General features: G+C 63.9%; 53 protein-coding genes (2 of these 53 only partly in view). 23 read left to right on the forward strand and 30 right to left on the reverse strand.

Annotated elements, in window-relative coordinates; all coding sequences use genetic code 11:
• Positions 1-925, forward strand: the 3' portion of a protein-coding gene (locus tag ASC86_RS22910; RefSeq protein ID WP_056326791.1) for an alanine racemase. It extends 275 nt beyond the left edge of the window; only the last 925 of its 1,200 coding nucleotides appear in the window; its start codon lies beyond the left edge, outside the window; its stop codon occupies positions 923-925.
• A 12-nt stretch (positions 926-937) separates the two neighbouring features.
• Entirely contained in the window at positions 938-1,699 is a 762-nt protein-coding gene (locus ASC86_RS22915; RefSeq protein WP_056326793.1) for an ATP-binding cassette domain-containing protein, read from the forward strand.
• A gap of 132 nt (positions 1,700-1,831) precedes the next feature.
• Here ASC86_RS22915 and ASC86_RS22920 read toward each other — a convergent pair whose 3' ends face one another.
• From ASC86_RS22920 to ASC86_RS22980, 13 genes are all read right to left on the reverse strand, one after another.
• Positions 1,832-2,209 carry a DUF983 domain-containing protein gene (locus ASC86_RS22920; protein WP_056326952.1) on the reverse strand — a complete coding sequence of 126 codons (378 nt, stop codon included), beginning with the start codon at positions 2,207-2,209 and terminating at the stop codon, positions 1,832-1,834.
• Between the two features lie 254 nt (positions 2,210-2,463).
• A complete protein-coding gene (locus ASC86_RS22925) occupies positions 2,464-3,858 on the reverse strand; it encodes a PLP-dependent aminotransferase family protein (RefSeq protein ID WP_056326795.1) in 1,395 nt (464 codons plus the stop codon).
• 77 nt (positions 3,859-3,935) lie between these two features.
• Entirely contained in the window at positions 3,936-4,847 is a 912-nt protein-coding gene (locus ASC86_RS22930; RefSeq protein WP_056326797.1) for an ABC transporter permease, read from the reverse strand.
• Entirely contained in the window at positions 4,844-5,932 is a 1,089-nt protein-coding gene (locus ASC86_RS22935) for an ABC transporter permease (RefSeq protein WP_056326798.1), read from the reverse strand. The genes ASC86_RS22930 and ASC86_RS22935 overlap by 4 nt, the downstream gene beginning before the upstream one ends.
• Entirely contained in the window at positions 5,929-7,446 is a 1,518-nt protein-coding gene (locus ASC86_RS22940; protein ID WP_056326800.1) for an ABC transporter ATP-binding protein, read from the reverse strand. Before ASC86_RS22940 ends, ASC86_RS22935 begins: the two co-directional genes overlap by 4 nt.
• A 6-nt stretch (positions 7,447-7,452) precedes the next feature.
• Positions 7,453-8,550, reverse strand: a complete 1,098-nt coding sequence (locus tag ASC86_RS22945) for a BMP family ABC transporter substrate-binding protein (RefSeq protein WP_056326803.1) — start codon at positions 8,548-8,550, stop codon at positions 7,453-7,455.
• A 22-nt stretch (positions 8,551-8,572) separates the two neighbouring features.
• Positions 8,573-9,943, reverse strand: a complete 1,371-nt coding sequence (locus ASC86_RS22950; protein WP_056326805.1) for an amidohydrolase — start codon at positions 9,941-9,943, stop codon at positions 8,573-8,575.
• Positions 9,940-10,599, reverse strand: coding sequence for a glutathione S-transferase family protein (locus ASC86_RS22955; RefSeq protein WP_056326807.1), 660 nt, complete (start codon positions 10,597-10,599; stop codon positions 9,940-9,942). The genes ASC86_RS22950 and ASC86_RS22955 overlap by 4 nt, the downstream gene beginning before the upstream one ends.
• Complete coding sequence (locus tag ASC86_RS22960; protein ID WP_056326809.1) at positions 10,599-11,444, reverse strand: aromatic ring-hydroxylating dioxygenase subunit alpha; 846 nt, start codon at positions 11,442-11,444, stop codon at positions 10,599-10,601. Before ASC86_RS22960 ends, ASC86_RS22955 begins: the two co-directional genes overlap by 1 nt.
• Positions 11,441-12,088, reverse strand: a complete 648-nt coding sequence (locus tag ASC86_RS22965) for a Rieske (2Fe-2S) protein (protein ID WP_056326811.1) — start codon at positions 12,086-12,088, stop codon at positions 11,441-11,443. Before ASC86_RS22965 ends, ASC86_RS22960 begins: the two co-directional genes overlap by 4 nt.
• A 188-nt stretch (positions 12,089-12,276) precedes the next feature.
• A complete protein-coding gene (locus ASC86_RS22970; RefSeq protein ID WP_056326954.1) occupies positions 12,277-12,504 on the reverse strand; it encodes a hypothetical protein in 228 nt (75 codons plus the stop codon).
• 71 nt (positions 12,505-12,575) lie between these two features.
• A complete protein-coding gene (locus ASC86_RS22975; RefSeq protein ID WP_244477679.1) occupies positions 12,576-13,001 on the reverse strand; it encodes a DUF488 domain-containing protein in 426 nt (141 codons plus the stop codon).
• A 60-nt stretch (positions 13,002-13,061) separates the two neighbouring features.
• Complete coding sequence (locus ASC86_RS22980) at positions 13,062-13,727, reverse strand: GntR family transcriptional regulator (protein ID WP_056326814.1); 666 nt, start codon at positions 13,725-13,727, stop codon at positions 13,062-13,064.
• A 167-nt stretch (positions 13,728-13,894) separates the two neighbouring features.
• On the opposite strand from ASC86_RS22980, the gene ASC86_RS22985 reads away from it, so the two are divergent.
• From ASC86_RS22985 to ASC86_RS23025, 9 genes are all read left to right on the forward strand, one after another.
• Positions 13,895-14,662 (forward strand): 5-oxoprolinase subunit PxpA, encoded by a 768-nt coding sequence (locus ASC86_RS22985; protein WP_056326816.1) that lies wholly within the window; start codon positions 13,895-13,897, stop codon positions 14,660-14,662.
• On the forward strand, positions 14,655-16,442 hold the full coding sequence (locus tag ASC86_RS22990) for an urea amidolyase family protein (protein ID WP_056326818.1): 1,788 nt from the start codon (positions 14,655-14,657) through the stop codon (positions 16,440-16,442). The genes ASC86_RS22985 and ASC86_RS22990 overlap by 8 nt, the downstream gene beginning before the upstream one ends.
• On the forward strand, positions 16,439-18,148 hold the full coding sequence (locus ASC86_RS22995; protein ID WP_056326820.1) for a biotin carboxylase N-terminal domain-containing protein: 1,710 nt from the start codon (positions 16,439-16,441) through the stop codon (positions 18,146-18,148). The genes ASC86_RS22990 and ASC86_RS22995 overlap by 4 nt, the downstream gene beginning before the upstream one ends.
• Before the next feature lie 63 nt (positions 18,149-18,211).
• Positions 18,212-19,072, forward strand: a complete 861-nt coding sequence (locus tag ASC86_RS23000; protein ID WP_056326822.1) for a DUF1989 domain-containing protein — start codon at positions 18,212-18,214, stop codon at positions 19,070-19,072.
• A gap of 536 nt (positions 19,073-19,608) precedes the next feature.
• A complete protein-coding gene (gene repA / locus ASC86_RS23005; protein ID WP_056326956.1) occupies positions 19,609-20,856 on the forward strand; it encodes a plasmid partitioning protein RepA in 1,248 nt (415 codons plus the stop codon).
• Positions 20,857-20,858: 2 nt separating this feature from the next.
• A complete protein-coding gene (gene repB, locus ASC86_RS23010; protein WP_056326958.1) occupies positions 20,859-21,920 on the forward strand; it encodes a plasmid partitioning protein RepB in 1,062 nt (353 codons plus the stop codon).
• 589 nt (positions 21,921-22,509) lie between these two features.
• Positions 22,510-23,772 carry a plasmid replication protein RepC gene (gene repC / locus ASC86_RS23015; protein ID WP_056326824.1) on the forward strand — a complete coding sequence of 421 codons (1,263 nt, stop codon included), beginning with the start codon at positions 22,510-22,512 and terminating at the stop codon, positions 23,770-23,772.
• A 64-nt stretch (positions 23,773-23,836) separates the two neighbouring features.
• Positions 23,837-24,070, forward strand: a complete 234-nt coding sequence (locus tag ASC86_RS23020; RefSeq protein WP_056326825.1) for an AbrB/MazE/SpoVT family DNA-binding domain-containing protein — start codon at positions 23,837-23,839, stop codon at positions 24,068-24,070.
• Entirely contained in the window at positions 24,067-24,471 is a 405-nt protein-coding gene (locus tag ASC86_RS23025) for a type II toxin-antitoxin system VapC family toxin (RefSeq protein WP_056326827.1), read from the forward strand. The genes ASC86_RS23020 and ASC86_RS23025 overlap by 4 nt, the downstream gene beginning before the upstream one ends.
• An 11-nt stretch (positions 24,472-24,482) precedes the next feature.
• On the opposite strand, the gene ASC86_RS23030 is transcribed toward ASC86_RS23025, so the two are convergent.
• From ASC86_RS23030 to ASC86_RS23085, 12 genes are all read right to left on the reverse strand, one after another.
• Positions 24,483-24,695 carry a hypothetical protein gene (locus ASC86_RS23030; protein WP_056326829.1) on the reverse strand — a complete coding sequence of 71 codons (213 nt, stop codon included), beginning with the start codon at positions 24,693-24,695 and terminating at the stop codon, positions 24,483-24,485.
• 80 nt (positions 24,696-24,775) lie between these two features.
• On the reverse strand, positions 24,776-27,652 hold the full coding sequence (locus tag ASC86_RS26970) for a calcium-binding protein (protein ID WP_056326832.1): 2,877 nt from the start codon (positions 27,650-27,652) through the stop codon (positions 24,776-24,778).
• 245 nt (positions 27,653-27,897) lie between these two features.
• A complete protein-coding gene (locus tag ASC86_RS23040) occupies positions 27,898-29,004 on the reverse strand; it encodes a site-specific integrase (RefSeq protein ID WP_056326835.1) in 1,107 nt (368 codons plus the stop codon).
• 144 nt (positions 29,005-29,148) lie between these two features.
• Positions 29,149-30,063: a LysR family transcriptional regulator gene (locus ASC86_RS23045; RefSeq protein ID WP_056326837.1), complete on the reverse strand. Its 915-nt coding sequence runs from the start codon at positions 30,061-30,063 to the stop codon at positions 29,149-29,151.
• 64 nt (positions 30,064-30,127) lie between these two features.
• The gene (locus tag ASC86_RS23050) at positions 30,128-31,672 is read right to left on the reverse strand and encodes an ABC transporter ATP-binding protein (protein WP_056326839.1); all 1,545 of its coding nucleotides are present in this window, start codon (positions 31,670-31,672) and stop codon (positions 30,128-30,130) included.
• 5 nt (positions 31,673-31,677) lie between these two features.
• On the reverse strand, positions 31,678-32,610 hold the full coding sequence (locus ASC86_RS23055; protein ID WP_056326841.1) for an ABC transporter permease: 933 nt from the start codon (positions 32,608-32,610) through the stop codon (positions 31,678-31,680).
• Between the two features lie 17 nt (positions 32,611-32,627).
• Positions 32,628-33,722 (reverse strand): ABC transporter permease, encoded by a 1,095-nt coding sequence (locus ASC86_RS23060; protein ID WP_056326844.1) that lies wholly within the window; start codon positions 33,720-33,722, stop codon positions 32,628-32,630.
• A 70-nt stretch (positions 33,723-33,792) separates the two neighbouring features.
• A complete protein-coding gene (locus ASC86_RS23065; RefSeq protein ID WP_348270777.1) occupies positions 33,793-34,701 on the reverse strand; it encodes a BMP family protein in 909 nt (302 codons plus the stop codon).
• Between the two features lie 189 nt (positions 34,702-34,890).
• Positions 34,891-35,883 carry a BMP family protein gene (locus tag ASC86_RS23070; protein ID WP_056326847.1) on the reverse strand — a complete coding sequence of 331 codons (993 nt, stop codon included), beginning with the start codon at positions 35,881-35,883 and terminating at the stop codon, positions 34,891-34,893.
• A gap of 50 nt (positions 35,884-35,933) precedes the next feature.
• Positions 35,934-37,229, reverse strand: a complete 1,296-nt coding sequence (locus ASC86_RS23075; protein WP_056326849.1) for an amidohydrolase family protein — start codon at positions 37,227-37,229, stop codon at positions 35,934-35,936.
• Positions 37,230-37,448: 219 nt separating this feature from the next.
• Complete coding sequence (locus tag ASC86_RS23080) at positions 37,449-38,249, reverse strand: aldolase (RefSeq protein WP_056326852.1); 801 nt, start codon at positions 38,247-38,249, stop codon at positions 37,449-37,451.
• 170 nt (positions 38,250-38,419) lie between these two features.
• The gene (locus ASC86_RS23085; protein WP_056326854.1) at positions 38,420-39,316 is read right to left on the reverse strand and encodes a LysR substrate-binding domain-containing protein; all 897 of its coding nucleotides are present in this window, start codon (positions 39,314-39,316) and stop codon (positions 38,420-38,422) included.
• 162 nt (positions 39,317-39,478) lie between these two features.
• Here ASC86_RS23085 and ASC86_RS23090 point away from each other — a divergent pair, with 162 nt between their 5' ends.
• The 10 genes from ASC86_RS23090 to ASC86_RS23135 all read left to right on the forward strand — a co-directional run bounded on the left by ASC86_RS23090 (position 39,479) and on the right by ASC86_RS23135 (position 51,002).
• Positions 39,479-40,870, forward strand: a complete 1,392-nt coding sequence (locus ASC86_RS23090; protein ID WP_056326856.1) for a nucleobase:cation symporter-2 family protein — start codon at positions 39,479-39,481, stop codon at positions 40,868-40,870.
• A gap of 73 nt (positions 40,871-40,943) precedes the next feature.
• Positions 40,944-41,807: a xanthine dehydrogenase family protein subunit M gene (locus ASC86_RS23095; protein ID WP_056326858.1), complete on the forward strand. Its 864-nt coding sequence runs from the start codon at positions 40,944-40,946 to the stop codon at positions 41,805-41,807.
• Positions 41,804-42,286 (forward strand): (2Fe-2S)-binding protein, encoded by a 483-nt coding sequence (locus ASC86_RS23100; RefSeq protein ID WP_056326860.1) that lies wholly within the window; start codon positions 41,804-41,806, stop codon positions 42,284-42,286. Before ASC86_RS23095 ends, ASC86_RS23100 begins: the two co-directional genes overlap by 4 nt.
• Positions 42,283-44,589, forward strand: coding sequence for a xanthine dehydrogenase family protein molybdopterin-binding subunit (locus tag ASC86_RS23105; RefSeq protein WP_056326862.1), 2,307 nt, complete (start codon positions 42,283-42,285; stop codon positions 44,587-44,589). Before ASC86_RS23100 ends, ASC86_RS23105 begins: the two co-directional genes overlap by 4 nt.
• Positions 44,586-45,710, forward strand: coding sequence for a GTP-binding protein (locus ASC86_RS23110; RefSeq protein ID WP_056326864.1), 1,125 nt, complete (start codon positions 44,586-44,588; stop codon positions 45,708-45,710). Before ASC86_RS23105 ends, ASC86_RS23110 begins: the two co-directional genes overlap by 4 nt.
• A gap of 399 nt (positions 45,711-46,109) precedes the next feature.
• Positions 46,110-47,033 (forward strand): amidohydrolase family protein, encoded by a 924-nt coding sequence (locus ASC86_RS23115; protein WP_056326866.1) that lies wholly within the window; start codon positions 46,110-46,112, stop codon positions 47,031-47,033.
• 17 nt (positions 47,034-47,050) lie between these two features.
• Positions 47,051-47,998 (forward strand): amidohydrolase family protein, encoded by a 948-nt coding sequence (locus ASC86_RS23120; RefSeq protein ID WP_056326867.1) that lies wholly within the window; start codon positions 47,051-47,053, stop codon positions 47,996-47,998.
• 87 nt (positions 47,999-48,085) lie between these two features.
• A complete protein-coding gene (locus tag ASC86_RS23125) occupies positions 48,086-49,459 on the forward strand; it encodes a UbiD family decarboxylase (protein WP_056326869.1) in 1,374 nt (457 codons plus the stop codon).
• A 3-nt stretch (positions 49,460-49,462) separates the two neighbouring features.
• A complete protein-coding gene (locus tag ASC86_RS23130) occupies positions 49,463-50,044 on the forward strand; it encodes a UbiX family flavin prenyltransferase (protein ID WP_056326872.1) in 582 nt (193 codons plus the stop codon).
• 1 nt (position 50,045) lies between these two features.
• Positions 50,046-51,002, forward strand: a complete 957-nt coding sequence (locus ASC86_RS23135; protein WP_056326874.1) for an XdhC family protein — start codon at positions 50,046-50,048, stop codon at positions 51,000-51,002.
• 77 nt (positions 51,003-51,079) lie between these two features.
• On the opposite strand, the gene ocd is transcribed toward ASC86_RS23135, so the two are convergent.
• Together ocd and rocF are read right to left on the reverse strand one after the other, a co-directional pair.
• Complete coding sequence (ocd, locus tag ASC86_RS23140; protein WP_056326876.1) at positions 51,080-52,141, reverse strand: ornithine cyclodeaminase; 1,062 nt, start codon at positions 52,139-52,141, stop codon at positions 51,080-51,082.
• Between the two features lie 28 nt (positions 52,142-52,169).
• Complete coding sequence (rocF, locus tag ASC86_RS23145; protein WP_056326878.1) at positions 52,170-53,090, reverse strand: arginase; 921 nt, start codon at positions 53,088-53,090, stop codon at positions 52,170-52,172.
• Between the two features lie 122 nt (positions 53,091-53,212).
• Here rocF and ASC86_RS23150 point away from each other — a divergent pair, with 122 nt between their 5' ends.
• Positions 53,213-53,650, forward strand: a complete 438-nt coding sequence (locus ASC86_RS23150; protein WP_056326881.1) for an Lrp/AsnC family transcriptional regulator — start codon at positions 53,213-53,215, stop codon at positions 53,648-53,650.
• On the opposite strand, the gene ASC86_RS23155 is transcribed toward ASC86_RS23150, so the two are convergent.
• Both ASC86_RS23155 and ASC86_RS23160 read right to left on the reverse strand, forming a co-directional pair.
• Complete coding sequence (locus ASC86_RS23155) at positions 53,619-55,235, reverse strand: right-handed parallel beta-helix repeat-containing protein (protein WP_056326883.1); 1,617 nt, start codon at positions 55,233-55,235, stop codon at positions 53,619-53,621. The genes ASC86_RS23150 and ASC86_RS23155 overlap by 32 nt on opposite strands.
• On the reverse strand, positions 55,235-56,230 hold the full coding sequence (locus ASC86_RS23160; protein ID WP_056326885.1) for a hypothetical protein: 996 nt from the start codon (positions 56,228-56,230) through the stop codon (positions 55,235-55,237). Before ASC86_RS23160 ends, ASC86_RS23155 begins: the two co-directional genes overlap by 1 nt.
• 200 nt (positions 56,231-56,430) lie before the next feature.
• On the opposite strand from ASC86_RS23160, the gene ASC86_RS23165 reads away from it, so the two are divergent.
• Complete coding sequence (locus tag ASC86_RS23165; protein WP_082510407.1) at positions 56,431-56,814, forward strand: VOC family protein; 384 nt, start codon at positions 56,431-56,433, stop codon at positions 56,812-56,814.
• Positions 56,815-56,819: 5 nt separating this feature from the next.
• On the opposite strand, the gene ASC86_RS23170 is transcribed toward ASC86_RS23165, so the two are convergent.
• A protein-coding gene (locus ASC86_RS23170; protein WP_056326886.1) for a Ppx/GppA phosphatase family protein crosses the window boundary here: on the reverse strand, positions 56,820-56,983 show its 3' portion. 1,384 nt of this gene lie beyond the right edge of the window; the window shows 164 of its 1,548 coding nt (coding positions 1,385-1,548); its start codon lies beyond the right edge, outside the window; it ends in the stop codon at positions 56,820-56,822.

Raw genomic sequence — 56,983 nt, forward strand, 5'->3', positions numbered from 1 at the left:
GCATCGCGCCGGCATGAAGGTCGGCCATCTCGGCCATCTCCAGCAGGTCGCGCGGCATGAGGCGAATGCCGCAGCGGCCGTGCTAAAGCCGGATTACTGGACGGTGTTCAACAACACCAAGGCCGAGGAAGCCGCAGCCGGCGCTAAGGCGGCCGGTCGGGTACAGAACCTGCTCGCCCGCATCCATGCCGAGGGCGATACCTTCTATCGCGGCCATGAGGGCGGCTTTGCCGCCGGCGATGTGGCTGCCGTTGCCGACAGGCTGGACAGCCTCGACGGCGGGCGTTTTGCCGGCATCACCACCTTCCCGGCGCTGCTGTTCGACCATCAGGCGCGAAAGGTGCTGCCGACGCCCAATCTCGCGACGCTCGCCAAGGCGTCCGAGGCGCTGGCCAAGGCCGGTCGCCGGGATATCGAGGTCAACGCTCCCGGCACGACCTCCAGCGTGCTTCTTGCCGCTCTTGCCGAAGCCGGCGCCACCCAGTGCGAGCCCGGCAACGGCCTGCATGGCACCACCGCGCTTCATGTGGTGGAAGACCTGCCGGAGCTGCCGGCCATGCTCTACCTCACCGAAGTCTCGCATCTTTCCGGCGGCAAGGCCTATTGCTTCGGCGGCGGCTTCTATATCGATCCGATCTTCCCGGATTACGACGTCAGGGCCATCGTCTCCGACGAGCCGACGGTCGCGGCCTCGGCCTTGCGCAGCGTCGAAGTCCCGCCGCCCTCGGCCATCGATTACTACGCGATGATCGACGCTTCGGGACCCTCCGCGCCAAAACCGGGCGATACGGCGATCTTCGGTTTTCGCGGCCAGGCCTTCGTGACGCGAGCCTATGTCGTCGGCGTCTCCGGCATTTCCGCCGGTGCGCCGAAAGTCGAGACCATCGAAAATTCCTTCGGCGAAACCGCCGCCTGGCCGATCTAGGAGGAAACGACCATGACCGCAACTGCCGCCCTTGCGACCACGAAACCCGTGCTGGCCCTGCAGGATATCCGCAAGACCTTCGGCGGCGTCGTCGCCATCGAGAATTTCTCGCTGGAAGTTTATCCCGGCGAGATCGTCGCCCTTGTCGGCGATAACGGCGCGGGCAAATCGACGCTGATCAAGATCGTCTCCGGAGTGCATGCGCCGACCTCGGGCTCGATTTCCATCGAGGGCCAGCCGGTTGCCATGGCGAGCGCGACCATGGCGCGGGCGCACGGCATCGAGGTCGTCTATCAGGATCTGGCGCTGGCCGACCAACAGACGGTCTATATGAATATGTTCCTCGGCCGCGAGCCGACCAATGCGCTCGGCCTGCTCGACCGGCGCCGGATGATCGCCGAAACGGAAAAGCTGGTGACGGAACTCGACGTCCGCATTCCCTCGGCGCATGCGACCATCCGCGATCTTTCCGGCGGCCAGCGTCAGGGCGTGGCGATCGCCCGCGCTACCCATTGGGCGAGCAAGCTGATCTTGCTCGACGAGCCGACGGCGGCTCTCGGCGTTGCGGAAACGGCGAAGGTGGAAGAGATCGTCGCCAGCCTGAAGACCCGCAATATCGGCGTGCTGATCATCAGCCACAGCCTCGATCAGGTCTTCAAGCTTTCCGACCGCATCTGTGTCTTGCGGCGCGGCCGTCAGATCGGCGTGCGCGAAACGAAGAAGACCGACAAGAACGAGATCATCGCGATGATCACCGGTTTGCAGCAGAGCTGACGGGCGAAGACCCCTCCCCAACCCTCCCCACAAGGGGGAGGGAGTCTGCGGAACGAGATTTGGCTTCAGAGGATCGGCATATTCGATAAACTCCCTCCCCCTTGTGGGGAGGGCTGGGGAGGGGGCTTTCTCTCACCCGCCGCGAACGAGCTTGCCCTCTTCGGCCTTGTAGAAATACTGGCTCGCCACCAGCCAGCCCTTGAGCGGCCTGAGCGGCGGAATGCAGGTCGCCAGCATGAACGGTCCCGTCACCAGCAGGTGCACCCAGAGCGGCGCGGAAAATACCACTTCCAGCCATACGCCGAGCGCCACGCTCGGCACGCAGGCAAAGCAGATGACGAAGAAAGCCGGGCCATCGGCCGGATCGGCGAAGCTGTAGTCCAGTCCGCAGACTTCGCATTGCGGACGCAGCGTCAAAAAACCCTTGAACATATGTCCCTGGCCGCAACGCGGGCAGCGGCCGCGAATGCCGGTCTGGAGCGGGGCAAGCGGAGGATAGTCGGTGCTCATGGCGATTTCTTTCTTCATGACGGCATAAATTGCATTGCAATCAATTACCATATTGATTGCAGTCAATATAGGTGTATTGATCGCCCCGGTCCAGTGGCCAGAATGACGCAGCCGGGGGTTCCCTTCTCCCCAGTGGGGAGAAGGTGGCCAGCAGGGCCGGATAAGGGGGACGGCCGGCTCTGAATTCGCGGAGATACCCCCTCATCTGCCCTTCGGGCATCTTCTCACCAGTGGGGAGAAGGGGGAGCCAGAGATCAGAAGAACGAAGCGGCCATGGCCGGTGGGCCTTCCAGCGCGTGGGCCATGAAATCCAGCGCAGCCTGCAGCCTGTCTCGGCTGATAGCGCCGCCGAGGCAGACGCGCACGGCCTCCGGCACCTCGCCTTCCACGGTGAAGGCATCGGCGGCAACGACGCCGATGCCGGCGTCGCGCATGTGGGTGACGAAGGTGGAGCGGGTCCAGCCGTTCGTGAGCGGCAGCCAGATGTTGAAGCTGATGGGATCGGCCCTGTAGCTGCCGGCGGGCAGCATCCTGGCCACCATCTCCTGCCGGGCACCGGCTTCCGCGCGAACGAAGCGCAGGATGGCATCGGCCGTACCGTCGCCGATCCAGCGGGTGGCGAGCGCCGAGGTCAGCGGCGAGGCCATGACATTGCCGGTGCGCAGCGCGCTGACGAAGGGCCAGGCGGCGCGAGCATCGGGCGCAACGACATAGGCGAGCCGCAGCCCGGCGCCGATGCACTTCGCCAGCCCGCCGATATACCAGGTCAACTCCGGCGCAAGCGCCGCAAAGGGCGTCGGCGCAGAGAGCGGCAGGAAGCCATAGGCATCGTCCTCGACGATCGGCACGCGGTATTTTTGCGCGACAGCGGCGATCTCGGCGCGGCGTTTTTCCGGGATGGTCGAGGTCAGCGGGTTGTGCAGGGTCGGGTTGAGATAGAGGGCTTTCGGGGCCAGCCGCTCGCAGGCATCGGCAAAGGCTTCGGGCAGGATGCCGTCGCCGTCCATGGCGAGGCCGCTCAGGTTGAGGCGCAGCTGTGCTGCGATCGAACGCATGCCGGGATAGGTAATCGCCTCGGAAAGCACCGTTTCACCGGGGCGGGCGAGCAGGCCGAAAAGGGCGAGCAGCGCCGGATGCGCGCCGGGGGTGACGAAGATACGCTCGGGCGGCGGGGTCAGCCCGCGCCGGGCGAGCCAGAGGGCGGCGGCATCCTTGTCCATGCCGGCACCGCCGAAGGGCTGGTAGCGCAGCAGCGGCACGAGATCGGCGGCGACCGTCGCAAGACCTTCGCGCATGCGGGCGATCAGGTCCGGATCGTCCGGCTCCGGCGGCATGTTCATGGAAAAATCGGCCGCCAGCGCGCGGCGCGGGTCGGGCGCAGTCTCCAGCACGAAGGGGCGGCTTTCGCCACCGGTCACGAAGGTCCCGCGACCGACATGGGAATCCACCAGCCCACGCTTCTGCGCCTCGACATAGCCGCGGGCGACGGTGGTGAAATCGACATTCAGGCGCTTCGCCAGTTCCCGCTGCGGCGGCAGCCGGTCGCCGGCCGCCAGCACGCCGTTGCGCAGGTCCATCTCGATCAGATCGGCGATGGCCATGTAGCGGGGGCTCGAGGAGCGGGTGAGGTCGGGGTGCCAGTCTTTCATGATATTGACTGTATATTGTTGCACGGCGCCAATGTCATCAACAATCTCATCCGGCCCGCCGAGCCGAATGTCGCAGCTTACCGCTCGAAGGGTTCTCCCAGCGAGGCGACGCCGTTGAGCTTCAGCAGGCGCCGGTCGGCGGAGATGATGCCGAGCACGAGGATGGTGACGAGGTAGGGCAGGCTCGACAGCAGCTGCGAGGGCAGGTCGAGGCCGGTTGCCTGCGCGGCAAGGCTCATCAGCGACACCGCGCCGAACAGGCAGGCCCCGAGGAAGATACGGCCCGTCAGCCATGTACCGAAGACGACCAGCGCGATGGCGATCCAGCCGCGTCCGGCGATCATGCCGTCGGCCCAGAGCGGCGTATAGATGACGGAGGCATAGGCGCCGGCAAAGCCCGCCATCATGCCGCCGAAGGCGACGGCGGCGACGCGCACGCCGATCACCGGATAGCCGATCGCATGCGCCGCCTTCGGGTTTTCGCCGACGGCGCGGATGACGAGGCCGGTCTTGGTGAAGGCGAAGGTCGCCCAGATGGCAAGCGTCGCGAGAAGCGACAGCCAGACGACGATATCCTGCGCAAACAGGCCGCCGACAACCGGCAGGTCGGAAAGGCCGGGGATGGCGATCTTCGGCAGGCCCTTCACCGTCAGGCTCTCATAGGTCTTGCCGAACAGGGCCGAAAGCCCCTGTCCGAGAATGCCGATGGCAAGCCCGGTCGCCACCTGATTGGCGCGAAAGCCGAGCGCGATCAGCGCGAAGATCAGCGATAGGGCAGCACTTGCGAAGCCGGCGGCGATGAAGCCGAGGAAGTGCCCGCCGCCATGATAGACAATGATGAAGGCGATGACGGCGCCGACCGCCATCAGCCCCTCGACGCCGAGATTGAGCACCCCGGCGCGCTCCACCACCAGTTCGCCGAGGGCGGCGAGCAGGAAGGGGGTGGCGGCCGCCAGCATGCCGGCAAGGATGAACTCGATGGCGTTCATGGCGCGCTTCCTTCGGCGGCTTTGGCATGGGGCCATTCGAGGCGGTAGCGCACGAAGGCGACGGCGACGAGATAGGCGAGCAGCAGGCTGCCCTGGAAGACGCGCACGGCGGCGATCGGCAGGTCTGCCGAAACCATGGCATTGTCGCCGCCGATATAGATCGCCGCCATCACCAGCGAGGAGACGATGATGCCGAGCGGATGCAGTGCCCCGAGATAGGCGACGATGATCGCGGCGTAACCATAGCCGGTGGAGATCGAGCGCTGCAGCTGGCCGAGCGGGCCTGCAACTTCCGCCGCCCCCGCCAGCCCCGCGGCAAAGCCGCCGATCAGCAGCGACAGCCAGATCGCCCAGCCCTCGTTGAAGCCGGCATAACCGGCGGCGCGCGGTGCGAGGCCACCGACCTGCAGCTTGTAGCCCATGAAACTCTTCTGCATGAACACCCAGGCGGCGAGCGACAGCGCCAGCGCGATCAGCAGCGAAACGTTGACGCGGGTGCCGTCGATCAGGAGCGGCACCATGGCGTCATACTGGAACATCACCGATTGCGGGAAGTTGAAGCCGTTCGGGTCCTTCCACGGGCCGAGCAGCAGATAATAGAGCAGTTGCGCGGCGACGAGGCTCAGCATCAGCGAGACGAGGATTTCATTGGCATTGAGTTTGACGCGCCAGAAGGCTGTGATCGAAGCCCAGAGCGCGCCGCCGATGGCGCCGAGAAGTAGCATCGCCGGCCAGATCCAGCCGCCGGTCGCCTCGGGAAACCAGATCGGAATGGCTGATGCGAAAATCGCGCCGAGGATGAACTGTCCCTCCGCGCCGATATTGAAGACTTTGGCGCGAAAGCCGATGGCGAGGCCCTGCGCGATCAGCAGCAGCGGCCCGGTCTTCAACAGCACCTCGGAGAAGGACGACCAGGAAAGGAACGGCTCCAAAATCATCGCATAGACCACGGCGACCGGGTCACGGCCCATGATGCTGTAGAGGATGAGATTGAGAATGATGGCCGCGGCAAGTGCCAGCGGCGGGGCAAGAAGAGTGGCTTTCAGTGAAGCGCGCTGGCGGCGGACGAGCGTGGGCAGGATCATGCGGTGGCTTTCTGCGGCTTGGCGCCGATCATGTAGCGGCCGACCTCTTCGACCCGTGTGTCGCGGGTGACGAGCGGCGGGCTGAGCGTGCCGTGATAGAGCACCTGCAGCGTATCGCTGAGTTCGAACAGCTCTTCCAGTTCCTCGGAAATGACGAGGATCGCCATGCCTTCGTTGCGCAGCGCGATCAGCCGGCGGCGGATGGCCGAGGCAGCGCCGATATCGACGCCCCAGGTCGGCTGGGCGACGAACAGCAGCTTCGGCGCCAGCATGATTTCGCGGCCGACGATGAATTTCTGCAGGTTGCCGCCCGAAAGGGCGCCGGCTTCCGCCTCGGGGCCGGGGGTGCGCACGTCAAAATCGCGGATGCAATCCTTGGCGAAGGCGGTGGCGCGGGCCGTGTCGACGAGGCCGTTTTTCACCAGCTTCAGCGGGTGGGCGGTCAGGAGACCGTTCAGGGTCAGCGACATTTCCGGCACGGCGCCGCGTCCCAGCCGGTCTTCCGGCACGAAGGCGAAGCCGAGTTCGCGGCGGGCGGCGGGTGCGAGGCGGCCGACATCCTTGCCCATCATCAGGATACGGTTTGCCTGATCGCGTCCGAGCGTTGTTTCGCCGGAAATCAGCGCGGCAAGCTCGCTCTGGCCGTTGCCGGAAACGCCGGCAATGCCGAGAATTTCGCCGGAACGCAGGCTGAGGCTGATATTGGAGAGCGGCACGGCGAACGGATCGTCCGGCGTGGTCGAGAGGCTGTTGATTTCGAGCCTGATATCGCCGCCTTTGGTTTCCACCGCCGGCATCGGCTCGGGCATGTCGCGGCCGATCATCATGCGCGCGAGATCGTGGGCGTCATGCTCGCGCGGATCGATATTGCCGGTGACGCGGCCGGCGCGCAGGATAGTGGCCCGGTCGCAGATCGCCCGGATTTCTTCGAGCTTGTGGGAAATGAACAGGATCGACACGCCGCCGTCGCGCAGGCGGCGCAGCGTGTCGAACAGCTTTTCGACGAGTTGCGGCGGCAGCACCGAGGTCGGCTCGTCGAGGATCAGCAGCTTCGGGTCGGTCATCAGGCAACGGATGATCTCCACCCGCTGTCGTTCGCCGACGGACAGCGCATGCACATGGGCGAGCGGATCGACCTCCAGCCCGAAATCGCGGCCGAGCGCGCGGATGCGGGCAATGAGGTCGGCCGTCTTGCCCGGCACGACGAGGCGGATGTTTTCCACCACCGTCAGGGTCTCGAACAGCGAGAAATGCTGGAAGACCATGCCGATGCCCCGCCGCCGCGCCTCGGCGGGCGAGGCAAGGTTCAGGGGCTCTCCCTGCCAGACGACGCTGCCACCGTCCGGCTGTTCGACGCCGTAGATGAGTTTCATCAGCGTCGATTTACCCGCCCCGTTTTCTCCGAGGATCGCATGGATCGACTTGTCGGCCACGTCCAGGTCTATCTCCTGGTTGGCCTTGATCGGCCCGTAGCTCTTCGAAATGCCGCGCAGCGACAGGAGGGGCGGGGTCATGGGTACTTACTTCGGCAGCGGGGTGGTCACGCCCTTGACGTGCCAGTCCATGGCGACGATCTCGGGATCGGTCATGGTCGCGCCCGCGGCCACGCCTTCGGTGCCGTCAGCCTTGGTGATCGGGCCGGTAAAGGGCGAGAAGCTGCCGTCGGCGATCTTGGCTTCGGTTTCCTTGATCTTGGTCATCAGATCGGCCGGGATGGCCGGGTTCCAGTCGACGACCTGCACCACCTTTTCGGCAACGCCGAGGAAGGCGTTGCGGCCCTTGAAGGTGCCGGCGAGGTGATCCTCGACCGAGGCCTTGAAGAAGGGCGACCAGTCGGTGGCGACGCAGCCGAGATAGGTCTTCTCGGCATATTTCTTCATCGAGGAATTGAGGTTGAACGAATAGACGCCGGCGTCCTCGCAAGCGGAGATGACGGAGGGCGTATCCTGCGCGTTGGAGAAGATCACGTCGCACTTCTGGGCGATGAGCGCCTTGGCCGCTTCCTGCTCCTTGGCCGGATCGAACCACGAATTGACCCAGACGACCGAGACTTCGATATCCGGCTTCACCGCCTGCGCGCCGAGCGTAAAGGCATTGATGGTGGTGATCAGCTCAGGGATGGCGAAGGCCGAAACCGAACCGAGCTTGCCGGTCTTGGACATGGCGGCGGCGGCCATGCCGAGCAGGTAGGAGCCCTGGAAGTACTTGGCGGCGAACGGCGTGAAATTTGGTGCGATCTGGAAGCCGGAGGCATGCAGCACGGTGACGTCGGGGTTGCGGCGGGCGATCTGCAGTGCGCCGTTCTGATAGCCGAAGGAGCCGGCGATCAGGAACTTGTTTCCGTCGGCGACGGTCTTGTTCATGATGCGGTCGGCATCCGGGCCTTCCATGATGTTTTCGAGCACGGTGACCTTCACCTTGTCGCCATAGGCGGCCTTGATCGGCTCGAGGCTGGCGGACAGCGCATGGCCCCAGCCGACATCGCCGATCGGCGAGGGCACGACGAGGGTGATGCCCAAAGGCTCGTCCGCGGCAAAGGCCATGCGGCCGCCAAGCGCGCCGGCAAGACCGGTGGCGGCTGCGGCCTTCATCAGGGTTCTGCGGGTCAGGTTGGTCATGGATTATCCCTCTGTTGGTTTTTTAAAATTCCACGGTGGCGAGTGCTGCTTCGGCATCCGCTGCAAGTTTCGCTTCGTCGAGACTGGGGAAAGCCCCGTCCTGCCAGACGATGCGGCCGTTGATCATGGTCATGTCGGTGGCCATGCCGATGCCGACACGCGGGATGAGGCTCAACGGGTCGTGCCGGGTGCCGACATAATCCATGCGCCGGGTGTCGATGGCAAAGAGATCGGCAGCCATGCCGGGCGCGAGCCGGCCGATGTCGTTGCGGCCCAGCAGGCTTGCGCCGCCGGTGGTGCCATAGCCGAGGAAATCGACTGGTGGCGGCACCGGGTGGCTGCGGGTGGAGGCGACGAGGCATTGCAGCATATAGGCCGAATGCAGGCAGTGCATCAGGTTGGAATTGTCGTTGGAGGCCGCACCATCGCAGCCGATGCCGACGCGTAAGCCGAAGGCCGCCATGGCCGGGATGTCGGTGACTTCGGCGCCGACCAGATAGACCGGCTCGGGGCAATGGGAAACGCCGGTGCCGCTTGCCGCCATCGTCTTCAGCTCGTCGTGGGTCAGTTCCCAGCAATGGGCGTAGAAGGCATCTTTGCCGGCAAAGCCGATCTCTTCGAGATAATCGACGGTGCGCTTGCCGTGGCGGGCGAGAATGACCGGGCTTTCGCCTTCGCCGACATGGGTGTGCATGAACACGCCCTTGTCCCGCGCCAACGCCACGGATTCGACGAAGGTCTCACGGTAGCAGTTCACCGGCTGGCAGGGCGCGACGACGACCTGGCGCATGCTGAAGGGGCTGGCGTCGTGATAGGCGTCGATCAGCCGGGCGCAATCGGCGATGAACTCGTCCGTCGTCTCCAGCATCTCGTCGGGAATGGTGGAGCCTTCCGATTTCGGCAGCGTGTTGCCGCCACGACCGGCGTGAAAGCGCATGCCGAGCAGATCGGCCGCCTCGAATTGCCGGTCGATCAGCCGCTTTCCGGCATGGCGGGGGAAATTATACTGGTGATCGAAGGCGGTGGTGCAGCCGTGCTTGATCAGCTCCGCCATGGCGGTGACCGAGGAATGGTAGAAGCATTCCTCGTTGAGCTGCGAGAAGATCGGGTAGATCTTGTCCAGCCACTCGATGACCGAGAGCTTGGTCCAGTCGAGATCGGCGCGGTTGCGCACGAAGCACTGGAAGAAATGGTGGTGGGTATTGACGAGGCCGGGATAGATAAACCAGCCGGTGGCATCCTGAACCGTGGCCGCAGCGGGAGCGATGAGGTTTTCCCCGATCGCCTTGATCGCCGGTCCTTCGGTCAGCAGATCGACATTGCGGCGGACCGCCGGTCCCTTCCCCTCATCGACGATAACGGCGGCGCAGTTTTTAAGGAGAATGCCGCTCATACCTTGCTTTCCTCGACCGTGGGTTCGGCCTTCAGCTCATGCAGCCGGTGGACGCCGGGCATTTCGATGAAGCGGTCGAGCGAACGCAGCCGGCGCGACCAGAGGCGGATCGCCGGATAGGCATCGAGCGAAACGCCGCCATCCGGCGCCAGCGCCACATAGGGGAAGCAGGCGATATCGGCGACGGTCGGCCGGTCGGCGGCGAGGAAGCGCATGCCGCGCTCCGCCTGCTCGACAAGGCCGAGTTCCAGCTCGCGCAAGGCTGCCACACCTTGGCGCTGCAGCGCGTCGATATCGCCGGGCCGCAGCAGCATTTCATGCAGGCGTGCGCCGCCGAGGCTTGCCGTCAGCCGGCCGGAGAAGGACAGCCATTGCTGCACGCGGGCCGCCTCTTCCGGTTTGTCGCTGGCCAGCCATTCCGGGCCAGCCTTGGCGGCGAGATAGACGAGGATCGCCGAGGATTCGGTGAGGATAAGATCGCCATCCTGAAGGATCGGGATCGAGCCGGCGGGATTGAGCGCCAAGAGTTCCGGGCCGCGATGTTCGAGGCCGGGATGGAAATCGACGGGACGGATATCGAGCGAAACGCCGCTCAGCGCTGCCATCAGGCGAACCTTGTAGCAACTGGGCGAGAGGATGTAGTCGTAGAGCTTCATTATTGCGCCACCAGCTGCGCGCCATAGGTATAGTTGTGGCGCTTGAGCCAGCGCCGGTAGGCGACCGAGGTCAGGTCCGCCCGTGTCGGGATTTCCATGCCGGGATCGAGCGGCAAGAGTCGCGGGATCTGGTTTTCCAGGATCGAGCGGTCCTGCAGGAAGATCGTCTGCTGGAAATGGATGAGATCGGTCATCGGGGTGTCGTCGTCGAACAGCGCCATCCACGGCCAGACGTCGCACAGCTCTTCCGTCAGCGGCTGCACGAACAGCGTGATCACATCCCATTCGCTCGGGCGCGGCGGGCAGGTCTTGTAAAGCACCGAGCAGGTGGGGGCGGGCACGCGGTACATATATTCGGTGGTGATGCCGCCGCTTGCGGATTTCGCCGCCTGCGGCTGGTAGAATTTCACCTGCGTCGCCCAGACCTCATCGACGTCCTCGCGGATTTCCACCTTGTAGCTCTGCACTTCCGTATGGGGCTCGGCGCCGAGGATATCTGTGTGCACGAAGGGGAAATGGGCGATATCGAGGAAATTTTCGACCGCGCGCAGCGGCGAGCAGCGCACCCGGACCACGCCGACATCGACATAACGCCGGCCGGGCTGGTCTGCCTCGGGGATCGGGAAGACCTCCTTCTTCGGTTCGCCGAGCGAGGTCCAGACATGGCCGTAGCGGATGCGGACAGGGAGGGTGCGGCCATTGCCGCCCGTCACTTTCGCCTGACCGTCGGCATCGGTAGCGACGACGATCGGTTCGCCCATCAAGAGGGTGTTGCGGCCGGCGGTATCGAGCTGGGCGGCGATGCCGACCGGATACCATTCGTCGATCATCGCTTGCATGCTCATGATGCGATCCCCTTCTTCTGAAGATCTTCCGCCGCCCGCCGCAGGCTCTCGGCTTCGCGCGAAGCGGCGATGCGGTCGGCCGGGCTCGTTTCGCCCTTCAAGAGCACATGGATCAGCGTCTGTCCGTCATTGCGGGCAGACACGAGAAGACAGAGCGTTCCGCCGGCCGGCTCGATCAACCCTTCGGCGCTCGCCTTGGTGCCAGCGGCGGTCTCGATGGCGGAAATGCCGGCATCGGTCGTCATCGAGCGCAGGGGGGTGAGGCCTTCGAGAACAGGCGGCTTCGTTTCGGTTTCATCCGCCGCCACCCAGATCACGCCACCGGCTTCCTCGACCGCGAAAGTCCTGGCGCGGATCGTTTCCGGTGGCGTCAGGCCGGGATGGGCGGGAATACGGATGCAGTTGCCGCCCTGCGCATAGCTCCAGCCATGATAGATGCAGGACAGCGCCTCGCCGCGCACGAAGCCGTGCGACAGGCTCATGCCACGATGGGGACAGCGATCGGCGGAGGCAGAAAGGCGTCCGCTTTCGCTGCGCCACAGGGCAATCGACCCGGCGGAAATCCGCGCCGGAATGACGGTTCCCGCCGGCAGATCGGCGGAAAGGGCGACTGGCGTCCAGGAGCCCGTCGTATCGGAGTGCATGGAATGACTTTCTAAGCAGCATCAAGACCTTGCCGGGCAGGGGGCACGGCGCTTCCGCTGTCCGACGGGGGTCACGTTTGCATAATTATTTCGCAATGGCAACAATGATGAAATAAGATGCACAGGTTGTGTGGATGGCCGTTTTCGCGCATTCGGATCGGTGCGGGGATGGCCGCGCAAATCGTCCGTCAGGCGGCCTCCAGCGTCTGACGCTCGATCGTCTCGACCCAGACCTCGATCGGCCCGAGCGAACAGCCCATTTCCATCATGTCGATCAGCTCTTCGGGGCCGGACAGTTCAAGCTCGATCCGGTCGGGACCGGAGTGGGAAATCGCCTGCGACAGGCCGAGCTTGGCCGCGTGGCGGCGTATCCACGGCAGGAAGGTTTTGGGCTCGAGATCGCCCGATATGGTCATGCGTTCCCGCAAAATCTGCTGCTCCGTCGTCAAGGTTCAGATTTCCTTTTCGCCCCCGATGCGGCCGGACGTCAAGCCGTCAGCACCTCTTCCAACACCTGCGCATGGTTGAATTCCCTGTTGCGGGAGCCGTAAAGCAGCGTCACCTTGCCGGCGGCGACGCGTTTGCGCAGTTCGTCGATGGCCGGATTGTCCTTGAGTTCGGCCCGGTAGCGGTGGCAGAACTCGTCCCATCGCTCCGGCTTGTGATCGAACCAGCGGCGCAGTTCCGATGTCGGGGCTACATCCTTCATCCATTCGCTGAAGGCGGCCTTTTCCTTGGAAATACCGCGCGGCCACAGGCGGTCGACGAGAATACGCTCGCCGTCATCGGCTTTCGGTTCGTCATAAACACGCTTGATCGCCACGGACATGATGTGGACCTCCCCGGCGATCTTGTCGCCCGGCGGTGCGGGTGTAAAGACGAGGTTTGCGCTTTTAGAGCAGAGGCTACCCACTTGCTCCACCTTCTCCCCGAGGGGAGAAGGGAGGAACTATGCCCGCCCTTTCGCGCCCCATCACCCCCGCCGCCGCTGTAGCGCGGCCAGAACCGAACGCTCCGATTTCACCAGATAGGCATCGAGTGCCGCGAGTGCCGCCACGGTGTCGCCGCGCTCCATATGCTCCAGCAACGTGACATTCAGCGCGATGTATGGCTCGTGCAGATGGCTGGTATCCTCCAGCTGTCCGAACACCAGCCGCAGTTCCGCCAACACCAGATCGAAGCCGGCGCTGAGGCGCGGGCTGTCGCAAAGCTCGACCATCGCGCGGTGAAACTCCATGTTGAGCGTGCCGACACGGCGCCAGTCATCGTCGGCGCGGGCAGTCTCGGCCTCCGCCGCCAACGCCCACATCCGGGCAAGCGCCGGATGGCCGGGGCTTGCCGCCTGCACGGCGCCTTTCTGGATCACGCTGCGCACCCGGTAGATATCGATGACATCGGCTTCATCAGGCGCCGCGACGAAGGCGCCGCGATTGGGGATGTGGGTGAGCAGGCCCTGGCTTGACAGCAGACGGAAGACCTCGCGCAGCGTGTTGCGCGAAATGCCGAACTGGCTGGCCATCTGCTGTTCCGAAAGCTTTTCGCCCGGCTTGAATTCGCCCGAAATCAAGAGGCGGCGGATATCCGCCGATATCTTCGCCACCAGCGATTGCTCGTCGTCCTGTCCGGGCTTGTTGGTCATGCGCGTCTCGTGCGGCTTTGTTGAATAAGATGAGTTATGGAACTTGCCTAGGCGATCCGGGCATCCGGGTGTAGCATTTTCCCACCGGATTCCGTGACATCAAGATTGTTGAACAATATTTATTGTGTTATTCAACAATCCATCCAACTTATCGAACGGGGTATGGCATGGCAAGCATCGATCTCAACAGCGATCTGGGAGAAGGTTTCGGCCCCTGGCCGATGGGCGACGATGCGGCGATGCTGGCCCTCGTCACCAGCGCCAACATCGCCTGCGGCTTCCATGCCGGCGATCCCGCGGGCATCCTCAAGGTGCTGAAGGTGGCTGCGGCGCGCGGCGTTGTCGTCGGCGCCCATGTCGGCTACCGCGATCTCGTCGGCTTCGGCCGCCGCAACATGGACCCTTCGAGCGAGGAACTGATCGGCGATACCATCTACCAGATCGGCGCGCTGCAGGGGCTGGCAAAGGCCGCCGGAACCACGGTACGCTACGTGAAACCGCACGGCGCTCTTTATAATACCATCGCCAGCGACGCCCGCCAGGCGGCCGATGTCATCGCCGGCATCAAGGCGGTCGATCCGTCGCTGATCCTGATGGCGCTGGCCGGTGCGCCAATCGTCGAACAGGCGCGAGCGGCGGGCCTCACCGTCGTCTGCGAGGCCTTTGCCGATCGCGCCTATAATGCCGATGGCAGCCTCGTCAGCCGCCGCCTGCCCGGCTCCGTCATCCACGACCCGGCCGAGGTCGCCACGCGCATGCTGCGCATGGTCAACGAAAAGCGCATTACCGCCATCGATGGCACCGATATCGCGCTCGATGCGCAATCGATCTGCATCCACGGCGATACCGCAACCGCCGTCGCCATCGCCTCCACCCTGCGCGACACCCTCGCCGCCCGCGGCGTGACGCTCAAATCCTTTGCCGACCATGGCTGAGCGGCTGCGTTTCCTGCCCGCCGGCAGCGACAGTTTCATGGTCGAGCTTGCCGACCTCGAATCCACGCTGACGCTGCTCGACCGGATGCTCGCGGCCCCGCCGGAAGGTGTCTTCGAGACGATTCCGGCCGCGCGCACGCTGATGGTCCGCTTCGATCCGCTGGTGACCGACCGCGCCCGGCTTTCGGCCTATATTCGCGGCCTCGATCTCACCGAGCGCAGCGCCCGCGAAGGCGAGCTGTTCGAGATACCGGTGACCTATGATGGCGAGGATCTCGCCGATGTCGCCGACATCCTCGGCTGGACGGTCGAGGACGTCGTGCGCCGCCACACGGCCGCGACCTATACGGTGGCGTTTACCGGCTTTGCGCCGGGCTTTGCCTATATGACGGCTGATGATCCGGGCTTCGACGTGCCGCGCCGCAAGAGCCCGCGGGTGCGCATTCCGGCCGGCGCCGTCGCGCTCGGCGGCAAGTTCGGCGGCATCTATCCGTCCGACAGTCCCGGCGGCTGGCAGCTTCTCGGCAGGACGCCGCTGAAGATGTGGGACACCAGCCGGCCACGCGCCGCGCTGCTGGCGCCGGGCGACCGGGTGCATTTTCGCGATATGGCCAAGGGGGCGACGGTCGGATTCGTGCCCTCGATACAACATGATGTTGATGCCGTGTCGCCCCACCACCCTCTGGCGGCTGCGCCGACATCTCCCCCTCAAGGGGGGAGATTGGAGTATGAGGGCGCCTCTCGGCCAATCTCCCCCCTTGAGGGGGAGATGCCCGGTAGGGCAGAGGGGGGTAAAGCCGCAAACTCTGCACGCGCCGCCACCCCTCCCCTCCCCTCCCCCGGAAAAATTTTCTCGGAAACAGCCGGCCTCCGCGTCCTGCGCGCCGACCGCCCGGCGCTCTATCAGGATTTCGGCCGCGCCGGTCGCGCCGATCAGGGCGTCGGTGAATCCGGCGCGCTCGACCGGCTGGCGATGCAGGAGGCCAATCTAACCGTCGGCAATCCGCGAGAAACCGCCGTCGTCGAAGTGACCTTCGGCGGCTTCGCCATCGAGGCGGATGAACCGGTAACGCTTTCCGTCTTCGGAGCCCCCTCCCCTCTCCGCATCGATACCGCCGATGGGCGCCAGATCGCCGCTCCCTTCGCCCGCGCCTTCGCGCTCGATGCCGGCGACCGGCTGACGCTCGACGCGCCCGCGGAAGGCATGCGCAGCTATCTGGCATTGCGCGGCGGCTTTGCCGTGGAGCCGGTGCTCGGTTCCGCCTCGACCGATACCCTGGCCAAGGTTGGCCCGCCGCCCATCGTCGCGGGCGATCGGCTCATGCTCGCCGGAAACAGGGCCGCGGCCGTCGATCCCGCCCCTGCCCTTCCCTCCCCCCTGCCGCGCGCCGGCGATGTGGTGAGGCTCGACGTCATCCTCGGCCCGCGCACGGACTGGTTCACGCAAAAGGGTCTCGACACCTTCATCGCCCAGGAATGGACTGTCACGGCGGAATCGAGCCGTGTCGGCATGCGTCTCTCCGGCCCCTCCCCGATCGAGCGGCGCGATCAGGCCGAGCTTCCCTCGGAAGCCACCGCCATCGGCGCGATCCAGGTGCCGCATACCGGCCAGCCGGTGCTGTTCCTCGCCGATCATCCGCTGACCGGCGGTTATCCGGTGATCGGCTCGGTCGCCCGCCACCATCTCGATCTCGCCGGGCAGATCCCGATCGGCGCCCGCATCCGTTTCAACCCGATTGCCGGCTTCGACCCGGAAGACGCAGAAAGCCTGACCCGATGAAAAAGCTGCTCATCGCCAATCGCGGCGAAATCGCCATCCGCATCATCCGCGCCGCCCGCGATTACGGTATTGCGTCCGTCGCGATCTATTCGGACGCCGATGCCGCGTCGCTTCACGCCGAACTGGCCGACGAAGCCTACGGCCTCGGCGCCGGCCGCGCGGCCGACACCTATCTGAACATCGACAAGATCATCGGCATCGCCAAACGTGCCGGCGCCGATGCCGTGCATCCGGGCTATGGTTTCCTCTCCGAGCGCGCCGAGTTCGCCCGTGCCGTTCTCGATGCCGGCCTCATCTGGGTCGGGCCGAAGCCCGAGGTGATCATGGCTCTAGGCGACAAGGTGGAGGCGCGGCGTATCGCCGAGAGGGTCGGCGCTCCCCTCGTCAAGGGTTCGGCGGGGCCGCTGGCCTCGGCGGCGGAAGCGGTCGCCTTTGCCCGTGAAGCCGGCCTGCCGCTGGCGATCAAGGCGGCCTTCGGCGGCGGCGGGCGCGGCATGAAGGTGGCGCACAAGCTCGAAGATGTCGGCGCGCTGTTCGACAGCGCCGTGCGCGAAGCGAAGGAAGCCTTCGGCCGCGGCGAATGTTACGCCGAACAGTTTCTGGAAAAGCCGCGCCATATCGAGGCGCAGGTCCTCGCCGACAGCCACGGCCATACCGTCGTGCTCGGCACACGCGATTGCTCGCTGCAGCGGCGAAACCAGAAGCTGGTGGAAGAGGCCCCTGCCCCCTTCATCACCGAGGAGCAGCGCGCCCGCATCCACGCGGCGGCAAAGGCGATCTGCGTTGCGGCCGGTTATACCAATGCCGGCACGGTAGAGTTCCTGCTGTCGCAGAATGGCGTTATCTCCTTCCTCGAAGTCAATACCCGCCTGCAGGTCGAGCATACGATCACCGAAGAGACGACCGGCATCGATATCGTCATCGAGCAGCTGCGCATCGCCGATGGCCTGCCGCTGTCGATCACCGAGACCCCTGCCCCCCGCGGTCACGCCTTCGAGTTCCGGATCAATGCGGAAGATCCCGGTCGCGGCTTCCTGCCGACACCGGGTCTCATCACCCGCTTTCGCCCGCCGTCCGGGCCGGGTGTTCGCCTCGACAGCGGCGTCGAGACGGGTTCGGAAATTCCCGGCCTTTACGATTCGATGATGGCCAAGCTGATCGTCACCGGCGCGACCCGCGAGGAAGCGCTGATCCGCGCCCGTCGCGCTTTGTCCGAATTCAAGATCGAGGGTGTCGCCTCGGTGCTGCCCTTCCACCGCGCCGTGCTGGAGAATGAGGCCTTTACCGGCGAAAACGGTTTTGGCGTCTTCACCAACTGGATCGAGACCGAGTTCCGTGGTGTCGAGCCGGAGCCGCGCATCGATCCCGTCGAGGGCGGCGTCATCCGGAGCTTCATCGAGATCGACGGCAAGCGCCATGCGCTCGGCCTGCCGGCCGCCCTGTTTTCCGGCCTCGCCGCCCCTGCCCCGATGTCCGCCGGCGCGGCGAAGGCGGCGGAAGGTGCGGTGATCGCGCCGATCTCCGGCACGCTGCAACAATGGCTGGTGGAGGATGGCGCCGAGGTTGCCGAAGGCGAGGCCGTAGCGCTCGTCGAGGCGATGAAGATGGAGACGCGGATTACCGCGCCGAAGGCCGGGCGGATCAGTCTGAAGGCTGAGGCCGGGACCGGTGTGAGCGTTGGGGCGGTGATCGCGCTGATCGGCTGATGACGGCGCCCTGCCCTGCGGTATGAATAACCATTTGAATCTTTAAAGAAAACGGAAACTGCCATGAAGCCCTACCCCATCACCCCGGCGCCGGAAGATGCCGCTGCCCGCAAGGCGATAGCGCCGGTGGTCTGCTATCCGGTCGAGACCCTGCCCCGCCCCGATCTCGCCGCCTATCGGGCGCTGCGTGATGATCTGACCCTCGTCGACCGCGTTACCGTGCCGCCGCGCGATGCCGCCTGCTGGACCGTTCCGGCCGGCCATTTCTGCCGCATCCTCTGCCGCGACGGCGCGCAGGTCGGCGATCTCAACCTGTTCAATGCCAATGATCTCAACGAACGTCTCTACACCGGCAAGACGCGGGCGCTGAACGGCACCCATGTCGGTCTCGGCGATCAGCTGTTTTCCAACTTCCCCTATCTGCGCCCGATCGCCACCATCACCCACGACACGCTCGACTGGTATGGCTTCGACGCCTTCGGCGGGGCAGTCCACGATGTCATCGGCACGCGCTGCGACCCCTACACCCACAATCTCTTGAGCCACGGCGACCAGTATCACCATTGCTGCCATTCGAACCTGACCCGCGCTTTTGCCGAAAAGACCGGCAAGCCGCTGAGGGAAGCCGAGACCTATATCCACGACGTGCTGAACGTCTTCATGTGCACCGGCTTCTCCCGCGATACCGGCCAGTATTTCATGAAGGCGAGCCCGGTGCGGCCCGGTGATTATCTGGAGTTCTTCGCCGAGATCGATCTTCTCGGCTGCATGTCCGCCTGCCCCGGCGGCGATTGCTCGGCCGAGCACTCCTCCGATACCGCCGCCTGCTATCCGATGGAGGTGGAGATCTACAAGCCGGCCGGCAAGCCGCAGGGCTGGGTGTCTCCCGCCGTCAACGGCTATGATCGCACGCACGGCGTTTGAAGCTTCGGTTGCCCTCGGGGGCACTTAAGATGGCCCCTCGGCTCAAGGCCGAGGGTGACGACGGAGGGAGCAAGAGGATGGGCGCCCTCTTGAGCTTCGGTAGGGTCGGAGTTGGTTGTCTCCCCTTTTCTTTCCGCATACTCCGTCATGCTCGGCCTCCGGGCCGAGCATCCATGCGAAACGGGGACAGGCGCGGCCCCATCCCATCTTCAGGTCGACTGCTCCTCCTGCGCCCGGTTGACAGCTGTCAACTTCCCTCCCCTCCGCCCCAAAAATCCGTTAACCTCTTGTTAACCAAAAACTCCTTGACGCGACTCGTGCGGTCCTGCACCCTCCTAACGGATTTTATCGGAAATATCCTTCCTCAGCGTAACTCGTATCCCGATCTGTAAACCGATCATCCCCGCGTATTTACTCGGGGTGTAGAATCGGCCGACAGTGGCGGAAACGGCGTTTCGCCGGCCGGTTGCCGGCCAGGAAGGCGGAAAGGACGTGACATGGACGAGGGCGTGATCGCAAGATCCGAGGATTGGCAGATGGCCGTTGAGGCAAATCAGGGTGGCGGGGCCGCAACGGCTGTTCCGGCCGACGAGGCGATCGCGGCGGATGCGCGCGCCTTGTCGCAGCAGCTGAAGGCGATGCGCGAGCGGCTGTTTCCGCCGGCCGCGCGCAAGACGCTGCGCAGCTTCACCTCCGGCGAGGCCGCCAAGCTGATCGGGGTTTCCGACGGTTACCTGCGCCAGCTGTCGCTGGCCGGCGAGGGGCCGCAGCCGGAAACCGGAACCGGCGGCCGCCGCTCCTATTCGCTCGCCGATATCAATGCCGTGCGCCGCCATCTCGCCGAGCAGGCGCTATCGAAGAGGAACGATGCCAAGGCCCGCTCCTACCTGAAATGGCGCGATCCGGCCCGCGGCGAGCACCTGCAGGTCATCTCCGTCACCAATTTCAAGGGCGGCTCCGGCAAGACCACCTCTTCCGTGCATCTGGCGCAATATCTGGCGCTGGCCGGCCACCGGGTGCTGGCGGTCGATCTCGATCCGCAGGCCTCGCTGTCTGCCCTGTTCGGCTATCAGCCGGAACTGGACCTCGACGGCAACGACACGCTCTATGGCGCGATCCGTTATGACAGCAGTGCCCGGCCGCTGAAGGAGATCATCCGCAAGACCTATTTCGACGGGCTCGATCTGGTGCCCGGCAATCTCGAGCTGCAGGAGTTCGAGCATGCGACGCCGCAGGCGCTGGCAAACCGGCAGAACGGCTCGGAAGCCGGGCCGCTGTTTTTCGCCCGCGTGCAGCAGGCCTTGGCGAGCGTTGCCGACGACTACGATGTCGTCGTGCTCGATTGCCCGCCGCAGCTCGGTTACCTGACGTTGTCGGCGCTCTGCGCCTCGACCTCGGTCGTCGTCACCGTGCATCCGCAGATGCTCGATGTCGCCTCCATGAACCAGTTCCTGTTCATGACGTCGGACCTGCTCAGCGTCGTGCGCGAGGCGGGCGGCGAATTGAACTTCGACTTCCTGCGCTATCTCGTCACCCGCTTCGAGCCGAATGACGGGCCGCAGACGCAGATCGTCGGTTTCATGCGCTCGCTGTTCGGTGACCGGGTGCTGACCTCGGCCATGGTGAAATCCACCGCGATCGCCGATGCGGGTCTCACCAAGCAGACGCTCTATGAAGTCGGCCGCGAGAATTTTACCCGCGCCACTTACGACCGGGCGCTGGAATCGCTGAACGCCGTCAACGGTGAAATCGAAGACCTCATCCACGCGGCATGGGGGCGCTGATCATGGCCGGCGGAAACCGAAAGAACGAATTACGCTCGCTGTTTTCCGGCGGACCGATCGCTCCGGCGGTCGTGCCGCCGCGTGCGCCGGAAACCAAATCCATGCTGGATGGCCCTGAGTTGACAGCTGTCAACTCGACCCCGGCGCCGGATCAGCCCCGCGCCTCCTCCGGCGCCGTCAAGGCCATGGGCCTGACGCTCGGCGCCATCACCCGCGAGGCGGAAGAGGCCCGGCATCTGCGACAGGCGCTGTCCGAGGGCGAGCGGGTATTGACGCTCGATCCGGCTGCTATCGATCAGTCCTTCGTTTCCGATCGCATGGGCGATGGCAGCGAGGAAGATGCCGATTTCCTGGCGCTGGTCGAAAGCATTCGGGCGGGTGGCCAGCAGTCGCCGATCCTGGTGCGGCCGCATCCGAAGGACGCCGGCCGCTACGAGACCGCCTATGGTCACCGCCGCCTGAGGGCCGCGCGCAAGCTCGGCATCAAGGTCAAGGCGATCGTGCGGCAGCTCAGCGATGACGAGCTGGTGCTGGCCCAGGGCAAGGAAAATGCCGAGCGGCGCAATCTCTCTTTCATCGAGCGGGCGCTGTTTGCCGAGGCGCTGTTGCTGCGCGGCTTTGATCGCAAGGTGGTGGGCGAGGCGCTGTCCGTCGACAAGACGGAACTGTCGCGGCTTTTACAGGTGGCGGAAGCCGTGCCCGAGCGTCTGGCGCGGCTGATCGGGCCGGCGCCGAAGGCCGGGCGCAATCGCTGGATGGCGCTGGCGGAGTTCTTGTCGTCGGAAGGCGCGCGGGTGCGGGCCATCGATGAGGCAACCAACGAGGCTTGCCGCGCTGCCGACAGCGATACGCGCTTTGCCATGGTGCTGGCGCGGCTGCAGAGCCGGGTCAAGCCGGAGCCGGTCAAGCCGGAAGAGCTGAAGGACGACGCCGGCCGGGTTTATGCGCGCCTGAAGCGTGGGAAGACCATGCGGATCGAATTTGCGGCCGGCACGGATGATGCGTTCTTCGAGGAGATCGCGGCGCTGGTGGCGGAGCGGTTTCGGGCGCGGAAGGGGGCTTAGCCCGTTGGTGAGGGACGACGGAAGGCGCGTCATCTCCCTTCTCCCCGTTTACGGGGAGAAGGTGCCTGAAGGGCGGATGAGGGGCGGTCAGCCTCGATGTAAATGGAGGGTTTGCCCCTCACCCTAACCCTCTCCCCGCTTGCGGGGAGAGGGGACGACCGGGGAGATAGGGACTAAGAATTCCGGGAAAGCTGTCGAAGCAAATCGCTTCCGGCCTCACCGAACAACTTCAGGCATCCACGGTCTTGCGACCCGCGGTGCCAACGCAGGTGGCAAAGCCCGGCTTTGCCAGGATCGAAACGAACTGAAAGGAAAACCAGAGCAAGAAAAAAGGCCTCCAAAACGTTACCATTCCGGAAGCCCTCTTCAATGTAGCAATTCGAGAGAATCACTTCCAACGGTCAAAGTCAAGAGTCGACGGCAGATTGTCGGTTCGACAAAGGTAATTGATTCCTGAAAAGGGAACGATTACCCGCAGCATGCGGATTACGTGGTCTCCTGACCGTATCGATCCGCGTGAACGATATTCTATGACTAAAACCAACGGTTCCGTTTGCGGCCGCTTGCCCTGCCAAAGGGGACGACAGCAATGGAAAGACTGGCAACGACGCCTTTTGGCGGCGCGCCTTTTCGCGCGCAAACCTTTGCCCTGCAAACCCGCGTGGCCCGGCGCCAGGAGGCGTTGAAGGCGGGTGAGGGCGGCAATGACACCGGCACGGCCGACAAATGGCAGCTGATCCGCGCGCTCACCGAGGCGCGCGAGGTCTTCGGCCTCTCGGATCGCAGCATCACCGTGCTGGAGGCGCTGGCAAGCTTCCACCCGGAGCGCACGCTGGATGGCGGTCAGCCGCTCATCGTATTCCCGTCCAATGCCGAGCTGTCGATCCGCACCCGTGGCATGTCGCCGGCGACGTTGCGCCGTCATATCGCCTTTCTGGTTGAGGCGGGCCTCGTGCTGCGGCGCGACAGTCCCAACGGCAAGCGCTTCTGCCGCCGCGACGACCACGGCCAGATGGAAGACGCTTTTGGCTTCGATCTGGCGCCGCTGGCGCTGGCTGCCGCCGATATCCATGCGACCGCCGAGCGCGTGCGGGCCGAGCAGCGCGTCATCAGCCGGCTCAGGGCCGAGGTGACGCTGCATCTGCGCGATATCTCCAAGCTGATCGCAACCGCGCTGGAAGAGGGCAGGGCAGGGGACTGGATGGGCTTTGCCGAGATGCTGGCCGGTCTTTCCGGCCGCGTGCGCCGTAATGCCGACCAAGTGTCGCTGGAGACGCGGCGCGACGGGCTGCTGCGGCTTCGGGCAGAGGTCGAGAATGCCTACCTCAATTCCCTCTCGGAACAAGAAATGAGCGCCAATGACTCCGGATCTGAGCGCCATATTCAGAATTCAAACACAGACCCTCATTTTGAAAAAAACGGCCAAGAAGTAGACAAAAGGGCGAAATCCGAAGATGGAGCCGTAGCTGAAGCGGGGATGAGAGCGCCTGAGGTGAAAACGGCTGACGGCAGAGGGGCCGATAGCCGGATGGGCGGCCTCAGCTTGAAGCGCTTCCTGTCGCTCTGCCCGGAAATCGCCAATTATGCCCGCAATGGCATCCGCACATGGCGTGATGCGATGGAAACGGCGGAACTGGTGCGCTCCATGCTCGGGGTTTCGCCGGATGCCTGGATGAAGGCGAAGGCGGCGATGGGCGAAACGGCGGCCGCCGTGACCATGGCCTTCATTCTGGAGCGGGCCGAGGCGATCCGCTCGCCCGGCGGTTATCTGCGCGATCTCACCCGCAAGGCCGAAACCGGCCAGTTCTCGGTGACGCCGATGCTGAAGGCGCTGGCCAATGCTAAAAATTGACGGGACGTTGAAAAACGGCGGCGGGTGTAATACCTTTGTAGAAACGATCATTACCGAGGTTTTCATGAGCACGACGGTTACCACCAAGGGGCAGGTGACGATCCCCAAGCCGGTGCGCGATTTTTTAGGGATCGTGCCGGGAACGCAGGTCGATTTTCACCGCGCCGCCGATGGCACGGTGGTCTTGACCCGCGCCGACCGCAAGACGCCGGCAAGCCGCTTTGCCCGGCTGCGCGGCCATGCCGGTTTGGGGCTCGATACCGATGCGATCCTGGCGCTGACGCGCGGTGAGCCGTGATCCTCGTCGATACCAATGTGCTGCTCGATGTGGTGACCAACGATCCCGTCTGGGCGGACTGGTCGGTCGAGCAGCTGGAGGCGGCCGCCCTGCGCGGACCGCTTCTCATCAACGATATCGTCTATTCCGAACTTTCGGTGCGCTATGAGCGGATCGAAAAGCTGGAAGAATTCATCGACGAAGCGGGGCTGGAGATGATGCCGTTGCCGCGCGCGGCTCTTTTCCTCGCGGCCAAGGTTTTCACGTCCTATCGCAAGGCCGGCGGCGCGCGAACGGGCGTTTTGCCGGATTTCTTCATCGGCGCGCAGGCGGCGGTGGAAGGGCTTGAGCTTTTGACCCGCGATACGGCCCGCTACCGCAGCTATTTTCCGACCGTGAAGCTGATCGCGCCCGGAGAGTAGAAAGCGGCTTCCTATTCCGCGTCGTCGATCAGCCCGTCGAACACTTCCAGAAGCGCATTGACGATTGCCTGTCCCAGCGCATTGCCGGTTTCGGCAATGCGTTCGTCCGCGCCGTCGCGGGCGGCAAGGGCCAGATTGGCGCCCTGATCCGATACGATGGCGGCGGCGCGTTCGACCGCCCATTGGGCGAAATCGCTGCGGTTGGCGATGGTGGTGGTTTCCATGGATATCTCCCGGCCTGAAAATCGATGGGCCGGGAGATAACACGACATTCCCGTCAAGGCGACAGGGGAGGGGGCTCCGCTCAGACCACGAAGAAATCCGCAGCCGTCAGCTGGGCCGCGTTCGACAGGGTCGCAAAGCGGATGCCGACACCCGCACCTTTGCCGTCGGCGTCGTAGAAGAGATCGCCGGTGGTCTTGTTGTAGATGATGTAGTCGTCGGCATCCTGCGTCTGGGACGAGAGCTTGAAGAAATTCGCGTTCATCGCGCCGGTCTTGCCGAGCTTGGTGAAAATGGCGTCGTCGAGCTGGAAGCGGTCGTTGTTGCTGCTGCTGTTGGCGAAATCGACGATGGTGTCGCGGTTCGTACCAGCATTCAGCGCGGTGTTGAACAGGAAGCTGTCATGGCCGCCGCCGCCGGTGAGCCGGTCGTTGCCGAGCCCGCCCGCCAGCACGTTGGCGCCGCCATTGCCGGTGAGCGTGTTGGCGAGCGTGTTGCCGGTGCCATTGATGCCGGCCGTGCCGGTCAGGACCAGGTTCTCGACATTGGCCGACAGCGTGTGGGTCGCGCTGGAGCGCACGGTGTCGGTGCCCTGGTTCGCCGCCTCGACGATCGTATCGCCGCCGTCGGTGACATAGGTATCGTTGCCGGCGCCGCCGATCAGACGGTCGGCACCCGTGCCGCCGTCCAGCGTGTTGGCGGCCGTATTGCCGGTGATGACATTGGCGGCACTGTTGCCCGTGCCGTTGAGGGCGGCGGTCCCGAGGAGCGTCAGGTTTTCGAGATTGGCAGCAAGCGTGTGGGAGTCGCTGGAGCGCACCGTGTCAGTGCCCTGGTTGGCGTTCTCGACGATGGTATCGCTGCCATCGTAGACATAGGTGTCGTTGCCGAGGCCGCCGGCAAGGCGATCCTTGCCCTTGCCGCCGTCGAGTACATTGGCCCCGGCATTGCCGGTGAGATTGTCGTTATAGGCGCTGCCGGTCAGGTTTTCGATGCCGAGCGTGATATCGGGAATGCGCAGGCCCAGCTGTTCGTCGATCATCGCCGCAAAGGAGGAGAACAGCGTCGAGGAGGTGAAATCCTCTATCGACGTACCGCCCAGCAGGATTTCGACCAGTTCCGTCAGCACGCCGCCGGAGGCATCCCCGCCGCTGTTCAGCCAGAAGGCGCCAAGATTGGCGGTAACGGCTTCCTTGGAGGTCGAATAATCGGCGGTATCGCTACCGTTTCCGCCGACGAGGAAATCGAAGCCGGGGCCGCCGCGCAGGATGTCGTTGCCGTCGCCGGCGAACAGGAGGTCGATGCTTTCGCCGCCGTCGAGCGTGTCGTTGCCTTCACCGCCGATCAGCGTATCGATGCCGAGCTGGCCATAGAGCTTATCGTTGCCGCAGCCGCCGATGAGGGTATCGGAATAGCTCTTGGGCGAGGTCGGCAGATCGTCGTCGCAGCCGCAATCGTCATCGACATCATGGGAAGGCTTGAGTTCGCCGGTACCCGCCGGCACCAGCGAATTGGGATCGGTGTCGCCGAAGATCACATCGTCGCCGTCGCAGCCGTCGATCATATCTTCGCCGTCGCGGCCTTCGAGCCGGTTGGCGCCGTTGTTGCCGCGGATATCGTCGTCATATTGCGAGCCGACCACCTGCTCGATCGAGACATAGATGTCGCCCTCGGCATGGGAGGGCACGATGGTACCGAACTCGTTCGACATTCCCTTGCCGGACAGCAGGTTGACATTGACGCCGCCGGTGGCGCCCCGATAGGAAACCGTATCGATACCGGCGCCGCCGCTCAGGATGTCGGCGCCCTGACCGCCAATCAGAATATCGTTTCCGGCGCCGCCTTCGAGAATGTCGTCATCCTCTTCGCCATCCAGGGTGTCATTGCCGGAAGAGCCGTCGAGGAAATCGACGCCGATGCCGCCGAAGATGGTGTTGTTAGCGGCATTGCCCTGCAGCTCGTCGTCATAGTTGGAGCCGATGATGCCTTCGAAATTGACAAGCGTGTCCTTGTCGGTGGTGATGTCGTCGGTCGTGGTCTTGAGAAGGGCGATCTTGATGCCCTCCGTCGCCGAGGCGTAGCTGACGTAGTCGAAGCCGGCGCCGCCATCGAGGCGATCGCTGCCACCCGTGCCGCCACTGATCACCTCGGCGGCCGCGCCGCCGGTGATGGTGTCGTTGCCGCTGCTGCCTTCGAAGATTTCGATGGAGCGCAGCAGCGACCATTGCGTCGAGACCTCGTTGGCGTCCATCACGCCATCGTCGTCGGTGTCGTCCCAGACTTTCCAGGTGGCGACCATGTCGGTTGCGGCGATCGTTTCCTTGAAAATCCCGGTGAAGATGGTCTTCAGAGCGGTGGACAGCAGGCTGGAGGCGAGGCCGATCTTCAGGCTGCCGGAAACACTGCCGTCGCCAGCGATGAAGCCATCGCTGCCGCCGCGGCCGTTAATGAAATCATGCCCTTCCGATGCATAGAAGTAATTGCCGATATCGTTGCCGGACAGCCGGTCGACGCCATCGCCGCCCTGGATATCCTCGATGCTGGTGTAGGTATCGCCGAGCGCCGTGCCGCCACCCTTGCCTGTCGCCAGATCGACAATCAGCATGGGTGCATCGACATAGGAGGTTAACGTATAGCTGACGCGGTCACGCCCGCTGCCGCCGTCGATGGTGTTCGTCGAGCCGGTCGAAAAATGGGCGATCATGAAGACATCGTCGCCATCGCCGCCATCGAGAATATTTTTGCCGTCCAGATCGAAGAGCAGGTCGTTGCCGTCGCCGCCGTAGAGCCGGTCGTTGCCGGCCTGGCCGAACAGCTGGTCGTCACCGCCCTCGCCATAGATGAAATCGTCGCCATCGCCGCCGTAGATCTCGTTGTCGATGAAGCTTCCGCGGATGATGTCCTTGAATTGCGTGCCGAAATACTGGAAATCGACATTGGTCAGAACGACAGTTGCCATGAATTTTCCCCCAAAAATTATTGATATCTATCTATGCGATGAAGGGGCTGCGCTGCGCAGCGCCGATATTTCCCAAGAAAAACAAGAAAATGGCTTCCTGGCATCCCCCAAATGAGGGTATCGGCGGCAGTAATTTCTACCGCCGGCTGCACGGGCGTCGAAAAGGGGATGTCTCGGGCTGTCCGGGAAGGCTATGCCTCAGCCCCGACAGACCGGACTATCGATGGCACGGATACGGTTTTGCTTCAGAGGCCGGCGGCCTTCGTCAGATTGACGCGGAAGCGGTCGCGGCGGCGCTGGTAGCGGCGGGTCATTTCAGCCGAGGCGTGGCCAAGCTGTTTCTGCACATGGCGCTCATCGACTTCGGCCGAGGAGGCGAGGCCGGCGCGCAGCGAGTGGCCGGCGAATTTCCGGCCGCGCTCGGCCTCGGAAAGATCGCCGCGCACGCCGGCGGCGAGCGCCGTCTTCTTGACGAGGCGGGCGATTTCCTGGTCGTTGAGCCGGTCCGGTCCGACGGACTTGCCCTTTCCGGTCACACGGCGGAAGAGGGGGCCTCTGGCGAGTTTGGCAAAGCCGATCCAGCTTTCGAGCGCGACGACAGGGCAGGTTGCATCCGACGAGCCGCGGCCGATCTCGACCTCACGCCAGCCGGTCTTGCCGCGCAAGGTCACCAGAACGCCCTTGTCGAAGATCTCGATCCAGCCGCGGCTGTCTTCCGTCTGATCGCGGCCAAGGTCGAGGCCGGTGATTTCCGAGCGGCGCAGGCCGCCGGCAAAGCCGATCAGCAGCATGGCCCTGTCCCGAATGCCGCGCAGGCTTCCCCGATCGAGCGTTTCGAGCATGGCGATGAGGTCTTCAGGCAGGATCGCTTCCTTCTGGCGCGGCGGGGCGGCGTGCCGGTTGCGGATGCCGGCAAGCACGGTGGCGATGTGCCGGTCCTTGCGATCGAGCGGCATGCCACGCTGGGCGCAATGCCAGCCGATAGCCGAGAGGCGGCGCTCGATGGTGGAAACGCTGTTCGGCTTGCCGATGGCGCCGCCGGAGGCGCAGGCCGTGATATAGAGGCCGACGACCTGCGGCTCAGGCGGCAGCGGCGACAGGTTCTGCCGCCGGCACCAGGCGGTGAAATGCTTCCAGTCGGAGGCGTAGGCCTTGCGGGTATTGGCGGAACTGGCGGCTTCGACGTAGCCTCGGGCGCGATCGGTGAGATCTTGCAGGTGGGCTGGCAGGGGAGGGGAGGCCGCAGGCGACAGGCTGCTGCCGGCAGGCGCACCGCCGGCCCCAATATCGTCCGGCAGGGCGGGAGACGGTTGAGCGTGATTTTCGGGATTCTGCTCGCTGATTTGGCTCATTTCCTATATAGAGAGCAAAGCGATGGATAAGGCAAGATTATCCGTCATTATTCGCGTAAGCTTTGTGGTGCGGTTTCATCGGGTAAAATTCGAAAAACCGCTCCGACGATATGGTCGTCCCGGACAGGCAAAACCGAAGCGCCCTCAATCCTGCCCGGAAAAATCTGAACGGTCGGCGGCGTAGGCGATGAAGACGGCTTTCAGGTGTTCGGCGGCGGGGGAGAGGCTGTGCTGGCGGCGCTGCAGCAGCGAGACGTCGCGCATGACGGAGGGGTCGATGAGATCGACGGTGGTGATGTGCACGGCGGAGGCGAGTTGCCGGGAGTTTTCCGGCAGCACGGCGACGCCCATGCCGGCCGAGATCATGCTGATCGCAGTCGTCGAGAAGCGCACCTCGTATTTCGGCCGATAGTTCGGCGCGACGCGGATCAGATTGTGCTCGACGATATTGCGCAGCGGATTGGTGGCGGCAAGCGTGATGAGCGGTTCGTCCTTCAACTCCGTCCAGCGCACCGACTTTCGCTTGGCGAACCGGTGGTCGTCCCGACACACAAGCATCAGCTTGTCGCGCAACAGCGGCGTGGCGGTGATCTCGGGGTTGTCTTCCGACAGCGTGCCGACGGCGATGTCCACCTCGTTGCGCTCCAGCGCCGGGGTGATCTGTTCTTCCGGCATGTCGCGGATGTTGACGGAGATTTCCGGGTACATGCGCAGGAACCGGGAGATGATCGGCGGCACGATGGTTGCGGCGAGCACGATGGCGGCTGCGATCGTCACCTGGCCGCGCTTCAGCGAGGCGTTGTCCCTGACGTCGCCGACGGCAAGCTCCAGATCCTTCAGGACCTTGCGGGCCTGCGGCAGGAATTCCTGTCCCACCAGCGTCAGCGACACCATCCGGGTGTGGCGATCGAACAGGCGCACGCCGATCTCCGATTCCAGCTCCCGGATCAGGATGCTGACCGCCGACTGGGTGAGATGGAGGTTTCGCGCGGCGAGATTGAACTGGCCATGCTCCGCCACCGCGATGAAGGCCCTGAGTTGCCGCAGGGTTATGTTCATGTATGCGTCGCCCTTCCCCGCATGTGCTTCATGCGGCCTCCATCAAATGCTAAAGCAGCCGCCTCTAGCTCGCAAGCGCCGCCTGTTCGCTGTGCTCGGCCGTCTGGCCGGCCATCAGCAGGCCGAGTTCTTCGAGGCGGGTGCGGTCCGGCGGCAGTTCGCCGAGGATTTCGCCGTGGAACATCACGAGGATGCGGTCGCAGATGGCGAAAAGCTCTTCCAGTTCGGTGGAGATGAGCAGGATGGCGCGGCCGTTGTCGCGCTGCTTCAGCATCTCCTCCATCACGAATTCCATCGCGCCGATATCGATGCCGCGGGCAAGCTGGTTGACGAGGATGAAGTCGGGTTTGCGCGCCAGCTCGCGCGCGACCACCAGCTTCTGCTGGTTGCCACCGGAAAGCGCGCTGATCGCCTGGTTCTCGTCGCGACACTTGACGCGGAAGCGCTTGATCAGGTCGCGGGTGTGTTCGGCGATGACGCCGCGGTTCAGCATGCCGCCTGACGCGAAAGGCTTCTGGTCATAGCGTTGCAGCACGGTGTTTTCGTTGAGCGACAGCGACAGCACCACGCCGTGCTTATGGCGATCCTCCGGGATGTGGGAGAAGCTGCTGGCATTGATCTCGGCCGGGTCGAGGCCGGTGATGTCCTTGCCGCTCAGCATCACCCGGCCGCTATCGACCGGCAGCAGGCCGGAAAGCGCGAGCGACAGTTCCGTCTGGCCGTTGCCGGAGACGCCGGCAATGCCGACGATCTCGCCGGCCCGCACCGAAAGGCTGACGCCGCGCACGGCGGGAAGCCCGGTTTCGCTGCGGCAGGTGAGGTTTTCCACCGAGAGCACGACTTTGCCGGCCGGCGCCGGGCTGCGTGGCAGCTCCATGCGCACGTCGCGGCCGACCATCATGCGGGCAAGTTCGCGCGCATTCGTGTCGGCGACATTGACGGTGCTGACGACACGACCGTCGCGCATGACGCTGATGCGGTTGCTGACGCGCATCACCTCGTCGAGCTTGTGGGAGATGAAGACGATGGTCTTGCCGTCCTTGACGAGGTCGCCCATCAAAGCAAGCAGCCGGTCGGTCTCCTGCGGGGTGAGCACCGCGGTCGGCTCGTCGAGGATCAGCAGATCGACGCCGTGGAACAGGGCCTTGAGGATTTCGACGCGCTGCTGCTCGCCGACCGAAAGATCCTCGATGATGGCTTCCGGGCGTACATCGAGGGCATAGCGGTCGGAAAGCTCGCGGATCTTCGCATGCACCTTTGCCATGTCGTTGATGACGCGCAACGCCGTGCCCTGGCCGAGAATGTAGTTTTCAGCGACCGTCAGGTTCGGCACGAGCATGAAGTGCTGGTGCACCATGCCGATGCGCTGGCGGATCGCCTCGCGCGGGCTGTTGAAGCGCACGGTCTCACCCCTGTAGACGATCTCGCCCTCATCGGGCCGCACCATGCCGCAGATCATGCTCATCAGCACGCTCTTGCCGGCGCCGTTTTCGCCGAGCAGCGAGTGGATCTCGCCCTCGTCGATTTCGAGCGACACGCCGTCGCTGGCGACGACAGAGCCGAAACGCTTGCGGATATTGTCGATGCGCAGGAAGGGTTTCTGGGACATATCCGTTACCTCATCTCGTAGGGCTGGCCGAGCTTGGCGGGGGCGGCACCCTTGCCGCGCACCACGACGAGCGTGACGATGGTCATCAGGTAGGGCAGGGCCTGCAGCACCTGATAGGGCACGACGATGGACGACTGGGCCTGCAGCATCAGCTGCAGCGCATAGAACATGCCGAAGAGCAGCGACACGAAGAAGGCCCCGGTCGGCGACCAGCGGGCGAAGACCACGACCGCAAGGGCGATGAAGCCGCGGCCGGAGGTGATGCCTTCGACGAACTGGTTGGAATGGCCGAGCGTCAGGAAGGCGCCGCCGAGGCCGGCAAGCCCGGTGCCGACCAGAACGGCGGCATAACGGTAGCCGGCGACGTTGCGGCCGGCGACATCGGCGGCCTTCGGATGCTCGCCGACAGCGCGCAACGTCAGCCCGAAGGAGGTGCGGAACAGCACGAGGCTGGCGACGACGGCGACGAGGATCGTCGAATAGACGATCAGGTTCTGGCGGAAGAAGGCTTCGCCGAGGAAGGGCAGGTCGCTGAGGAAGGGGATGTGCACAGGCTGGGCGATCTCGATGCCTTTGCCGGTGGAGACGTAATAGGCGCGGAACAGGAAGGCCGTGAGGCCCATGCCGAGCAGGTTCAGCGCCGCGCCGACCACGATCTGGTCCGCCTTGATGGTGATGGTGAAGAAGGCGAAGATCAGCCCGAACAGCATGCCGCCGGCGATGCCGGCCAGAAGGCCGAGCGGCACGCTGCCGGTGGCATAGGCGGCCGCGAAGCCGCAGAAGGCGCCGACGAGCATGGTGCCTTCAAGCCCGATATTGAGCACGCCGGCGCGCTCGGAAAACACCTCGCCGATCGAGGCGAAGATGAGGGGGGTTGCAAGCCTCCAGGCGGCGCCGGCAAGCGTCGCAAGGAAGGTGAGAAACATCACGTTGTCCATGGAAACGATCCTTCCGCCTAAGCCACGATTCTCAGCACGTCGCGCAACTTGGCGAAGGCGACGACCGAGAGGATGACGATGCCCTGAATGACCAGAACGAGCACCTGCGGCACCTGCGAGGTGATCTGCAGCACTTCCGAGCCGGAGCGCAGCGTCGCAAAGAGCCCGCCCGAGAGGATGGCCGCCAGCGGATTGTTGCCGGCGAGCAGCGCCACCGCGATGCCTTCGAAGCCGTAGCCGGGCGAGATGTTCTGGTAGAGCCGGTGGGTGACGCCCGCCACTTCGAAGGCACCGGCAAGGCCCGCCATGGCGCCGGAAATGCACATGGCGATCATCACGTTGCGGGCGACCTGCATGCCGGCATAGCGGGCGGCATGGGGATTGAGGCCGACGACGCGCAGGGCAAAGCCGCGGCTGCTGCGCTGCAGGAAGATATAGAGCGCCACAGCCAGCACGATGGCAACGAGAATGCCGATATGGAGCCGCATGTCGGAGACGATGCGTGGCGTCCAGGCTTCCTTGATGAGGCGGGCGGATTGCGGATAGGCGGCGCTCGCGTCGCGCATCGGGCCGGTGACGAGATAGCTCGTCAGGATCAGCGCGATATAGTTGAGCATGATCGTGGTGACGATCTCGCTGGCCTGAAACCGCACCTTCAGCCAGCCGGCAATGCCGGCCCATGCCGCGCCTGCGATTGCGCCGGCCAGCATGACCACCGGCGCATGCACCCAGACGGACAGTCCGTCCAGATGGGTACCGACGAGGGTGGCGGCGATCGCTCCGGCGTAGAGCTGGCCTTCGGCGCCGATGTTCCAGATCGAACAGCGGAAGGCGACGCAGAGGCCGGCGCCGATCAGGATCAGCGGCGTCGCCTTCAAGAGGATTTCGCCGAAGGAACGCACGTCCTGAAACGAGCCGAAGATCATCACGGTGACGACGTCGCTGCCGTTGAAGCCGTTCAGCCACAACAGCGCGGCGCCGAAGGCGAGTGCGACGAGGACCGCCGCGATGGGGGTGACGGCGCTGATCGCGATCTGCGAGAGCGTCCGGTAAAAAGAGTGGGCGGCTTGAGGATACACGGTCTCGCGCGCTCCCTGGTTTACCTGTTCCATGGGTCGGTCCGGATATTGGATGGCGAAAAGGGACGCTGCGGCCGGATCGCCGGCCGCAGCGAAAGGCCGGTCACTCGCCGGTCTTGATCTCGCCGGCCGCGATCTTGTCGCTGATTGCCTTTACTTCGGCGCGGATTTCCGCCGGCACGGAAACCGGGCCGTCATCGCGGAAGCTGAACGAGATGACCTTCGGGTCCTTGAGGCCGAAGACGACATTCTCGGTCGGCGGGTTGCCGTCCTCGATCGATTTGACGACCTCGACGACGCCCTGCGCATAATCGGCGACGTAGAGGCCGAGAATGTTGTTGGGGGCGACCGGGGTGAAATCGCTGAAGATCGAGAAGGAGCGCACGTCCTTGCCGGATTCGGCGATTGCCTGATAGCCGCCGACCGTTGCGCCCGAGGCGTTCGGCACGACGAAATCCGCCCCTTGCGAGATCATGCTCAGCGCCGCTTCCTTGGCGGCGGTCGTATCGGTGAAGTTGCCGATATAGGCTTCGCTGATCGGGAAGTCGGGGTTGACGCTCTTCGCGCCGTTCTTGAAGCCGGTGAAGGCCTGCTGGATCGGCGGGATTTCCATGCCGCCGACAAGACCGGCCTTCTTGCCCATCTTCGCGGCGATCACACCCATCAGATAGAAGGGCTGGCTGGTATCGGTGTTGAGGCCGATGACATTGCCTTCATGAATGGCGCTGGACGAGATCAGGAAGTAGACGTCGGGATAATCCTGCGCCACTTCGAGCGCCGCATCCTGAAACTCGAAGCCGTGACCGAGGATGACCTTGTAGCCCTGGCTGGCATAGTCGCGGAAGGCCTTTTCGAAGGAGGCCGGGTTCTGCTGCAGCTCGACATAGCTTATCTTGGCGCCGAGCTGGGTTTCCACGCCCTTCAGCGCGTTGTAGCCGATGCGGTTCCAGCCTTCTTCCGAAACGCTGCCGGGCACGAGCAGGCCCATCTTGAACTCTTCGGCCATTGCCATGGCCGGGATCGAAACTGCGATGGACAGAGCCGCCACGGTTTCCAGGAACATGCGTCTAGAAAATCTCATTGTCATTCCTCCCATTGTGTTGGTTTTGCCTCTTAGCGCGCCGCGATTTTTCAGGTTCGCTCGGTCGCCTCTGGCATTTGGTTTTGCGTTACACGCTCTGGCCCGCGCCTGATCTTGGCGTCATTTCGCGCGGGTCCGGATTTCTCCGGCGACGATCTTCGAACTGATGTCGTCGATGGTTTTGCGCAGGTCCGCGGGCACGGGCCGCGTGGCTGCGTCGTTGTAGGTGAACTTGATGACGTCGGTGTCCTTCAGGCCGAACTCGACATTGCTGGCCGGCACCGAACCGTTCTTGATATCCGAGACGATGCGAACGATGCCCTGTCCATAGTCGGCAAGGAACGTGCCGAGCACGTTCTTCGGGGCTGCGTTGGTGTAATCGCTGTAGACGCTGAAGGTAGCGGCCGGCGTGCTCGCCTCCCGCGCGGCCTGGATGACGCCCATGCCGGCGGAATTGGCATTGGGAACGACGAAATCGGACCCTTGCGAGATCATGCTGAAGGCGGCTTCCTTGGCCGCACTCGCATCGGTGAAGCTGCCGAGATAGACGGTCGAGACCGGGAAATCCGGGTTTACGCTTTTCGCACCGTTCCTGAAGCCTTCGAAGGCCTGGGAGATCGGCGGGATTTCCATGCCGCCGATCAGGCCGGCGCCCTTGCCCATCGCCGCGGCGATCGCACCCATGAGATAGAAAGGCTGGCTGGCATCGGTGTTGAGGCCGATGACCTTGCCCTTATACAGACTGCTCGACGAGATCAGGAAAACGGTGTCGGGAAAATCCTCCGCCGCCGTCAGCGCCGCGTCCTGGAACTGGAAGCCGTGGCCGAGAACGACATCGTAGCCCTGGCCGGCGTAATCGCGGAACGCCTTTTCGAAGGCGGCCGGGTTTTCGGGCAACTCGACATAGCTGATCTTCGCCCCGAGTTCCTTTTCGACCCGCTTCAGCGCATCGAAGGCGATCCGGTTCCAGCCTTCTTCGCCGATGCTTCCGGGCACCAGCAGGCCCATCTTGAAATCATCGGCACGGGCGAAATCCGGCCGGCTCAGACCTGACAGTGCCAGTGCGGTGGCGGATGCAAGCAGCGAACGACGCGAAAGTGCAGTCCTGTTCATTCCATTCTCCCCTTAGATTGAAGCCCAATCCCCCTGGAGTCGCTGCCTGGTTATGCGTCCTCCAGCATCCGGATCGTCTCGGTCGCGCTGTGCGACACGAGGCGTCCCTTGGAGAAGACGAAGGCCCGGTCCGGCCCGCCGGCAACCAGCGTGTCGGTGTCGATGCAATCGGTGACGATGAAATCGGCACGGGCGCCGGCCTTGAGGCCATGCTCCTTGCCGAGACCCATGAGGCGGGCAGGGGCCGTGGTGATCATGCGGTGGGCGGCGGCAAGCTCGTCGCCGCGCAGATGGCCGGCCAGCAGAGTCCAGCGGGCGATTTCCAGCATGTCGCCGGAGCCGGTCGGCACGAACGGGTCCTGGATATTGTCGGAGGCCGTGGCGATGGTGACGCCGGCGCGGTAAAGCTCGGCGACGCGGGTCAGGCCGCGCGGCGGCAGCATCTCGGCGTCGCGGCCCTGCAGATAGAGGTTCGCGGCCGGCAGCGTGACGACGCCGACATCGAGCGCCAGCAGCCTGTCGGCGATGCGCTGGAAGTCCTTGCGGGGCAGGGCGCTCAGCACCGAGACATGGCTGAAGACGGTGCGGCCCTGCATGCCGAAGCGCTCGACCCGGTCGAGGGCGGCATCCAGCAGATGCACGTCGGCCTTCAGGTGCTCGTCGAGATGCAGGTCGACCGGCTTGCCGGCCTTCACGGCGGCGGAAAACAGGATGTCGAGATAGCGCGGCGGATCTTCCGAGACGGCGGGCGTGCCGCCGACGGCATCGGCAAGCGCCACGGCGCCGTCGATATTCTTGTCGAGCCAGTCGAAATCCTGGCCCGGATGCGGGGTCATGAAGGCGACGAGCTGAAGGGTGATGCGGTCCTTTTCGGCATTGCGAATGGCGGCCAGCGTCTCGATACCGTGAAAGCCGGCATCCTTGTCGACGTTGATATGGCTGCGGATCGCGGTCGTGCCGCGGGACAGACATCGCTCGACCGTGCGGGTGGCGCGCTTGTGGATGTCGTCGGGACCGGCGGTGCGGGCATATTTGGCGAAGGCCTCGCGGGCGCCCTGCAGCGTGCCGGAAGGATTGGGCGTGAAGCGCAGGACACCGGTCTTGTCGAGATGCTGGTGGGCATCGAGGAAGCCGGGCGAGACCAGCATGCCCTTGATATCGACGCAGGCGCCGCAGGAACCGGTATCGAGGAACGGCTCGACGACGACGATGCGCCCGTCAGCCCCCACGATGATGTCGCTGACCGATTGCGATCCGTCGTCATGAATGACCGTTCCGCCCGTCAGCGCAAAGGACCGGCCGGCAGCCGGATTTGCGAGCGACACAAGTTTGTTGTCCCGTACCATTCGTCCCCACCTTTTCGTTATTTCGGAAAATTAAGCATGGGCGATTAGTTAAAACAAATTCATTATTTCTATTGTTTAATAAACAAGTCGTAATAATCGCAGATGCAAAAAATCCTCGCAAACGCAGCATTTCCAGGAAGAAAGCTGGAAAAATCAATGGATTGATCTTTCCAGGATCAGCGCCTTCGATCTTTACAATGGCGCCCATTCTTCAGGAATTCAGTGCCGATATTGCGGTTCTTCGGCGTCCAGCTGGCGGCGGATGGCCGCGAGATGGGCTCTGGCGGACGCCGCATCGCCTTCGCGCATCTGCCGGTAGGCGGCGTCGGCAATGGCCGGATCGACCGGCGTGACGGTGCGGCCGGTGGACATGGCGAGCACCTGCACCTCGGCGGCGCGCTCGAGGTAATAGAGATCGTCCCAGGCTTCGGCGATGGTCGGGGCGAGCACCAGCACACCGTGATGCTTCATGAACAGGATATCGGCATCGCCCGCAGTGCCGGCGATGCGCGCACCTTCGGTATAATCGAGCGCCAGGCCGTTGTAGTTCTCGTCGACGGCGGTACGGCCGTAGAATTTCAGCGCGGTCTGCCCGGCCCAGATCAGCGGCGGGCCGTCCGTCATGGAAAGCGCGGTCGCATAGGGCATGTGCGTGTGGAAGGCGACCTTGGCGCGGGGCAGGCGGCGGTGGATTTCGGCGTGGATGTAGAAGGCGGTCGCCTCCGGCTCGCCGTCGGCGTCGATGACCGCGCCGTTGAAATCGCAGATGAGCAGCTTCGAGGCCGTCAGTTCGCGGAAGGCGTAGCCGTAGGGATTGACGATGAAGAGGTCGTCATGGCCGGGCACGACGGCGGAAAAATGATTGCAGATGCCTTCCTCGAAGCCGTTGCGGGCGGCCATGCGGAAACAGGCGGCAAGATCTTCCTTCGCGGTGCGGATGGCGTCGGTGGAAAGATCGGGGCGATTCGGCCGGGCCGGCTTTTCGGATTGTTCGACACGGTCTGTCAGGGAATGCGCCATGGGTGCTCCTCGTCGCGGATGGCTGTCGGATTTGTCTGGGAGCGGCGGCTGGCCGGAAAGCGCATCGGGCGCCGGCCTCCGCGCACAGCCTCAAGGGGCTGCGCCCTGCCTGCCCGCGACATCCGCGCGGTCCAGCAGCGCGCACAGATAACGCCCGAATTTTTGCGGGGTCAATGCACCGATTTCAGCAGGAAATCGCGGAACCGGCGCGCGGCGGGCGACAGCGAGCGTGCCCGCTTCTGGATCAGGCTGACCTCGCGGGTGATGTGCGGTTCGGTGGGCGTGCGCACGACAAGGCCCATCAAGGTCGCAAGCCGCGTGACGGCCGAGGTCATGATGGCGACGCCGAGGCCGCCCTCGACCATGCCGAGGATGGTCAGCGGCAGGGCCACCTCCTGCATGGCCTTGTCGAGCGGCAGGTCGATGCCGTTTCGCACCAGCTCGTTTTCCAGCCGGTCGCGGATCGGGTTGCCGCGCTGCGGGCCGATGAGCTTGCAGTCGACAAGGTCGGTCCAGCGCAGTTCCGGCCGCTTGACCAGCGGATCGTCCCCATGCAGCACCACCAGGAACTCGTCGGTGATCAGCCGCGTGCCGATGAGTTCGGCGTCATCCTCGGGCACGGTGCCGAGACCGAGATCGACGGAGCCGTTCAAGACCTGCTCCAGCACGGACTTTTCCGCGACGTCGTGCAGCTCGACGGTGATTTCCGGGTAAAGCCGGGTAAAGCCGTGCACCAGCGGCGGCAAAAGCAGCGCGGCCTGCACCGTACCGGCCGCCATGGTGACCTTGCCGCGACGCAGCGCATTCAACTCGCGTGAGCTTTCCACCATGCCCTCGATGTCGGCGACGGTGCGGGCGGCGATCGGCAGGATATCCATGCCGGCCTGCGTCAGGCGCAGGAGCCGCGTATGGCGGTCGAAGAGGCGCAGGTTGAGGTTCTGTTCCAGCTGCCGGACCAGGGTACTGACGGCCGATTGCGAGGAGCCGAGCTTGTCGGCCGCGAGCGTGAATTGCCCCAGATTGGCCACGGTGACGAAGGCGCGAAGCTGTTTCAGGGTGATATCCACGTCGTCCCCAATTCATTCAATAATTAGATAAACAAATATGATTATGCCGATTGTTTGCTGATTTGACCAGAAGCATGATCCCCCTTGTACGGCGTGCGGTGCCGAACCATGAGGCCAAGATGCCCACACCGCGCCGGAACTTGTTCGCTGGGAGGAAAGCGAATGTCCCATCATGATACGACGGACCCCGTCGAGAAGAAGTACCCGATCCCGAGCCTTGTGGCTCTGGGCCTGCAACACGTTCTTGTCATGTATGCCGGTGCGGTCGCCGTGCCGCTCATCGTCGGCAATGCCCTGCACCTGCCGAAAGACCAGGTTGCCCTGCTCGTCAGCGCCGACCTTTTCGCCTGCGGCATCGTCACCATCATCCAGGCGCTCGGCTTCTGGAAAATCGGCATTCGCCTGCCCATCATGATGGGCGTCTCCTTTACCGCCGTGCCCTCGATCATCGCCACCGGCACCAATCCCGACCTCGGCATGCCCGGCATCATCGGGGCCGTCATCGGCTCCGGCGTCTTCACCATTCTCGTGGCGCCGTTCTTCGGGCGCTGGGTTCGCTTCTTCCCGCCGATCGTCACCGGCACGGTGATGCTGATCATCGGCCTGTCGCTGATGCGCGTCGGCGTCAACTGGGCGGCGGGCGGCCAGCCGATGATCCGGGGGCCGGAAGGCATGATCCCGAACCCGGCCTATGGTGCGCCCTTCGCGCTCGCCGTCGCGGCCATCGTTTTGCTGTCGGTGCTGCTGCTCACCCGCGTTCTCAAGGGCTTCCTGTCCAATCTCGCCGTGCTCATGGGCATCGGCATCGGCTTTGCCATCGCCATCGCCTTCGGCAAGGTGGATTTCCACGGTGTGGGGGATGCCGGCTGGTTCCAGGTCATCCATCCGCTCGCCTTCGGCTGGCCGGTGTTCGAGTTCTGGTCGATCCTGTCGCTCTGTGCGGTCATGACGGTCATGATGATCGAATCGACCGGGCAGTTCCTGGCAGTCGGCGACATGGCCGGCCGCAAGATCACCGAGCGCGATCTCGCCCGCGGCCTGCGCACCGATGGCGTCGGCAATATCATTGGCGGTCTGCTCAACACCTTCACCTACACCACCTATGCCCAGAATGTCGGCCTGTTGCAGATTACCGGCGTGCTCAGCCGATACGTGGTCGCGGCCGGTGGCGGCATCCTGATCCTGCTCGGCGTCCTGCCGAAGGTCGCCTTCGTCAGCGCATCGATCCCGAGCTACGTCGTCGGTGGCGCCGCCATCGTGATGTTCGGCATGGTCTCGGCGACCGGCGTGAAGATCATGTCGAAGGTGGATTTCGTCGGCAACCGGCGCAACCTCTACATCGTCGCCGTCAGCGTCGGCCTCGCCATGGTGCCGGTCGTCGCCGACAACATCTTCGACCAGCTGCCGGCAGCGGTCGGGAAGTTCCTGCACAGCGGCGTGCTCGTTGGCACCTTCGCGGCAGCACTCCTCAATATCCTCTTCAACGGCGTGCCCGCCAAGGAGCCTGAGGAAATCGAGCTGCAGGACGGCGTCACCGCTGCCGATCCAGCCTGAACAACAACAACGACAAACACGATCAGCCCGGCGGCCTTTGCGCCGCCGGAACCCTGAACCCTGGAGGAAACCCATGAGGCGCTTTGACTATCATCGGGCGGAAACGCTGGAGCATGCCTCCCGTCTCCTCACCGAACTCGGCGACGACACCTTTCTCTTCAACGGCGGCACGGACCTTCTGGTCGAGATCCGCGAGCGGCTGCGCCGGGTGCGCAACGTCATCGACATCAAGGGTATTCCCGGCCTGTCGGACATCACATATGACGAAACCCGCGGCCTGACGTTTGGCGCGCTGGTGACGGTCGGACGGCTGGAGCGCCTTGCGCTGGTGCGCCAGCGTTATCCGAACCTGCGCGAGGCGCTGGCCTCGCTCGGCTCGATCCAGGTGCGCAACCGCGCGACGGTCGTCGGCAACGTCTGTCGCGCCTCGCCCTCGGCCGACACCATCCCGCCGCTGATCGCCGACGGTGCCTTCATCCATATCTACAGCCCCACGAACATGCGCGTCGTGCCGCTTTCCGAGTTCTTCACCGGCCCCGGCCGCACCGTGCTCGCCAAGGGCGAGATCGTCACCGGCATCACCGTGCCGCCGGCCGGCGACAACACCGGCAAGGCCTATCTCAAGCACGGCCGCCGCAAGGCGATGGAGCTTTCCACCGTCGGCGTCGCCGTCAGCCTCTCCATGGATGACGGCGTATGCAGCGACATCCGCATCGCGCTCGGCGCGGTCGGCGCCACCGTGCTCCGGGCGCCGCAGGCGGAAGCCATGCTGCGCGGCACGACGCTCGACGCGGCAACCGTGAAAAACGCCGCCGACAAGGCGATGGAAGAATGCACGCCGATCAGCAACGTGCGCGCCAGCGCCGATTACCGCCGTGACATGGTCGGCGTGCTGACCGGCCGCGCCATCAGACAGGCATTGGAGACTTTCGCATGAAACGGATCGTGGAATTCACTGTAAACGGCGAACCGAGCGAGATGACGGTCGATGCCTGCTGTTCGCTGCTCGATGCGCTGCGCGACGATGTCGGTCTGACGGGCACCAAGAAGGGCTGCGACGTCGGCGACTGCGGCGCCTGCACCGTCATCGTCGACGGCCAGCCGGTCAATGCCTGCCTGATGCTCGCCGTCGAGGCCGAGGGCCGTACGGTCGAGACCATCGAAGGCCTGCAGCCGGGCGTCGATGTGCTGCATCCGCTGCAGGATGCCTTCATGCGCCATGGCGCCTCGCAGTGCGGCTTCTGCACGCCGGGCATCCTGATGATGGCCAAGAAGCTGCTCGACGACAATCCGAACCCGACCGACGAGGACATCCGCTTCGGCCTCAGCGGCAATATCTGCCGCTGCACCGGCTACACCAAGATTTTCGACGCGATCAAATCCGCTGCGCGCGAAATGGAGGCTGCAAGATCATGAATGTGACGACCCCTATCGAACAGCGCGACTTCAAGATCGTCGGCAAGAGCGTCAAGCGCGAGGACGTGGTCGAGAAGGTGACGGGCGAGGCCCAGTACACCGGCGACATCAAGCTGCCCGGCATGCTGCATGGCAAGATCAAGCGCGCCGCCATCGCGCACGCCCGCATCAAGAGCATCGATGTCAGCAAGGCGCTCGCCTATCCCGGCGTCAAGGCGGTGCTGACGCATGAAAACGTGCCGCGCGTGCTGCATTACGGTTCGCCGCATCCGCGTTCCGCCTCCTGCACCAAGGACCAGTATATTCTCGACGACAAGGTGCGCTTCTGGGGCGAGGGCGTCGCCGCCGTCGCCGCCATCTCGGAAGAGATCGCCGACGAGGCGCTGGACCTGATCGAGGTCGAATACGAAGCTTTGCCGGCCGTCTTCGAACCGGAAGATGCCGTGCTGCCCGACGCTCCGCTGATCCACGACGTTGGCCCCGGCGGCAACCTGGTGCTCGATCCGGTGCGCGTTAACAGAGGCGATATCGAAGCGGGCTTTGCCGAGGCGGATTTCGTGCTTGAAGGCACCTTCTCCGGCGGGCGTCCGCATCCGGCGTATATGGAGCCGAATGTCTGCATCGCCGATTGGGACGGCACCAACAAGCTCACCTTCTGGACCTCGACCCAGACCTCGTTCATGGTGCGCGGCATCCTCGCCGAAGTGCTCGGCCTGCCGCTGACCAAGGTGCGCGTGCTGGTCGATCACATGGGCGGCGGCTTCGGCGCCAAGCAGGATTGCTTCCAGCACGAATTCCTCTGTGCTCTCCTGGCGAAGGAAACCCGCCGGCCGGTGAAGATGGAATTCACCCGCCACGAGACCTTCATCGCCGGCCGCGCCCGCCATCCCTGCCGTATCTGGCTGAAGCAGGGCTTCAAGAACGACGGTACGCTCGTCGCCCGCGACATGAAGCTTGTCTACGATTCCGGCGCATACGGTTCGCATGGTCCGGGCGTGACCATCGTCGGCACCAGCGCCGCCACCTCGCTCTACCGCTGCGAGAACGTGCGGCTGGAAGGGCGCTGCGTCTACACCAACACCCCGATCAACGGCGCGTTCCGCGGCTACGGTGTGGTCCAGAGCTATTACGCTCTCGACATCCAGATGGACGAGGCGGCCGAACGGCTCGGCATGGACCCGGCCGAACTGAAGTTGAAAAATGTGGTTCGTGCCGGCGATATCGCCCCCTCCGGCCACCCGATCCTCGGTCATGGTCTCGAAATCTGCCTGCAGCACGGCCTCGACGTGCTTGACTGGAAATCGCTGCGCAACCGCGACCGCACGCCAGATCCCAAGCGCCCGCATATGCGCAAGGGCTGGGGCATCGGCTGCGAAATGCACGGCTCTTCCGCCTATCCCGGCATCAAGGAGCAGGGCAACGCCACGGTGAAGATGAACGAGGACGGCACGGTGACGCTGCTCACCGGCGCTGCCGGGCTGGGCACCGGCGCACATACCGCGCTCGCCCAGATCGTGGCGGAAGAACTCGGCGTGCGTTTCGAGGATGTCGGCGTCATTCACGGCGATACGGACGTGGTGCCGTGGGATATCGGCGCCTTTGCCAGCCACACGACCTATCTGGTCGGCACGGCCGCCAAGATGGCCGCCGGCAAGGTGCGCACGGCGGTTCTCGAGCGTGCCGCGATGAAGCTGCAGGTCGCCGTCGAGGAGATCGACCTTTCCGAAGGCAGGATCTTCGTCATCGCCGAGCCGGGCCGCTTCATGACCGTCGCCGAGGCGATGGGGCCGTCGCGCGGCATTCCCGCCGCCAATATCGTCGGCAACGGCACCTATCAGCCGACCAAGTCCTATTCCTTCGCCGTGCACTTTACCGAAGTGGACGTCGATACGGAAACCGGTCTCGTCGAAGTCAAGCGCGTCGTGCCGGTACACGATGTCGGCCGGGTCATCCACCCGATCGCCGCCCAGGGCCAGATCGAAGGCGGCATCCAGCAGGGCATCGGCCACACGCTGACCGAGGATTACGTCATCGACAAGAAGACCGGCCGCTCGCTCAATGCCGGCCTCGTCGACTACAAGATGCCGCTTTCCATGGACATGCCTGACATCGAGACGATCATCCTTGAGGCCGCGCCCGATCCGGGCGGCCCCTGGGGTGCCAAGGGCGTCGGCGAAGATCCGATCATCGCCATCGGCCCCTCGATCGCCAACGCCATCCACGACGCCATCGGCGTCCGCTTCCACCACTATCCGATCACCCCGGAAGATATTCTGAAAGCCTTGAGGGAGAAGGGCGCATGAACATGCACATCGAACCAGCTACCAAGAAACTCCCGATCACCATCCTCACCGGGTTCCTCGGCTCGGGCAAGACGACGCTGCTCAACTACATCCTGACCGAGCGTCACGGCCACCGCATCGCCGTCATCGAGAACGAATACGGCGAAGTCGATGTCGACAGCGACCTCGTGCTCGCCTCCGACGAAGAGATCTTCCAGATGCAGAACGGCTGCATCTGCTGCTTCGTCGATGTGCGCAACGACCTGATCGACGTGATGAAGAAGCTCTTGAGCCACAAGGACAAGTTCGATCACATCATCGTCGAGACCTCCGGTCTTGCCGATCCGACGCCCGTCGCCACCGCCTTCTTCGTCGACCGCAGCGTCGCCGATGAGGTGGAGCTGGATGCCGTCGTCACCCTGGTCGACGCCATGCACATCGACCAGCATCTCTACGACCCGGTGCTCGACGGCAGCGACAACCAAGCGGTCAACCAGATCGTTGCGGCCGACCGCATCCTCGTCAACAAGATCGATCTGGCCGAAGAGCATGCGCTGGATTCGCTGGAAGGCTCGCTGCGCAAGCTCAACCAGACGGCGCCGATCCTGCGCTCCAGCTATGGCAAGGTGGACCTGTCCAACATTCTCGGCGTCAACGGTTTCAGGCCGTCCTACGTGCGCGAGCGGGCGGAAATTCTCGACATCGACATGGATGACGATCACGACGCCCATCATCACCACGATTGCCACGATGCGGCCTGCAGCCATCCGGACCACCATGGCCATGATCATCATCACGACCACGGCCATGCACAAAAATCGGCGCTGCGCCCGCACAGCCACGATGCGACGGTGAAATCCCACTCCTTCGTCTATCCGCAGGCCTTCGACGGCGAAAAACTGGCGGGTTTCCTGAAGGGTTACCTCGGCGAACACGGTGACGACATCTTCCGCACCAAGGGCATCGTCTCTGTGGCGAACGACGAGCGCTTCTTCGTGCTCCAGGCGGTGCACAAGCTCGTCGATTTCCGCGCCGATCACGCCTGGGGCGAGGACAACAGGAAGTCGAAATTCGTCTTCATCGGCCGCAATCTCGACCGTGACGGCATCGACAGAAACTTGCGCGCATGCCTGGCGATCTAGCGGCTTCTCCCGCCGCGCGAAAGCTTGCTCAAGTCCCTCTGTCAAAACCGCCCGCGCACCCTCCGGCGCGGGCGGTTGTTGCTGCTTGTGCGAAAGAAAAATAGTTTAAAAACAAATAGTTAAATCAGAAAATATGTTGACAGAAATCATGGCCTGTGGTTTTCTGATGAAGAGTAGAAGCACCGACAATTGCTCACCGTCTGTTGGAAGATGAGGCCGCAATGTCGATGCTGACTACGAAAGGAAAGACCGGTTGCCCCTGCGCTGCAGGGTTGTGCCCCGGTCTGTTCCCCCGTCATCGGCATTTCCTGAAATTGCGGTTCGGCGCCCGGCTTTGGCCGGCACGGCGTCGATCACGCGGCCCCGCATCGACCGGACCCTCTACGACAGGAGAAACCAATGATAATTGACCTAAGCTGCTACCCCACCGATCTGGTGGACCTGGCTTGGCGCCACGACGGGCCGCCTTTCACCGGCGACAAGCTTTTGAAGATGATGGACGGGCCGTATTACGTGAACGGCAAGCCGCGCCGCGTCGACAAGGCCTTCATCCAGCCGCCGCAGGGCAACACCATCTACACCCATGAGATCATGGACCTGGAAGGCAAGGCCGCCATCCGCCAGTACATGGGCTACACGGAAAAGATGGTGACTGAGCATCCCGACCGCTTCCTCGGCTGCTTCGTCTACAATCCGCGCTACGGCGTGCAGAACGGCGTCGATGAAATCGAACGCTACGCCAAGGAATTCGATTTCAAGATGGTCCAGCTGCAGGCGAACATGCACGCCTACCGCCCGGACCGCGCGCTCGACTGGCTGCGCCCGGCCATGAGGAAGTGCGCCGAGCTCGGCCTGATGGTGAAGGTGCATACCGGCGACGGTCCGTACTCGATCCCGACCGAGTTCTACCCGATCATCCGCGAGTTCCCCGAAGTGAACTTCATCCTCGCGCATTTCGGCGTCCAGACCGGCGGCGTCTATGTGTTCGAGCCGATGCAGATGGCTCTCGACACGCCGAGCGTCTACGTCGAATCCGGCTGGTGCCTGCAGTCGCGCATCGTCGAATTCGCCAAGGTCCTGCCCAAGCACAAGATCCTCTTCGGCTCCGATACCCCGCCGAACGAGCCGGGCATGTGGATCAACCTTCTGGAAGTCCTCTGCCACGAGCCGCCGCAGGGCCTGAACCTCTCCGAGGACGATCTGGAAGACTACCTGGGCAACAACCTCGCCCGCATGATCGGCCTCGAGCCGACCAAGCCGCCGGCAACCGTCGAAGAGGCCGAGGCGTATCTGCGCCAGCACGGCGTCTCGCTCGCCGCGTAAACAGAACGGAGTGAACAATGATCATCGATACCCATCTTCACCCGACCAACCTCGTCGACGAGGCTTGGCGTCATACGGGCACCCCGTTTACCGGCGAGCGCATGCTCAAGCTGATGGACGGCCCCTACATGATCAACGGCAAGCCGCGCCGCATCGACATGGGCTTCATCCAGCCGCCGCCGGGCAACACCGGCTATCGTGACGGCAACCGCAAGGGCCGCGAAGGCATCCGCGACTACATGGCCTATATCGCCGAGCTGTGCGAGAAGTATCCGGACCGCTTCATCGGCAACTTCAACTACAACCCGCGCTGGGGGCCTGAAAACGGCGCGGCGGAGCTGGAATTCCACGTCAAGGAATACGGCTTCAAGATGCTGAAGCTGCATGCCAACATGCACGGCTACCGTCCCGACCGCGCGCTCGAATGGCTGCGTCCGGCGATGAAGAAGTGCGCCGAACTCGGCGTCGTCGTCCTCATCCACACCGGCGACGGCCCGTACACGATCCCGACGATGTTCTACCCGATCATCCGCGAATTCCCGATGGTCAATTTCATCATCGGTCACTTCGGCATCCAGACGGGCGGCAACTACTCGTTCGAGTCCTTCTGGATGGCGATGGATACGCCGAACGTCTACTGCGAATCCGGCTGGTGCTTCCAGTCGCGCATCGTCGAGTTCGCCCAGCAGCTGCCGAAGAACAAGATCGTCTTCGGTACGGACAGCCCGCCGAACGATCCGGGCATGTGGCTGCGCGAGCTGGAAGTGCTCTGCAAGGACCCGCCGCACGGCATCAACCTCTCCGAGGAAGATCTCGAAGGCTATCTCGGCAACAACATCGCCAAGCTCGTCGGCATCGACCCGTCGCCGCCGCCGCGCAATCTGCAGGATGCCCAGGCACGCCTGACGGACAGCTACGCCGGCGTCGATCGCGCCACCGGCAAGCACCTGCTGCAGCCGGCTTGATGAATAACGCCCGCCGTCGAAAGGCGGCGGGCTTTGCATATCGGGCGGGCATCACGCTCCGCCAACCCCGAACACCGAGGCCGAGACATGAGCCAGTACCACAAACAAGACGTCCGCCGCTTCCTGGCCGATTACCAGGCCGAGCACCCCGAGGACGTCATCACCATCGACCGGCCGGTCTCGGACGATCAGGACGCCACCGCGCTGATCTGGACCCTTGCGGACAAGGGTCAGCACCCGATGCTGCACTTGAAAAACGTCGATGGCATCGGCGCTGAAGTCGTCTGCAACATCTTCGCCTCGCGCGACCGCATCGCCCGGCTTCTGGGTTCGACCGCGGACAGGCTGCATGAGGCCTATCAGGCGCGCTCCAACAAGCCGTTCACGCCGGAGCTTCTGGAAACCGGCCCGGTCATGGAAGAAATCATTTCCGGCGACGACGTCGATCTCCACGCGCTGCCGATGCTGAAGCACTTCGACACCGACCGCGCCAAATACATCACGTCAGGCATCATCATCGGCGAGCACCCGGAAACCGGGGCCGGCAATCTCAGCTATCACCGGGCGATGATCCATTCGAAGAATTCGCTGGCGACATCGCTGCATTCGCGCGGCCATCTCTGGCGGCTGATGAACATGGCCAAGGAGAAGGGCAAGCCGATGCCCGTCGCCATGGTGATCGGCGGCCATCCGCTGTTCATGATCGCCGCTTCCGCCCGCCTTGCCTTCGGCGAGGACGAGCGCGACGTGGCCGGCGGACTGATGGGCGAACCGCTGCAGGTCGTTCGCACGCCGAAATACGGCATCCGGGTTCCGGCCCATGCCGAGATCGTGCTGGAAGGCGTGATCGATCCCGCCGCCCATGTGGAGGAGGGACCGTTCGGCGAGTTCACCGGCTATTCCTCCGACCGCTCGACCAATAACCTCTTCACCGTCGAAACTATCCTGCGCCGGCGCGATGCCATGTTGGTTTCCGTCGCCGGTGGCAACTCGGCCGAACACCTCAACCTCGGCCGCGTGCCGCGCGAAGCCGAGGTGGTGGAGAAGCTGAAAGCCCGCTTCCCGTCGATCACGGCCGTTCACTACCCGTCGTCCGGCACCCATTTCCACGCCTATATCGCCATGAACCAGACCCGCGAAGGCGAGGCGCGACAGGTGATGCTCGGCCTGCTCGGCTGGGACCAGTACCTGAAGAATGTGGTGGTGGTGGATGCGGATGTGGACATCACCAAGGACAGTGAAGTGCTCTGGGCGCTCGCCACCCATTTCCAGCCGCACAAGGATGTCGTCATCATCGAGGGGCTGCCGGGCAATGCGCTCGACCCTTCGGCCAGCGGCATCGGCACCACCTCGCGCATGGGACTGGACGCGACGCGCGGACCGAATTTCCACGGCGTGCGCGCCCGCATCAGCGATGAAGCCACGGCCCGCGCCGTCGAACTTCTCAAAAGCGTGAGGTAGGCGATGACGCGGCCAAGACGCATGATCGTCGGCATTTCGGGGGCTTCCGGGGTCATCTACGGCAAGCGCATCCTCGAAGTGCTGCGCGACCTCGATATCGAGACGCACCTGATCATGTCGCGTGCCGCCTGCATCACGCTCGCGGCCGAGGCGGATTTTACCAAGCAGGATCTGGAGGCGCTGGCGACGACGACCCATTCCAACAAGGATATCGGCGCCGTCTGTTCCTCCGGTTCGTACAGGACGCTCGGCATGATCGTCGCGCCCTGCTCTGTGAAGACCATGGCGGAGATCGCGACGGGCACGACCGACAATCTGCTGTCCCGCGCTGCCGACGTGGTGCTGAAGGAGCGGCGTCGGCTGGTATTGATGCTGCGCGAGACACCGTTGCATCTCGGCCATATCCGCAACATGGCGCATGTGACGGAAATGGGCGGCATCATCTATCCGCCGGTGCCGGCCTTCTACGCCAAGCCGAAAAGCCTTGAAGAGATGGTCGACCACACGGTCGGCCGGGTGCTCGATCTGTTCGACCTCGATGCCGGCATCGTGCACCGCTGGCAGGGAACACAAGGAGGGGAATGACATGGCCGCCCGCATCGCCGCCCCTATCGCCGAGATCCCGGATATGCCCGCACCCCGCGCCGCCTTCCTCTCCGACGATGCGGCCGACATCCTCGCTTTCGCGGCCGGTGCGATGGAAAAGGGCCATGCCACGGCCCTCGTCACCCTCGTCGAAATCCGCGGCGGTGCGGCTCGCGCCATCGGCGCGCAGATGGCGGTGCGCGAAGACGGCCTTTATTGCGGCTTCGTTTCCGGCGGTTGCACCGAGGCCGCCGTCGCCGCCGAAGCGGTGATTGCCCTGCAGAAGGGCATGGACCGTAACCTGCGGCTGGGGGAGGGCTCGCCCTTCTTCGACATCGTCCTGCCCTGCGGCGGCGGCATCACGCTCAGCATCCATGTCCTGCGCGAGGTCGCGGCGCTGCGCCGCGCGCTGACGGCCCTGCAACGCCGGACCCCTGCGCAGCTGCGCTATCGCCCCGGCGCGCAGGTCCTGTCCTTCGAACCCGGCGATGGTGTCAGCGGCTGGGAGGGCGATGAATTCGTGCGTGCCTATCGTCCGAAACCGCGCCTGCTGCTTGCCGGCACGCCGATGGAGGCTGGCGCGGTGGAGCGCGTCGCCGCTGCTTCCGGCTATGAGGTGGTCCTTGTCGATCGCGGCCAGATACCATCGTCCGACCAGATCGACGCCGATACCGCCGTTGCACTGCTTTTCCACGATATCGATCGAGAGTTGCCGCTCTTTGACGTCGCGCTTGGGTCCCGAGCCTTTTATATCGGCGCCCTCGGCAGCCGGCGAACGCATGCCCGGCGGTGCGAAGCCCTTCAGCAGCGCGGCCATGACCAGGCGGCGCTGGCCCGCATCAAGGCTCCGATCGGCATTTTCGACCGGGCGCGGGATGCCAACGCGCTGGCGCTTTCGGTCGTTGCGGATATCGCGCAGATGTATCTGCAAAGTTCGTCGCGCGCCGGCATGAAGTGATCGCTGCGCGTCCGGCGGGCTCGGAGCATGTCAGGGAAAAACGGCTTTCATTTTCCCCTGACAAATTCTTGGTGCCGTCAGGCGGCGTTGAGCTTCTTCTCGCAACGAAGCAGCATGCCGTAGAGGTCGCGGGGCTCGTCGGGATCGGCGAGCAGGTCGAGTTCGGTGAACATGCCGAATTCGGAAATCTTCTCCCGCACATAACGAAGAGCCGAGAAGTCTTCGATGGCAAATCCGACGCTATCGAACAGGGTGATCTGGTCGGCGCCGCGGCGGCCTTCGGTCTCGCCGGTCATCACTTGCCAGAGTTCGATCACCGGATGATCGGCGGCGAGCTGCTGGATTTCGCCTTCGATGCGGGTCTGCGGCGGATATTCGACGAAAATGTCCGAGCGCAGCAGGATGTCCTTGCTGAGTTCGGTCTTACCGGGGCAATCGCCGCCCACCGCATTGATATGCACGCCGGGGCCGACATGGTTGTCGGAGAGGATCGTCGCATACTGCTTGTCGGCGGTGACGGTGGTGATGATGTCGGCACCCTCGACAGCCTCTTCGACCGACGAGCACTCCTCGATGGTGAAGCCGAGGCCGGCGAGATTGCGGGCGCATTTGCGCGTGGCGGACGCATCGATGTCATAGAGGCGCAGCTTGTCGACGCCGAGCAGCGACTTGAAGGCGCGAGCCTGAAATTCGCTCTGCGCGCCGTTGCCGATGATGGCCATGGTGCGGGCGTTCGGGCGGGCGAGATACTTCGCCGCAACCGCCGATGTTGCCGCGGTGCGCAGCGCCGTGAGGATCGTCATTTCGGTCAGGAGCATCGGATAGCCGTTGCCGACATCCGACAGCACGCCGAAGGCGGTCACGGTCTGGCGGCCGTCGCGGGTGTTCTTCGGATGGCCGTTGACGTATTTGAAGCCGTAGAGGGTGCCGTCGCTGGTCGGCATCAGTTCGATGACGCCTTCCTGGGAGTGGCTTGCAACGCGCGGGGTCTTGTCGAAGACCGGCCAGCGGCGGAAATCTTCCTCGATGACGGCTGCCAGTTCCGTCAGGAACCGGTCGATGCCGACCTTCAGCACCAGCTTCATCATGTGGTCGACGCTGACGAACGGAACCACGTTCAATTTCGGATCGGTGTTCATTTTTCCTCCAACTAGAAAACTGCCGTGCTCAGCCCGCAAGCGTCGGGCGATCCATCACCCGCTTGCCCATCAGGCTGGCTACAAGATCGACGAGGAGCTTGGCGGTCTTGCCGCGCTCATCGAGAAAGGGATTAAGCTCGACGATGTCGAGGCTGGTCACGAGGTTGCTGTCATGGAGCATTTCCATGATCAGGTGCGCCTCGCGGAAGGTCGCGCCGCCCGGTACGGTGGTGCCGACGGCAGGGGCGATATCCGGCTCCAGGAAATCGACGTCGAAACTGACATGCAGCAGGCCGTTTGCGGCGCGCACCCGCTCGATGAAGGTGCGGACGAGGACGCCGACGCCGTGTTCGTCGATCACGCGCATGTCGTGCACGGTGATGCCGGTCTTGCGGATGGCGGCCTGCTCGGCCGGATCGACGCTGCGAATGCCGATCATGCAGACATTGTCCGCGGGGACGGCATGGGCGAGCGCCGGGAAATAACCTTCGAAGCCGGGCTGGCCGGTGTAGTAGGCGACCGGCGTGCCATGCAGGTTGCCGCTGGCGGTCGTCTCGAGGCTATGGAAATCGGTGTGCGCATCGAGCCAGAGCACGAAAAGCGGCCGGCCGAGTTCGGCGGCGCGGCGGGCAAGGCCCGGAACGGTGCCGGCGGAGATGGCATGATCGCCGCCGAGGAAGATCGGCATGCCGGCCTTGCTGTGCTCGTAGGCGGCAGCGGACAGCGCCTCGACCCAGGCGACCGTTTCGCCCAGATGGTGCACGGCCTTGTTGGGATGCGCCATCTCGCCGAAGGGGCGGGGGCTGAGATTGCCGGTATCCTTGACGGTGTGGCCCAGTTCTTCCAGCGCCGTGCGAAGGCCGGCGATACGCAGCGCGCTCGGCCCCATCTCGCATCCAAGCTGTCCTGCGCCGATCTGCAGGGGTGCGCCGATGAACGTGCAATCCATTTATGTACTCCCACGTGATTTTTTCGGAATTCTAGAAGCCTCGAGTGGCAGATTGAATATTGAATTTTGGCATATCGAGATGCCATAACTGCCAAAATGAAAAGCATAGGGACCAAATTGGCATGGACGACCTCGACCGGAAGATCGTGACTCTACTGCGCGGCAACGGACGCAGAAGCGTTTCCGACCTGGCAATGGAGACCGGTTCCTCACGGGCGACCGTGCGGGGGCGTATCGAGCGGATGGAAGAGGACGGCACCATCATCGGCTACACGGTGATGCTGCGCGCCGATGCCCTCGAAGACGCGGTTCGCGGGGTGATGATGATCGAGATCGAGGGCCATGTGACCGATCGGGTCATCCGCACGCTCGGCGGCTTTCCGGAGGTTTCGCAGATCCACACGACGAACGGCCGCTGGGACCTGCTGGTGGAACTGAGTGCCGCGAGCCTCACGGAATTCGACGGGGTGCTGCGCAAGATCCGCCTCGTGCCGGGCATCACCGGCAGCGAAACGAGCCTGCTTCTTTCTACGCCGCGCTCGACGAAGGCGAAGCTTTAGATCGCTTCGGCAGATTCGGTTCCGGCCAGTATTGAACGAACGGGGGGCTGTCGACGGATATCAGCCGGTTGCCCTGCCAGGCGCCGACCGCCGCGCCAGTGTCGACGGCGACGAGGGACTGGCCATCGGGAAGCGCGATTTCGAGGCGTTCCGCGGGATGATGTACCGTCGTCCTGAGGCCTTTCGGCACGCCTGGGGTGGTATCGGCAAAATCCGGGCGAATGCCGCGGGCGGATGGCCCGATCGGATATCCCGCCTGCCGCAGCGCATCGGGAAAATGCGGGTGGCCGACGACATCGGCGTCGAAACGGATGGAAAGCGGTTCCCATTGCCGCGTGAACCGTCCTTCTTCGGGCGTCTCGCCGGTATCGCCGCTTTGCCAGTCCGGCCCGAAGGGTTCGGCCCCTTCAGGGGGGCGGTGGCCGTCCTCGTCATAATAGTCGATGGCGTTGTTGACATGGACGAGGTGGGAGAACCGCCGCTTCTTGATAAGCGGGCTGCGCAGCATCCAGCTGTTGTTGAACACGTAATGCGGGCCATCGGCGGCGTGCACGGTGGGAAACTTGAACAACTGCCCTCTCGTATGGTCGTCGAGCGGCGGACCGGGCCGATGCGGGTTCCAGCCCAGATTGCCGTAGAGGTAGAAATAGCCGGATCGCTGCATTTCGAAGGAGAAGGGGATGTAGCAATCGACGAACCTGTTGTGCCGGATCGTCCAGTTCCAGGCGAAATCTTCCGGCTCGATGGCATTGTCGCGGATACGGATGAACCAGTTGCCCTCGATCAGCACGTTGCGGCAGTAATCGGTAACGATGGAGGCGGCCGCCGTGTTGAAGAAGTGCACGGCGTTGAAGGCGTCGGCGATGATATTGTTGCGGATGATCACATATCCGGCGATGGTCCAGGCGCGAAAGAAATCGCCGTCGAAGCCGCGGTGGTCGGCGTCGATATCGACGCGGTGCTGGTTTTCCTCCCAGGTGCCGTGCACCTCTTCCCAGTCGATGCTTCCCCACAGGCTCGGGTTGTCGGGGGGCGTTGCGGTCTCCAGCCGGCGCTTGCGGCGGATGCTGGCGATGTCGCGTTCCCCGGCGGCATTGACGTCCTGCAGCCAGGTGCAGTCCTCGATCAAGAGGTGGCGGGTGTCGGTGCCGGTCGCGCCGATGGCGAAGGTTCCGCCGCGGATATCAAGGCCCCGGAGCGTGATGTGCTGGCAGTTGTCGATGTAGATTGCCGTCGGCCAGCAGCCGTCGAATTCAAGGTCCTCCACGACCACCCATTGGCAATCGCGCAGGATCAGCATGGCATCGTCGGCGAGATAATAGACACCGGGATAACGGCCGCCCGCCTCCTGCACGGCCGAGAGCCTATTGGCTTCGATCCTGTAGTCTTCATAGGGTGTCTCAGGCCCGAGCCTGGCCTTTTCGCCGCGAATGACGATCGGCTCGGCCTGCGTGCCGGATTTTCCCGAGACGACGAGGGGCCTGCGATACGATCCCGGCTTCAACTCCAGCGTCATGCCCGCACGAAGCTTTGTCAGCCGTGCGTGGATATTCGAAGGCTTTGCCTTGCGAACGGTCTGGGCCATCAGTTGCTCCCCTTGCCGATGACGTTCACAAACTCTTCGACGGATTGGATGAAGCCGCTGGCCAGCGCGGGGGCGATAACGGGGATCAGGCTCTTGGCGAGCTTCCAGATATCCTGCCCGCTGCCTGTCGATCGAAACAGGCCGAGATAGGCCGCCGCCGGACAATAGGCGGTCGCAAGCGCAAGCGAGAAAATCACGCCCCAATAAAGGGTCATGGCGCTGCGCAGACTGGCATAGTTTGCCAGCGCGGCTTTTCCGGCTTCGGGCAGTTTGCCATCGACTGTTTCCGGGGCATAGGCCGCGGAGATCATCTCCGCTCCCGGCTGGAAGAGAAGATGGGTGGCAACGACGGTCATCAGGAAGGCAATGGCGGCGAGAAGCGTGGCATTGCGCAAAGCATCTTTTCGCACGACGGCCTTTCTGCCGCTGGCAGCGATGGAAACGACGGCCATCCAGTAGGAAAAACCTGCCGCCGCAGCGATCGCCATTATGACCGCGACGATACGCAGAAGACTGTTTCCGGTGTTGCCTATGCCGTAGGCGCAGCTGTGGTCTGCGGTCTTCTCGCACTGCGGCAGGAAATACAGGGTCTTCTGGATCAGCTCGCGCGCGATGCTGACGGGCAGGTTGGTGTTGCAGAAATAGACAAGGCCAACACCGGCCGCGCCACCCAGCACGATGAAGAACATGAGATAGGCCATGGTGGTGTCGTTGTGCCGCGAAATCACCAACCCGGCATAGGCTGTCGAAGCTGCGCCCATGACGCCCAGAAGGCAGGCGGCGAGGCCGAAGCTGTAAAGCGCCAGAATGACGGAAGGAGGTATGAAGCGCATGACCTTGGACGGATCGGGCGGCGTATCGGAGAAGATGTAGGTCTTTGCACCGGCCAGGAAGTTGAAATCGATGCGATCCGTCTCGATGATGTGATTGAAAAGCCAGGCCGAGAAAAACACGATGGCGGGCGGACCGAGCAGAACCGCGCCCACCGTCGCCATCTTCCGCAATCGCCTTGGCCGCAGAACAGTCATAGCGCTCGCCCCCCGCGAGTGGATGAGGGGAATGTTAGAACAACCTTAATTTGCAGTCAATCGACCAGCTGGACGACCCGTTTGCAGAAGACAGATCAGGCCCGCACCGGCTATAGGAGATGGATCAGCGGAACCACACTTCCTGATGTCAGCGAAAGGACAAGACGTTGAACATTGCGCAATACGCAACATGCCTTCAGCACATCGGCATACCGACGACGGATATGGACGGTTCGATCCGTTTTTATACCGGGCTTGGCTTTGAAAAGATTTACGAGACGCGCAACGGCGCCAGCCGGGTGGCGTTTCTGGAGCTTCGGCAACTGGTCATCGAGATATGGGAGGGAGCCCCCACAGGTGTTTCCGGCTCGATCGATCATATCGCCATCGACGTGACCGATATCGAGGCGGTCTTTCAGGTCATCACGGCCGCCGGTTTGCCCGCAATCGAGGGGAAAATCTGCGAACTGCCGTTCTGGGAGCGGGGCGTCCGCTATTTCACCATCAGCGGGCCGAATGCCGAGAAGCTGGAGTTCATCCAGAAGCTCTGACGCTGTTACAGCGCATCCATGACGGTGATCTCGAAGGATTTCACGCCGAGGGTGGAGGCCAGCAGCGACAGGCGTTCGCTGACGGCCTCGCTGTCGGGAACGCGGGCGGAGTGGCTGACTTCGAGGCGCAGACGGTTCGGGCCGATCGACAGGCGGGAGCCCGCAAGCA

The organism is Rhizobium sp. Root1212 (genome assembly GCF_001424985.1).
GTDB lineage: Bacteria > Pseudomonadota > Alphaproteobacteria > Rhizobiales > Rhizobiaceae > Pararhizobium.

Excerpts from the sequence above, each read along its gene's own strand:
- ASC86_RS22930 (WP_056326797.1), bottom strand. The coding sequence starts at position 4,847 with ATGAACGCCATCGAGTTCATCCTTGCCGGCATGCTGGCGGCCGCCACC.
- ocd (WP_056326876.1), bottom strand. The coding sequence starts at position 52,141 with ATGAACACCGATCCGAAATTGAACGTGGTTCCGTTCGTCAGCGTCGAC.
- ASC86_RS23045 (WP_056326837.1), bottom strand. The coding sequence starts at position 30,063 with ATGAACATAACCCTGCGGCAACTCAGGGCCTTCATCGCGGTGGCGGAG.
- ASC86_RS22960 (WP_056326809.1), bottom strand. The coding sequence starts at position 11,444 with ATGAGCATGCAAGCGATGATCGACGAATGGTATCCGGTCGGCATCGCC.
- ASC86_RS23055 (WP_056326841.1), bottom strand. The coding sequence starts at position 32,610 with ATGGACAACGTGATGTTTCTCACCTTCCTTGCGACGCTTGCCGGCGCC.
- ASC86_RS23075 (WP_056326849.1), bottom strand. The coding sequence starts at position 37,229 with ATGGTACGGGACAACAAACTTGTGTCGCTCGCAAATCCGGCTGCCGGC.
- ASC86_RS23050 (WP_056326839.1), bottom strand. The coding sequence starts at position 31,672 with ATGTCCCAGAAACCCTTCCTGCGCATCGACAATATCCGCAAGCGTTTC.
- repB (WP_056326958.1), top strand. The coding sequence starts at position 20,859 with ATGGCCGGCGGAAACCGAAAGAACGAATTACGCTCGCTGTTTTCCGGC.
- ASC86_RS23160 (WP_056326885.1), bottom strand. The coding sequence starts at position 56,230 with ATGGCGACGGTGGGCGCGGTTCTGCTCGGTCCGCCCGCCATCGTGTTT.
- ASC86_RS23030 (WP_056326829.1), bottom strand. The coding sequence starts at position 24,695 with ATGGAAACCACCACCATCGCCAACCGCAGCGATTTCGCCCAATGGGCG.
- ASC86_RS23115 (WP_056326866.1), top strand. The coding sequence starts at position 46,110 with ATGATAATTGACCTAAGCTGCTACCCCACCGATCTGGTGGACCTGGCT.
- ASC86_RS22965 (WP_056326811.1), bottom strand. The coding sequence starts at position 12,088 with ATGCACTCCGATACGACGGGCTCCTGGACGCCAGTCGCCCTTTCCGCC.
- ASC86_RS23125 (WP_056326869.1), top strand. The coding sequence starts at position 48,086 with ATGAGCCAGTACCACAAACAAGACGTCCGCCGCTTCCTGGCCGATTAC.
- ASC86_RS22925 (WP_056326795.1), bottom strand. The coding sequence starts at position 3,858 with ATGAAAGACTGGCACCCCGACCTCACCCGCTCCTCGAGCCCCCGCTAC.
- ASC86_RS23105 (WP_056326862.1), top strand. The coding sequence starts at position 42,283 with ATGAATGTGACGACCCCTATCGAACAGCGCGACTTCAAGATCGTCGGC.
- ASC86_RS23090 (WP_056326856.1), top strand. The coding sequence starts at position 39,479 with ATGTCCCATCATGATACGACGGACCCCGTCGAGAAGAAGTACCCGATC.
- ASC86_RS23040 (WP_056326835.1), bottom strand. The coding sequence starts at position 29,004 with ATGAGCCAAATCAGCGAGCAGAATCCCGAAAATCACGCTCAACCGTCT.
- ASC86_RS23150 (WP_056326881.1), top strand. The coding sequence starts at position 53,213 with ATGGACGACCTCGACCGGAAGATCGTGACTCTACTGCGCGGCAACGGA.
- ASC86_RS22980 (WP_056326814.1), bottom strand. The coding sequence starts at position 13,727 with ATGACCAACAAGCCCGGACAGGACGACGAGCAATCGCTGGTGGCGAAG.
- ASC86_RS22945 (WP_056326803.1), bottom strand. The coding sequence starts at position 8,550 with ATGACCAACCTGACCCGCAGAACCCTGATGAAGGCCGCAGCCGCCACC.
- ASC86_RS22955 (WP_056326807.1), bottom strand. The coding sequence starts at position 10,599 with ATGAAGCTCTACGACTACATCCTCTCGCCCAGTTGCTACAAGGTTCGC.
- ASC86_RS23135 (WP_056326874.1), top strand. The coding sequence starts at position 50,046 with ATGGCCGCCCGCATCGCCGCCCCTATCGCCGAGATCCCGGATATGCCC.
- ASC86_RS23065 (WP_348270777.1), bottom strand. The coding sequence starts at position 34,701 with ATGGCAATGGCCGAAGAGTTCAAGATGGGCCTGCTCGTGCCCGGCAGC.
- ASC86_RS22950 (WP_056326805.1), bottom strand. The coding sequence starts at position 9,943 with ATGAGCGGCATTCTCCTTAAAAACTGCGCCGCCGTTATCGTCGATGAG.
- ASC86_RS22935 (WP_056326798.1), bottom strand. The coding sequence starts at position 5,932 with ATGATCCTGCCCACGCTCGTCCGCCGCCAGCGCGCTTCACTGAAAGCC.
- ASC86_RS22990 (WP_056326818.1), top strand. The coding sequence starts at position 14,655 with ATGGCTGAGCGGCTGCGTTTCCTGCCCGCCGGCAGCGACAGTTTCATG.
- ASC86_RS26970 (WP_056326832.1), bottom strand. The coding sequence starts at position 27,652 with ATGGCAACTGTCGTTCTGACCAATGTCGATTTCCAGTATTTCGGCACG.
- rocF (WP_056326878.1), bottom strand. The coding sequence starts at position 53,090 with ATGGATTGCACGTTCATCGGCGCACCCCTGCAGATCGGCGCAGGACAG.
- ASC86_RS23000 (WP_056326822.1), top strand. The coding sequence starts at position 18,212 with ATGAAGCCCTACCCCATCACCCCGGCGCCGGAAGATGCCGCTGCCCGC.
- ASC86_RS23155 (WP_056326883.1), bottom strand. The coding sequence starts at position 55,235 with ATGGCCCAGACCGTTCGCAAGGCAAAGCCTTCGAATATCCACGCACGG.
- ASC86_RS23020 (WP_056326825.1), top strand. The coding sequence starts at position 23,837 with ATGAGCACGACGGTTACCACCAAGGGGCAGGTGACGATCCCCAAGCCG.
- repC (WP_056326824.1), top strand. The coding sequence starts at position 22,510 with ATGGAAAGACTGGCAACGACGCCTTTTGGCGGCGCGCCTTTTCGCGCG.
- ASC86_RS22920 (WP_056326952.1), bottom strand. The coding sequence starts at position 2,209 with ATGAGCACCGACTATCCTCCGCTTGCCCCGCTCCAGACCGGCATTCGC.
- ASC86_RS22940 (WP_056326800.1), bottom strand. The coding sequence starts at position 7,446 with ATGACCCCGCCCCTCCTGTCGCTGCGCGGCATTTCGAAGAGCTACGGG.
- ASC86_RS23080 (WP_056326852.1), bottom strand. The coding sequence starts at position 38,249 with ATGGCGCATTCCCTGACAGACCGTGTCGAACAATCCGAAAAGCCGGCC.
- ASC86_RS23130 (WP_056326872.1), top strand. The coding sequence starts at position 49,463 with ATGACGCGGCCAAGACGCATGATCGTCGGCATTTCGGGGGCTTCCGGG.
- ASC86_RS23070 (WP_056326847.1), bottom strand. The coding sequence starts at position 35,883 with ATGAACAGGACTGCACTTTCGCGTCGTTCGCTGCTTGCATCCGCCACC.
- ASC86_RS23060 (WP_056326844.1), bottom strand. The coding sequence starts at position 33,722 with ATGGAACAGGTAAACCAGGGAGCGCGCGAGACCGTGTATCCTCAAGCC.
- ASC86_RS23095 (WP_056326858.1), top strand. The coding sequence starts at position 40,944 with ATGAGGCGCTTTGACTATCATCGGGCGGAAACGCTGGAGCATGCCTCC.
- ASC86_RS23100 (WP_056326860.1), top strand. The coding sequence starts at position 41,804 with ATGAAACGGATCGTGGAATTCACTGTAAACGGCGAACCGAGCGAGATG.
- ASC86_RS22970 (WP_056326954.1), bottom strand. The coding sequence starts at position 12,504 with ATGACCATATCGGGCGATCTCGAGCCCAAAACCTTCCTGCCGTGGATA.
- ASC86_RS22985 (WP_056326816.1), top strand. The coding sequence starts at position 13,895 with ATGGCAAGCATCGATCTCAACAGCGATCTGGGAGAAGGTTTCGGCCCC.
- ASC86_RS23110 (WP_056326864.1), top strand. The coding sequence starts at position 44,586 with ATGAACATGCACATCGAACCAGCTACCAAGAAACTCCCGATCACCATC.
- repA (WP_056326956.1), top strand. The coding sequence starts at position 19,609 with ATGGCCGTTGAGGCAAATCAGGGTGGCGGGGCCGCAACGGCTGTTCCG.
- ASC86_RS22995 (WP_056326820.1), top strand. The coding sequence starts at position 16,439 with ATGAAAAAGCTGCTCATCGCCAATCGCGGCGAAATCGCCATCCGCATC.
- ASC86_RS22915 (WP_056326793.1), top strand. The coding sequence starts at position 938 with ATGACCGCAACTGCCGCCCTTGCGACCACGAAACCCGTGCTGGCCCTG.
- ASC86_RS23120 (WP_056326867.1), top strand. The coding sequence starts at position 47,051 with ATGATCATCGATACCCATCTTCACCCGACCAACCTCGTCGACGAGGCT.